The sequence below is a fragment of the Amycolatopsis sp. genome (assembly GCF_036008905.1).
Classification (GTDB): domain Bacteria; phylum Actinomycetota; class Actinomycetes; order Mycobacteriales; family Pseudonocardiaceae; genus Amycolatopsis.
The window spans coordinates 1-50,788 of record NZ_DASYMU010000204.1 but is presented as its reverse complement, the minus strand read 5'-3'; the positions used below and the strand labels follow the sequence as shown (position 1 = coordinate 50,788).

The 50,788-nt window shown below is 69.7% G+C and carries 41 protein-coding genes and 1 pseudogene; 30 read left to right on the top strand and 12 right to left on the bottom strand.

Annotation, left to right across the window (positions count from 1 at the left end; all coding sequences use genetic code 11):
* The 3 genes from VGP60_RS33135 to VGP60_RS33125 all read right to left on the bottom strand — a co-directional run.
* On the bottom strand, window positions 1-3,604 hold a 3,604-nt coding region (locus VGP60_RS33135), incomplete at its 3' end, for an amino acid adenylation domain-containing protein (RefSeq protein WP_327552109.1).
* A complete protein-coding gene (locus tag VGP60_RS33130; RefSeq protein ID WP_327552108.1) occupies window positions 3,601-6,771 on the bottom strand; it encodes an amino acid adenylation domain-containing protein in 3,171 nt (1,056 codons plus the stop codon). The genes VGP60_RS33130 and VGP60_RS33135, both read right to left, overlap by 4 nt.
* Window positions 6,768-9,437, bottom strand: coding sequence for an amino acid adenylation domain-containing protein (locus VGP60_RS33125; RefSeq protein WP_327552107.1), 2,670 nt, complete (start codon window positions 9,435-9,437; stop codon window positions 6,768-6,770). The genes VGP60_RS33130 and VGP60_RS33125 overlap by 4 nt, the downstream gene beginning before the upstream one ends.
* Before the next feature lie 200 nt (window positions 9,438-9,637).
* Here VGP60_RS33125 and VGP60_RS33120 point away from each other — a divergent pair, with 200 nt between their 5' ends.
* From VGP60_RS33120 to VGP60_RS33090, 7 genes are all read left to right on the top strand, one after another.
* A complete protein-coding gene (locus VGP60_RS33120; protein WP_327552106.1) occupies window positions 9,638-10,960 on the top strand; it encodes an MFS transporter in 1,323 nt (440 codons plus the stop codon).
* Between the two features lie 20 nt (window positions 10,961-10,980).
* Window positions 10,981-11,466 (top strand): pyridoxamine 5'-phosphate oxidase family protein, encoded by a 486-nt coding sequence (locus VGP60_RS33115; RefSeq protein WP_327552105.1) that lies wholly within the window; start codon window positions 10,981-10,983, stop codon window positions 11,464-11,466.
* A gap of 108 nt (window positions 11,467-11,574) precedes the next feature.
* Window positions 11,575-12,693, top strand: a complete 1,119-nt coding sequence (gene aroF / locus VGP60_RS33110) for a 3-deoxy-7-phosphoheptulonate synthase (protein ID WP_327552104.1) — start codon at window positions 11,575-11,577, stop codon at window positions 12,691-12,693.
* An 89-nt stretch (window positions 12,694-12,782) separates the two neighbouring features.
* A complete protein-coding gene (locus VGP60_RS33105) occupies window positions 12,783-13,205 on the top strand; it encodes an SgcJ/EcaC family oxidoreductase (RefSeq protein WP_327552103.1) in 423 nt (140 codons plus the stop codon).
* Window positions 13,206-13,733: 528 nt separating this feature from the next.
* A complete protein-coding gene (locus tag VGP60_RS33100; RefSeq protein WP_327552111.1) occupies window positions 13,734-14,219 on the top strand; it encodes a DUF6423 family protein in 486 nt (161 codons plus the stop codon).
* A 4-nt stretch (window positions 14,220-14,223) separates the two neighbouring features.
* Window positions 14,224-15,555, top strand: a complete 1,332-nt coding sequence (locus tag VGP60_RS33095) for an NAD(P)-binding protein (protein ID WP_327552102.1) — start codon at window positions 14,224-14,226, stop codon at window positions 15,553-15,555.
* Window positions 15,548-16,012 (top strand): DUF6187 family protein, encoded by a 465-nt coding sequence (locus VGP60_RS33090; RefSeq protein ID WP_327552101.1) that lies wholly within the window; start codon window positions 15,548-15,550, stop codon window positions 16,010-16,012. The genes VGP60_RS33095 and VGP60_RS33090 overlap by 8 nt, the downstream gene beginning before the upstream one ends.
* Here VGP60_RS33090 and VGP60_RS33085 read toward each other — a convergent pair.
* The gene (locus VGP60_RS33085) at window positions 15,977-16,696 is read right to left on the bottom strand and encodes a helix-turn-helix transcriptional regulator (protein WP_327552100.1); all 720 of its coding nucleotides are present in this window, start codon (window positions 16,694-16,696) and stop codon (window positions 15,977-15,979) included. The genes VGP60_RS33090 and VGP60_RS33085 overlap by 36 nt on opposite strands.
* Before the next feature lie 239 nt (window positions 16,697-16,935).
* On the opposite strand from VGP60_RS33085, the gene VGP60_RS33080 reads away from it, so the two are divergent.
* Together VGP60_RS33080 and VGP60_RS33075 are read left to right on the top strand one after the other, a co-directional pair.
* Window positions 16,936-17,163, top strand: coding sequence for a hypothetical protein (locus tag VGP60_RS33080; RefSeq protein ID WP_327552099.1), 228 nt, complete (start codon window positions 16,936-16,938; stop codon window positions 17,161-17,163).
* 196 nt (window positions 17,164-17,359) lie between these two features.
* Window positions 17,360-17,965 (top strand): response regulator transcription factor, encoded by a 606-nt coding sequence (locus VGP60_RS33075; protein ID WP_327552098.1) that lies wholly within the window; start codon window positions 17,360-17,362, stop codon window positions 17,963-17,965.
* 7 nt (window positions 17,966-17,972) lie between these two features.
* Here VGP60_RS33075 and VGP60_RS33070 read toward each other — a convergent pair whose 3' ends face one another.
* The 3 genes from VGP60_RS33070 to VGP60_RS33060 all read right to left on the bottom strand — a co-directional run bounded on the left by VGP60_RS33070 (window position 17,973) and on the right by VGP60_RS33060 (window position 22,022).
* A complete protein-coding gene (locus VGP60_RS33070; protein WP_327552097.1) occupies window positions 17,973-20,300 on the bottom strand; it encodes a sensor histidine kinase in 2,328 nt (775 codons plus the stop codon).
* A 155-nt stretch (window positions 20,301-20,455) separates the two neighbouring features.
* A complete protein-coding gene (locus VGP60_RS33065; RefSeq protein WP_327552096.1) occupies window positions 20,456-21,139 on the bottom strand; it encodes a winged helix-turn-helix transcriptional regulator in 684 nt (227 codons plus the stop codon).
* A gap of 49 nt (window positions 21,140-21,188) precedes the next feature.
* Window positions 21,189-22,022, bottom strand: coding sequence for an AfsR/SARP family transcriptional regulator (locus VGP60_RS33060; RefSeq protein WP_414640441.1), 834 nt, complete (start codon window positions 22,020-22,022; stop codon window positions 21,189-21,191).
* A gap of 266 nt (window positions 22,023-22,288) precedes the next feature.
* On the opposite strand from VGP60_RS33060, the gene VGP60_RS33055 reads away from it, so the two are divergent.
* Together VGP60_RS33055 and VGP60_RS33050 are read left to right on the top strand one after the other, a co-directional pair.
* Window positions 22,289-24,544 (top strand): TOMM precursor leader peptide-binding protein, encoded by a 2,256-nt coding sequence (locus tag VGP60_RS33055; RefSeq protein ID WP_327552095.1) that lies wholly within the window; start codon window positions 22,289-22,291, stop codon window positions 24,542-24,544.
* A gap of 48 nt (window positions 24,545-24,592) precedes the next feature.
* Window positions 24,593-26,068, top strand: coding sequence for a SagB family peptide dehydrogenase (locus tag VGP60_RS33050; protein ID WP_327552094.1), 1,476 nt, complete (start codon window positions 24,593-24,595; stop codon window positions 26,066-26,068).
* A 66-nt stretch (window positions 26,069-26,134) separates the two neighbouring features.
* Here VGP60_RS33050 and VGP60_RS33045 read toward each other — a convergent pair whose 3' ends face one another.
* On the bottom strand, window positions 26,135-26,740 hold the full coding sequence (locus tag VGP60_RS33045; protein ID WP_327552093.1) for a response regulator transcription factor: 606 nt from the start codon (window positions 26,738-26,740) through the stop codon (window positions 26,135-26,137).
* 259 nt (window positions 26,741-26,999) lie between these two features.
* Here VGP60_RS33045 and VGP60_RS33040 point away from each other — a divergent pair, with 259 nt between their 5' ends.
* From VGP60_RS33040 to VGP60_RS32960, 17 genes are all read left to right on the top strand, one after another.
* Window positions 27,000-27,887 carry an AraC family transcriptional regulator gene (locus VGP60_RS33040; RefSeq protein WP_327552092.1) on the top strand — a complete coding sequence of 296 codons (888 nt, stop codon included), beginning with the start codon at window positions 27,000-27,002 and terminating at the stop codon, window positions 27,885-27,887.
* Between the two features lie 39 nt (window positions 27,888-27,926).
* Window positions 27,927-28,922, top strand: a complete 996-nt coding sequence (locus VGP60_RS33035; RefSeq protein WP_327552091.1) for a DUF1702 family protein — start codon at window positions 27,927-27,929, stop codon at window positions 28,920-28,922.
* A 128-nt stretch (window positions 28,923-29,050) separates the two neighbouring features.
* Window positions 29,051-30,028 (top strand): DUF1702 family protein, encoded by a 978-nt coding sequence (locus VGP60_RS33030; RefSeq protein ID WP_327552090.1) that lies wholly within the window; start codon window positions 29,051-29,053, stop codon window positions 30,026-30,028.
* On the top strand, window positions 30,025-31,992 hold the full coding sequence (locus tag VGP60_RS33025; protein WP_327552089.1) for a CRTAC1 family protein: 1,968 nt from the start codon (window positions 30,025-30,027) through the stop codon (window positions 31,990-31,992). The genes VGP60_RS33030 and VGP60_RS33025 overlap by 4 nt, the downstream gene beginning before the upstream one ends.
* Before the next feature lie 4 nt (window positions 31,993-31,996).
* Window positions 31,997-32,983, top strand: coding sequence for an enediyne biosynthesis protein (locus VGP60_RS33020; RefSeq protein WP_327552088.1), 987 nt, complete (start codon window positions 31,997-31,999; stop codon window positions 32,981-32,983).
* Window positions 32,980-34,344 carry a cytochrome P450 gene (locus tag VGP60_RS33015; RefSeq protein WP_327552087.1) on the top strand — a complete coding sequence of 455 codons (1,365 nt, stop codon included), beginning with the start codon at window positions 32,980-32,982 and terminating at the stop codon, window positions 34,342-34,344. The genes VGP60_RS33020 and VGP60_RS33015 overlap by 4 nt, the downstream gene beginning before the upstream one ends.
* Before the next feature lie 44 nt (window positions 34,345-34,388).
* Window positions 34,389-34,919, top strand: coding sequence for a DUF5987 family protein (locus VGP60_RS33010; protein WP_414640442.1), 531 nt, complete (start codon window positions 34,389-34,391; stop codon window positions 34,917-34,919).
* The gene (locus tag VGP60_RS33005) at window positions 34,916-36,580 is read left to right on the top strand and encodes a GMC family oxidoreductase (protein WP_327552085.1); all 1,665 of its coding nucleotides are present in this window, start codon (window positions 34,916-34,918) and stop codon (window positions 36,578-36,580) included. The genes VGP60_RS33010 and VGP60_RS33005 overlap by 4 nt, the downstream gene beginning before the upstream one ends.
* A 2-nt stretch (window positions 36,581-36,582) precedes the next feature.
* Entirely contained in the window at window positions 36,583-37,707 is a 1,125-nt protein-coding gene (locus tag VGP60_RS33000; RefSeq protein ID WP_327552084.1) for a carboxymuconolactone decarboxylase family protein, read from the top strand.
* 152 nt (window positions 37,708-37,859) lie between these two features.
* Window positions 37,860-38,651: a TIGR03084 family metal-binding protein gene (locus tag VGP60_RS32995; RefSeq protein WP_327552083.1), complete on the top strand. Its 792-nt coding sequence runs from the start codon at window positions 37,860-37,862 to the stop codon at window positions 38,649-38,651.
* Between the two features lie 76 nt (window positions 38,652-38,727).
* Complete coding sequence (locus tag VGP60_RS32990) at window positions 38,728-44,544, top strand: type I polyketide synthase (RefSeq protein WP_327552082.1); 5,817 nt, start codon at window positions 38,728-38,730, stop codon at window positions 44,542-44,544.
* 1 nt (window position 44,545) lies between these two features.
* The gene (locus tag VGP60_RS32985; RefSeq protein WP_327552081.1) at window positions 44,546-45,001 is read left to right on the top strand and encodes an acyl-CoA thioesterase; all 456 of its coding nucleotides are present in this window, start codon (window positions 44,546-44,548) and stop codon (window positions 44,999-45,001) included.
* Between the two features lies 1 nt (window position 45,002).
* The gene (locus VGP60_RS32980) at window positions 45,003-45,563 is read left to right on the top strand and encodes a flavin reductase family protein (protein WP_327552080.1); all 561 of its coding nucleotides are present in this window, start codon (window positions 45,003-45,005) and stop codon (window positions 45,561-45,563) included.
* A 42-nt stretch (window positions 45,564-45,605) separates the two neighbouring features.
* A complete protein-coding gene (locus VGP60_RS32975; protein WP_327552079.1) occupies window positions 45,606-45,944 on the top strand; it encodes an NAD-dependent epimerase/dehydratase family protein in 339 nt (112 codons plus the stop codon).
* Complete coding sequence (locus VGP60_RS32970) at window positions 45,938-46,483, top strand: hypothetical protein (RefSeq protein ID WP_327552078.1); 546 nt, start codon at window positions 45,938-45,940, stop codon at window positions 46,481-46,483. Before VGP60_RS32975 ends, VGP60_RS32970 begins: the two co-directional genes overlap by 7 nt.
* A complete protein-coding gene (locus tag VGP60_RS32965; protein ID WP_327552077.1) occupies window positions 46,480-46,659 on the top strand; it encodes a DUF6222 family protein in 180 nt (59 codons plus the stop codon). The genes VGP60_RS32970 and VGP60_RS32965 overlap by 4 nt, the downstream gene beginning before the upstream one ends.
* Window positions 46,628-46,909, top strand: coding sequence for a hypothetical protein (locus tag VGP60_RS32960; RefSeq protein WP_327552076.1), 282 nt, complete (start codon window positions 46,628-46,630; stop codon window positions 46,907-46,909). The genes VGP60_RS32965 and VGP60_RS32960 overlap by 32 nt, the downstream gene beginning before the upstream one ends.
* On the opposite strand, the pseudogene VGP60_RS32955 reads toward VGP60_RS32960, so the two are convergent.
* Both VGP60_RS32955 and VGP60_RS32950 read right to left on the bottom strand, forming a co-directional pair.
* Window positions 46,906-47,435 (bottom strand): annotated as a pseudogene (locus VGP60_RS32955) (IS630 family transposase); the annotation flags it as partial. The gene VGP60_RS32960 and the pseudogene VGP60_RS32955 sit on opposite strands and share 4 nt — an antisense overlap.
* Before the next feature lie 487 nt (window positions 47,436-47,922).
* Window positions 47,923-48,045 carry a hypothetical protein gene (locus tag VGP60_RS32950; protein ID WP_327552075.1) on the bottom strand — a complete coding sequence of 41 codons (123 nt, stop codon included), beginning with the start codon at window positions 48,043-48,045 and terminating at the stop codon, window positions 47,923-47,925.
* 201 nt (window positions 48,046-48,246) lie between these two features.
* Between VGP60_RS32950 and VGP60_RS32945 the strand changes: the two genes are divergently transcribed.
* Window positions 48,247-48,516: a DUF6235 family protein gene (locus VGP60_RS32945; protein WP_327552074.1), complete on the top strand. Its 270-nt coding sequence runs from the start codon at window positions 48,247-48,249 to the stop codon at window positions 48,514-48,516.
* Between the two features lie 16 nt (window positions 48,517-48,532).
* Window positions 48,533-49,084 carry a peroxidase-related enzyme gene (locus tag VGP60_RS32940; protein ID WP_327552073.1) on the top strand — a complete coding sequence of 184 codons (552 nt, stop codon included), beginning with the start codon at window positions 48,533-48,535 and terminating at the stop codon, window positions 49,082-49,084.
* 14 nt (window positions 49,085-49,098) lie between these two features.
* Here VGP60_RS32940 and VGP60_RS32935 read toward each other — a convergent pair whose 3' ends face one another.
* A complete protein-coding gene (locus VGP60_RS32935) occupies window positions 49,099-50,280 on the bottom strand; it encodes an LLM class flavin-dependent oxidoreductase (protein ID WP_327552072.1) in 1,182 nt (393 codons plus the stop codon).
* A gap of 49 nt (window positions 50,281-50,329) precedes the next feature.
* A complete protein-coding gene (locus tag VGP60_RS32930) occupies window positions 50,330-50,659 on the bottom strand; it encodes a hypothetical protein (RefSeq protein WP_327552071.1) in 330 nt (109 codons plus the stop codon).
* Between the last annotated feature and the right edge of the window lie 129 nt (window positions 50,660-50,788).

Sequence of the window (50,788 nt, the reverse complement as noted above, 5' to 3'; positions counted from 1 at the left end):
AGTCCTGTGCCAACGCCCGGGAGGTCGCCGCCATGACGTCGTCGAGCAGCGCGCCGAGCCCGTGGGCCAGTTCGGTGGCCTCCACCGCCGTGTGCCGGTCCCCGCGGTAGGACAGCACCGCGCCGAGCTTGCCGCCGTCGTCGAGGAAGGTGACGGTGAGGCCGAACTTCGTCTCGTGCTGCCACCGGTCGAACGGGACCGCGGTGAGCACGGCGTCCCCGAAAACCGTCGCCTCGCCGGAGTTCGTCACCATGTTGACCCCGACGTCGAGGTACGGGCTGCCACCGCTGTGGCGGCGAGGGGCGAGTCGTTCGAGCACCTCGGGAAGCGGTACCGCTTGGTGCTCCAGCGCGTCGAGAAAGGACTCCCGCATCTCGGTCAGCAGGTCCGCGAAGGTCATCTCGCGTTTGCAGCGCGCCCGCAGCACCACGGTGTTCAGGCACGGGCCCACCACGTCGGCGGCCTGTTCGGTTTCGCGGTTGCCCAGTGGCAGCCCGAAGGTGACGTCGTCCGAACCGGACCACCGATGCAGCCACGCGGTGACCGCGGCCAGCGCGATCACGAACCAGGACGTGCGATGCTCGGCCTGCAGCGGCGCCGAGGTCTCGGCGAAGTCCTCGCCGAACGGGATCCGTACCGCGCCGTGGGGTTCGGGTTGCCGGGGCGGGGCGCCCAGCCGGAGGGATTCGGGCGCGGCGGTGAGGTGGTCGAGCCAGTGGTCGAGGCTGTACTGGCCGTCTTCGCCCGCGAGGTGTTCTCGTTGCCACCGCGCGACTTCCCCGAACTGCACGACCGGCGGCAGCTCGGGTGCCGGGCGGCCGAGGGCACGTGTGTAGGCGTTGCCGAGGTCGCGCAGGAACGCCGGGATCGACTGGGCGTCGAAGACCATGTGGTGCAGGCAGACCATCAGCAACCGGTCGGCACCGCGGTCCACCAGGCGCACCCGAAGCGGACGTCCTGAACCGAGATCGAAGGCGGTACCGGCTTCGGCGTCGACCAGCGCGCCGATCGCGGCCTCGTGGCCGGCCACCGCGCTCAGGTCGGTGTGCTCGATTTCGGGCAGCCAACCCGGGCGCACGACCTGCCGGAGGCGTCCGGCGTGCTCGACGAACGCCGTTCGCAGGATTTCGTGACGCTCGATGAGCGTGCCGAACGCCGTGCGCAGCGCGCCGGCGTCGAGGGTGCCGGTGACCCGCCACGACAACGGCACGTTGTACGACGGCTCGTCGGGGTGCCGCTGCTCGGCCAGCCACATCTGTTCCTGCATGCTCGACGCCGGCTCGCCGGGAGCGTCCTCTGTGGACTCTTCCGGGTTTTGCCGTTGCGGCGCCAAGGTGTCGAGATGATCGGCGAGATCCTGCACGCCGGGGTGTTCGAACAGGTCGCGCAGGGACAGCCGGACGCCGAGGCGCGCGCCGAGTTCGGTCACCAGCCGGGCCGCCAGCAGGGAGTGCCCGCCGAGTTCGAAGAAGGAGTCGTCGGCGTCCGGTTCGGACACTTCGAGCACCTGCGCGAAGGCGGCGGCGACCACTCGCGCGGTCGGCGTCGACGGAGCCCGGCCGGTGCCCGTGGCGAGCCGGGTACCCAGACCGCGTACCGCTTTCCGGTCCAGTTTCCCGTTGTCGGTCAAGGGGAACTCGTCCACGGCGTGAAACACCGACGGGATCATGTAGTCGGGCAAGGTGCCGCCGAGCCGGGCGCGCAGCTCCGCCGGGGAGGGCGGCGGCCCGGCGCACTGGAGGTACGCGGCGAGGCGGTCGTTCTCCAGCAGCACGGCGGCTTCGGTGATCGAGCCGTGCGCGCGCAGGCACGATTCGATCTCACCCGGCTCGATCCGGTAGCCGTGCAGTTTGATCTGGTTGTCCGCCCGGTTGACGTACAGCAGCCGGCCGTCCGGCAGCTCCCGCACCAGGTCGCCGGTGCGGTAGAGCATGGCGGGCGACGGCCGGAAAGGACTGGGGCGGAACCGTTCCCCGGTCAGCTCCGGTCGCCGGAGGTAACCGTCGGCGACACCGTCACCGCCGATCCACAACTCGCCCACCTCACCGGCGGGCACCGGCCGCAACGCGTCGTCGAGCAGGTACAGGTCGGTATTGGCGATGGCCCGGCCGATGGTGACGGGACCGCCGCGGCCGACCCGGCTCACCGTGGACCAGATGGTGGTTTCGGTGGGGCCGTACAGGTTCCAGACCGCCGCGGACCGGTCCAGCAGTTCGTCCGCCAGCTCCCGCGACAGCGCTTCGCCGCCGCAGAACACGGTGAGCCACTGGTCACCGGTCCACCCGGCCGCGACGAGCAGCCGCCAGGTCGCCGGGGTCGCCTGCAGATGCGAGGGCCGGGTCCGGCCGAGGTGGCGCTTGAGCTGTTCGCCGTCGGAAGCGACCGAGTTCGGCGCGACTTCGACGGTGCCACCGGTGATCAGCGGCAGGTACAGCTCGAGCGCGGCGATGTCGAAGCAGACCGTGGTGACGGCGAGCATGGTGTCGTGTTCGCCGAAACCGGGCCGGTGGGCCATCGAGCCCAGCAGGTTGCCGAGGCCGTGGTGCGTGACACGGACACCCTTGGGGCGGCCGGTCGAGCCGGAGGTGTAGATCACGTAGGCGAGATCGTCCCCGGTGACCGGTGCGGCTTCGGCGTACCCGGCGGCTTCGATCCGTGGCCAGTCCCGGTCGAGACAGACCGGGATCGCCGAGCCCGCCAGCGGTTCGAGCCGTTCCTGGGTGAGGACGAGACCGACCTGTGCGTCTTCGAGCATCCCGGAGATCCGGTCACGCGGGTAGATCGGGTCCAGCGGGACGTACGCGGCGCCCGACTTCAGGACACCGAGCAGCGCGACGACGAGGTCCGCGGACCGGTCGAGGCAGACGCCGACGAGGTCGCCGCGCCCGATCCCACGGTCGGCGAGGTAGGCCGCCACCGCCGAGGATCGGCGGTCGAGGTCGCGATAGGACAGTGCGGTGTCCTCGAAGACCACGGCCGTCTTGCCGGGAAGCCGGTTCGCCTGCCGGTCGAACAGCACAGGCAGGACCGCCGGGGCTTCGGTGGGCGACTCGGTCAGACCGTCGAAGTCGCCGGGGACGTCCTCCGCCGGGAAGCCGCCGGGGCCGACTGTTTCGTAGCAGCTCCGGAGTTCGCGGAGGAACAACGGCGTCGACGCGGCGTCCCAGACGAGATGGTGGGCGCACAACGCGAGCACCTGACGTCCGCCGTCGAGCTCGACGAGGCCGACGCGGAGCAGTCTGTCCCCGTCCATCGCGAACGGCCGCCGGGCGAAGTCGCGCAGCCACGACTCCAGCTCCTGGTCCGCCGCGGTCCCTCGCAGGTCGACGCGTTCGAGGACGGGGGTCCACGGCTCAGCGACGAGCTGGCGCAGCCGTCCGTCGTGTTCAGCGAACGAGGTGCGCAGGATCTCGTGCCGCTCGATCACCAGCGTCAGCGCCTGCTGGAGCGCTTCGGGCGAGAGCGTCCCCCGGACCCGCCACGCGAATGGCACGTTGTAGAGCCCGGTGCCGGGTTCCATCCGTTCGGCGAACCACATCCGCTCCTGGATGCTGGCCGCCGGAGTCACGCGGTCGCGTGCCTGCGGGACTGCCGGGCTGTTCATGAAGTTCCCTCCGGTCGGATACGGTCGCGGGATTCCCCGAGTCCGGCCACGGCCGCCGCGAAGCCCTCGACGGTCGGGTTGTCGAACAGGGTGCGCACACTCACGCGGACACCCAGTGCGGTACGCAGCCTGCTCACCGCGCGGGTGGCCAGCAGGGAATTACCGCCGAGCTGGAAGAAGTGATCGGTGGCACCGACCCGGTCCACCCCGAGCAGCTCTCGCAGGACAGCGCAGACGGTGGCTTCGGTCTCGGTGCGGGGGGCGATGAAGCCGGTGTCCACGGTGGTGACGTCCAGCCGGGCCAGGTTCGCCCGGTCGAGTTTCCCGTTGACGGTCAAAGGGAATTCGTCGAGGACGACAAAGCCGCTGGGGACCATGTAGCCGGGTAGCGCGGCGGTGAGTTCGTTCTGCAGGTCTACTGTGGACAGTTCCGCGGATTCCCCGGGGACCACGTAGGCGATCAACCGCGGTGTATCGCCGCCGCTCACGAGGACGACCGCGGAACCCACTCCGGCACAGGTTTTCACCCGTTCTTCGATCTCCCCGAGTTCGATCCGGTAGCCGCGGATCTTGACCTGGTCGTCGCGTCTGCCCAGGAACTCCAGCACACCGTCGTTCCGCCACCGCACGACGTCGCCGGTGCGGTAGAGCAGCTCCTCGGTGGTGCCGAACGGATCGGTGACGAACCGGCCGGTCATCAACGCCGGGTCGCCGAGGTATCCGTGTGCCAAGCCGAGACCCGCGACGCACAGTTCTCCCGGCGCCCCAGGCGGTACGAGGGCGAGCTTGTCGTCAAGAACGTAACAGCGGGTGCCCCGGATCGGCTTGCCGATGGGTACGGAGACCGCGTTGTCGGCCAGTTCGGCGATGTGGTGGGTCGTGGTGAACGTGGTATTTTCGGTGGGGCCGTAGCCGTTGAGGAGTCTTCCCGGTGCGCCGTCGCGCAGGACGGTCCGGACCGTGTCGACGTCGAGTGCTTCTCCGCCGATGAGGACTGTGCCGACCCCGGCGACGGCGTCGGGCACCTCGCGCACGGTGTGGTTGAACAGCGAGGAGGTCATCCACAGCACGGTGATCGCGTGTCCGCGCAGGCTCCGCGCGAACGCCGCGGGCTCCACAATGGTCTCCCGGGGGAGGATCACCAGCTCGGCGCCGTTGAGCAGCGCACCCCAGATCTCGAAGGTCGCGGCGTCGAACGAGATGCTGCTGGCGTGCGCGACGCGGTCCGTCTCGCCGATCCGGACGTAGTCGGTGTCGCGCACGAGCCGGGCCACCGCCCGGTGCGGCACCCGGACACCCTTGGGCCGCCCGGTGGAGCCCGAGGTGTACATCACGTAAGCGAGGTCTTCCGGGCCGGACAATGCCGCTGGGAGAACGGCGGCCGGCGCGGGGAGTTCGCCGTCGACGAGCAGTGTCGGTACGGCCCAACCGTCCGCTTTCGCTTGAGAGGTCACGACCAGCTCAGCGCCCGCGTCCTCGAGCATGTACCGCAGCCGCTCGCCGGGATAGCCGGGATCGAGGGGCAGATAGTGCCCGCCGGCTCGCAGTACCGCCAGCAACGCGACGACCTGGTCGATCGAGCGGTCGAGGCAGACGCCGACACAAGGGGACTGGCCGCTTGCGACAGACCGTAGTGCGCCGGCGAAACGATCCGCGCGCTCGTCGAGTTCGCGGTAGGTGAGAACCCGGTCATCCTCCCGCAGCGCGGGGGCGTCCGGTCGCAGCGCCACCTGCTCGGTGAACAACTCGGACAGGCCGCGCGGCTCCGGTGCCAGGGACGTCGTCGCGTTGCCCCAGGCGAGTACCCGCTGTTCGTCTTCGGGAGCCAGCAACTCGATCGAGGACAGCGGTGAGCCGGGGTTTTCGGCGACCGTGGTCAGCAGCCGGACGAAATGCCCGAGCAGCCGCTGGATGGTCGCCGCGTCGAAGAGGTCGCGGCGATAGTCGATGTCCACGACGAGGCCGTCGTCGGTTTCGAGCACCATCACGTCGAGCTCGAACTTGACCACTCCGGGGTCGAAGACGAACTCGGACAGCGTCGAACCCGGGATCCGCACCCGGTCGGCGGGAGTGTTCAAAAAGGACAGTACGACGTTGACCAACGGTGGCCTGCTGAGATCCCGATCCGGTTCGAGGACCTCCACCAGTCGCTCGAACGGCACGTCCTGGTTTTCGTGGGCGTCGAGGACGGTTTCCCGCACCCGGCCGAGCAGTTCGGTGAACGCCGGATCGCCCGAAAGGTCGTTGCGCAGCACCACGGTGTTGACGAAGAACCCTACGAGCCGTTCGAGTTCGGGCCGATCGCGGCTGGCGATGGCCGCGCCGATCGCGATGTCGGACTGGCCGGTGTAGCGAGCCAACAGCGTCGACAGCGCCGCCTCGACCACCACGAACAGTGTGACGTCGCGGTCGGCGGCGAGTTCGCGCAGGTTGCCCAGTACCCCGGGGGGAACCACGGCCCGGCGGCGCGCGCCGCCGCCGTTGGGCACGGCCGGTCGCGGGTGGTCGGTCCGGAGCTCGAGCGGTTCGAGGGAGGCCAGCCGCCCGCGCCAGTGGAGGAGCTTGGCCTCGAGGGCGTCACCGTCGGCTCCTTCGCGTTGCCAGGTCGCGAAGTCGGCGTACTGGATCGGCGGTTCGGCGAGAGGGGAGGGCAGGTCGAGCAGGAACGCGGTGTACAGCTCGGAAAGTTCGTGCAGCACCAGGGAGAGCGTCCACTGGTCGGCGACGACGTGGTGCAGGCACAGGAGCAGCACGTGATCGTCCGGGCCGAGCGCGAACAGGTCGGCACGCAGCATCGGGTCCCGACGGAGATCGAACGGCTTGAGGACCAGTTCCCTGGCCAGCGTGGCTACGTCCTCGACCCGTTCGACGGTGGTGACCGGGAGCTTGACCGGCTCCGGCGGCCGTACCCGCTGGACCGGCCGTCCGCCGCCGTCTTCGTCCAAAGTGGATCGGAGAACCTGGTGCCGCCGGACGATTTCGTCGAGTGCCCGCCGCAGGAGATCGACGTCGAGCGGACCGCGGATCCGGTGCGCGGACGGGATGTTGTACCCGGCGTTGCCCGGGTCCAGCTCGTGCAGGAACCACAGACGCTGCTGGGCGAACGACAGCGGCGCCTCCTCGGTGCGCGGGCCGCGGGGCCGGATGCTGGAGGAGTGCGCCATCATGCGACCTCTTGTCGGCGGGGTGGTTCGGTGGTGACCCGCGCGTCGACCTCGGCGGCGATGGCCGCGACCGTGGGAGCCGCGAGCAGGCGGCGCACGGAGGTCTCCAGCCCGAAGCGGGCGGCGAGGCGGCCGGCGAGCTGGGCCATGGACAGTGAATGCGCGCCGGACGCGACGAGGTCGGTGTCACGCCCGATCGCCCCGTGCCCGAGCACCTCCGCGGCAAGTGCCGCAACGGTTTCCTCGGTTGTGGTCCGTGGCGTGTCGCCCGCGGTGCCCGGCCCGGCCAGCCAGTGGGGCAGCGGCAGCGCGGCCCGGTCGACCTTGCCCACCGGCGTGAGCGGCAGCCCGTCGAGCACCACGAAGACGTCGGGCTGCTCATGTACTACGAACCGGCCCGCCAGCGCGTCCCGCAGGGCGTCGGCCAAGACTGGGCCGGGGGTCCGGCGCGGGGTGTTCGCGAGCGGGCCGGACTCGGCGTCCGGCCAGCGGATCCCGGCGGGATCGGGTACGGATTCGTGCAGCCACACGGCATCTATCGCACCGTCCGGCCGCGCCGCGGCCCAGCTGGTACGGACGCGGTAGGGCACGTCGATGGTGAGGGCGACCAGATCGGCCGTTGTCGCCGCTCGGGGAATGCCGCGGACCCCGAGTGCCGGTGGCTCGCCGGAGCGCAGCAGCTGTCTGATCCGGACCAGGTCCAGCCGCTCGGCGGTCCAGTCGAGCCAGGTCACCTCGGTGGCCGCCGGAGCCGCGCCGACCCTGATGACGACGTCGTAGCGGGGGACACCCCGGCGTTCGTACCGGGGGACGACGTCCACCGAACCGACTCGTTCGGCGTCTCGCGCGAACGCGGCCGGGCTCACCGCGAGTTCGGTGTCGGCGGACAGTTTCGCACGGACCCGCCAGTCGAGTTCGATGGCGCGCAAGTGTTCCGGCGCGTTCTCGTCGGCGCGGTAAGCGGCGGCCAGCAAGGGAAGTGAAGGCACCCCACTGACCACGACCGCGCCGCCGTCGGCGGTCAGTGCGACCGCGTGGGAGATGACGGCGGAGAGCTCGTCGAGCGAGGAGAGGCGGGGGGTCGGGGCGTCGACGAGGACGGCGTCGAACCGTCTGTCGGCGAACGCGGCGAGGTCGGCGGGGGTCTCCACGCGGATGTGCGAGCCGCAGACCCGGCCGAGCCCTTCCACACCCTGTCCGCATTCCAGCAGGGTTTTCGGGGCCAGTGAACCGATCCTGGCCACGGTCGCGACGTCGAACCCCGCGGGCCGGGGCTCCGGATCCGCCGGCGGGCGTTCGTCCGGGACCCACGCGGGGTCCGCGTCGACGTAGGCGACCAGCTGGACGACGTCGGGTGCCGGCCGGACGGCCACGACCGCGGCCTGCCGGATCGCGGGATGCCGCAACAGGATCCGCTCGATCTCGTCCGGCTCGATGCGGTGCCCGCGGACCTTGACCTGCCGGTCGAGCCTGCCCAGGAATTCCAGGGTGCCGTCTTCGAGGCGCCGCGCGAGGTCGCCGGTGTGGTAGCTCCGGGTGCCATCGGTGTCGGTCTTGAAGCGTTGTGCCGTCAGGTCGGGGTTGCCGAGATAGCCCCGGCCGACGCCCGCGCCCGCCACGACGATCTCGCCGGGTTCGCCCGGCGCCACCGCGTTGCCGTGGGTGTCGAGCAGCCGGACCTCTACACCGCTGAGGGGACGGCCGATCGGGATCGGCCCGTCCGCCGCGCCTTCCTCGGCGACGACGGCGGAGGTGGCGTACACCGTGGTTTCGGTGGGGCCGTAGATGTTGACCAGCCGGAACGGCAGCCCCGCGGCCGGACGTCGCCGCAGTGCTTCGCCGCCGGTCACGAGGTAGCGCAGGGAAAGCGTGTCCAGGCCGGGCTGGGCAAGGAGGAGCTCCGCGAGCGCGGTCGTCAAGAAACAGACGCTCACCCGGATTTCCCGCAGGGTCCGCACCAGTGCGGCCGGATCGGTCCGGTCTTCGTCGGGCACGGCCACGCCGTGCGCCCCGGTGACGAGCATCGGCCACAGATCGAGGATCGACGCGTCGAAGCTCAACGGCGCGGCGAGTGAGCCGCGGTCTTCGCGAGTCAGCTCCAGCGCGGCGACATGCTGTTCGCACAGGTTCGTGATCCCGCCGTGTTCGAGCAGCACGCCTTTGGGCGGCCCGGTGGAGGCCGAGGTGTAGAGCACGTAAGCGAGGTCGTCGGCGGTCACCGCCACCGCCGGGGCGATGGCGGACCGGGCCGCGATGGCCTCCGCGTCGGTGTCCACCCGGACGACCGCGCACGCCGCTTCCGGCGGGATCTCGCCCAGCAGCGCCTCGCGGGTCACCAGCACCCGGGCACCACTGTCGTCGAGCATGTACCGCAGCCGGGCGGTGGGATAGGTGGTGTCCAGCGGAAGCGCGGCGCCACCGGCCTTGAAGACCGCCAGCAGCGCGACGTAGTGGTCGAGGCCGCGCTCGAGATGGATGGCGACCACGGCGTCGGTGGAGACACCCAGCGCGCGCAGGTGGCGCGCGAGCCGGTTCGCCCGCTCGTCCAGTTCGCGGTAACCGAGCGTGGCCCCGGCGCAGGAGATGGCCGGCGCGTCCGGCGTGTCGGCCGCCCACCGCTCCACCGCCCGGTGCACCGGCCGCGTCCGGGGTGCCCACTGTCCGTTCACTCGTGCTCCTTCGGTTCTCGATACGGCTCCCAAATCTGCCCGGATTCCCCCGGCGGGGTCGTCTCCTGGTGTGCGCTCCGTCCTGATGGGACGTACGACAGGACCGCACTCTGGAAGATCCACCCAGGACGGGAAACGGTGACACTGGAGGCGGTTCGCCGCTGTCGCGCGGCTACGGGACACTCGGTGGAAGGGGCGTATTGGGCTCACGCAAGCACCACGGAACTCCGGCCGCCGAACGGTCGCGCCGGATACCGCGCAGACCGGACTGGAGCACCGCGGCCTGGTGGGGTCCGCCGATCGGGCGGATCTACTTCGCCACTTTGGTGCTCTCCGTCGGCCGGGGCGCGTGGTACACCTGCTGGGCGCTTTTCTTCATCCGCTCGGTCGGCCTTTCCGCGGCCGAGTTCGGCATCGGTGTCACCGCGGCCGGAGTCGTCGGCATGATCGCGGGAACGCCGTTCGGTTACCTCGCGGACAGGCTGGGCCCACGCGAAGTCCTCATCGGACTGTCGGCCGTCCAGGGGCTCGCGACCCTGACCTTCTTCTTCGCCACCGAGTTCTGGACGGTCATGGTGGTGACCTGTGTGGTGGTGACCGCGGAACGGTCCGCGCCCGGCATCCGGATCGCCGTCATCTCCGGACTGACCACCAACGAAAACCGGCTGTCGACCATTTCGAACTGTCACGTCATCAAGGAAGTCGGCGCGGTGGCCGGCGCGCTTATCGGTGGTGTCGTGCTGTTCGCCGACAACGCGCCCGCCTATCTCGGGCTGATCATGTTCTGCGGCGCGGCGAACGTCTTCTTCGCGCTGCTGCTGATCCGCGTGCCGCATGTGCGGTCCCTGCGCGAGCGCAAGGTCAAGCGCAAGGTCCTCGTGTTGAAGGACCGGCCGTTCCTCGTGCTCACCCTGCTCAACGGGATGGTGGCGCTGAACTGGGGCGTGCTCGACTCGGGGCTCCCGCTGTGGATCACCACGCACACCCAGGCGAAACCCTGGGTGATGGCGGCATTGCTGATCTTCAACGGCATCATGATCGTGCTGCTGCTGAGCCGGGTCACCAGGGCCGGGGCGACGGTGGCCGGTGCCGGGCGGCTCGGCATGCTGGCCGGGATCGCGCTCGCGCTCGCGTGCGTCGTGTTCGCGACCAGCGACGGCGGATCCGGTGCCGCGGTGCTGGTGATCCTCTTCGCCGCGGTCGCGGTGCACACGGCCGGGGAGCTGTTCTTCCTCGGCAGTGGTTATGGTCTGTCGGTCGGGCTGACCCCCGAGGACGCCCACGGGGAGTACCAGGGGATGTTCAACGCCGGGGAGGGCGCCGCGATGATGCTCGCCCCCGGCCTGCTGACGGCGTTGCTGGTCGGCTGGGGAACCGGCGGCTGGCTGCTGCTCGCCGGTGTCTTCCTCCTCAGCGGCACGGGTCTGATGATCACCAGCCGCTGGGCCCTGCGTCACCGGGACAGCCTCGACGCGAAGCTCGAGCTGGTGGCGGAGCCCGCCCCTCTGACCAAGGCCGCGTGAACACGAAAAGGGAGATACCAATGGGACGCGAGCAGGAACTCGGTGACCTCGCCAGGGCGACCATCGACGGCAACGTCTACCTGACTCTGGGCACCGCCGACGAAGCCGGCGTGCCGTGGACTTCGCCGGTCTACTTCGTCTGCGACGGCTACAAGGAGTTCTACTGGGCGTCCGCTCCGGAGGCCCGGCATTCGCTCAACCTCGCGGTGCGGCCACAGTTGAGCCTGGTGGTGTTCGACTCCGGGGCGCCGGTCTACCAGGGCCGTGCCGTCTACGTTTCGGCTGTCGGCGAAGAGCTTTCCGGCGACGAACTCGACCGGGGGATCGAGATCTACAATGGACCCGCGGCCGTGCGCGGCGTGGGCGAGCTGACCCGCGAAGACGTCGAAGCTCCCGCACTGCACCGGTTGTACCGGGCCGTCGCGGTCGAGCAGTTCACCACCGATCCCGCGGGCCACCCGGTGCACGGCCGGGCACTGGATCACCGAACCGCCGTGATCCTGTAGGGCGGGGAGGCGCTTTTTCGCCGAAGTGCCCGGGTCTCGCCTGCGAGGTGAATCGGCAGCTCTGCAATTTTGGAGACGTGGGGAGAGGTCCGCGAACCCGAAGCTGGAGTGAAGACTTCCCGTTCCGGGGACGGCCGGGTCACCGGCGCCCCCGGATCCACGTCCGGCAGCAGAAAGGACGGCAGGCCGATGGTGATCGTGATGGCCAAGAGCGCTTCCCCGGCGGAGATCCAGGCGGTGGCGGATCGGGTGCACAAGGCTGGCGGTGAGGCCTTCGTCAGCCGGGGGATCAACCGGGTGATCATCGGGCTCGTCGGCGACATCGACCAGTTCGCCACCCTGAACCTGGCCGGGATGGCAGGCGTCGCCCAGCTCACGCGGATTTCGGCGAAGTACAAGCTCGTCAGCCGCGAGCAGTACCCGCACCGGTCGATCGTGGAGGTCTGCGGCGTGCCGATCGGGCCGGACACGGTGACGCTGATCGCCGGGCCGTGCGCGGTCGAGACTCCGGACCAGACCCTCGCGGCCGCCAGGATGGCCCAGTCCGCGGGTGCCACGCTGCTCCGCGGCGGCGCGTTCAAACCGCGCACCTCCCCGTACGCCTTCCAGGGGCTCGGGGAGCGCGGACTGCGGATCCTCTCGGACGTCCGTGCGGAGACCGGGTTGCCGATCGTCACCGAGGTGGTCAGCACGGTCGACATCGACGTGGTCGTCGAGCACGCCGACATGCTCCAGATCGGCACCCGCAACATGCACAACTTCCCGCTCCTGCAGGCCGTCGGGTCCGCCGGCAAACCGGTGATGCTCAAACGCGGGATGAACGCCACCATCGAGGAGTGGCTGATGGCGGCCGAATACATCGCCCAGCGCGGGAATCTCGACATCGTGCTGTGCGAGCGCGGCATCCGCACCTTCGAGACCGCCACCCGCAACACCCTGGACATCTCCGCGGTCCCGGTGGTGCAGGCACTGTCGCACCTCCCGGTCATCGTCGACCCGTCCCACTCCGGGGGCCGGCGTGACCTGGTCCTCCCGCTGACCCGGGCCGCGGTGGTCGCCGGGGCCGACGGGGTGATCATCGACGTCCACCCGGAGCCGGACGTCGCGCTGTGCGACGGGCCGCAGGCCCTCGTCGCGGGCGACATGGCCGAACTGGGCCGCACGATCGAGAACCTGACCGCCTTCATGGGCCGCAAACCGCCGTCCTGGCGGGAAACCGCCGCCTGACGCGCGTGCCGAGGCTCGCAAAGCGGGAGACGCCGGTGGGCCCGCGCGCCGACGAACATAGGAACGAGACCGACGAGAGAGGATCGAACATGCCCAGTACCAACGGATCGGCGACGCTGACCGAGGACGAAGCCGCTGTCCGCGCGGTGCCGCAACGCATTGTCGCCGCGTGGGCCGAGAACGACGCCGAAGCCTTCGCGAAGGTCTTCACCGCCGACGGCTCCATGATCCTGCCCGGCGACGTCTTCGTGACGGGCCGGGAGCACATCCGCGAGTTCATGGCCGCCGGGTACGCCGGGCCGTACCGGGGAACGCGGGTGTTCGGCGAACCGGTCGCGATCAAGATCCTCGGCCCGACAACCGTCCTGCTGATCACCAAGGGCGGTGTCCTGGCCCCTGGCGAGACCGAGGTCGCACCGGAGCGGGCCGTCAGGGCGTCCTGGCTGCTCGCCAAGCAGGACGGCGAATGGTTGCTCACCGCTTACCAGAACACCCCGCTCAAGGCCGCCTGACCGGCGAACAGGGCGGTACAAGAGGATCCAGGTCGTGAAGGTCATCCCGGGGAAAAGAGAGCCCGCCGGGATAGCCTTCACGGCTGTCCGGAGACGAAACGGTAACCCTTTGTTCTGCCCGCCCGTGAATGTTTTCGCGAATCGGCGGCGATTAACCGGATAAGGGTTCGGGGAGTCGCGTCCGGCGAATGGTCGACGGGAACACGCCGTACCGCTCGACGTGATCACCTTCCTTGGCCGGTAACGCTTTCCGGCCGGGAAAACCACCCGTTTGCCGGACGTGAAATCCTCGGATTGCTCCGAATGACCCCTTGTTCCGGTCGCAAACGGACGTGTCTTCGGTGCCTTCCCGACAATGATTCGTGGTAGCCCGAGGCGACCTTGACAGTCGTCCGCGCACTGTGAAATCGTTTCGCAACAATACTGGGGAGGCCTTCGCCGGTTAACGCACGAGGAGGCGGACTGATGTCATCACCGGAATTGCCGGGCTTGGACGTTTCCAACCGGGTACGGGCCAAGGATATTCAAATCGCCGGGGTGGCCGATCTGCGCCGCAGGGTCCTGATGATCTCCGGCGCGATCGACACCACGAACCACGACGTCTCGGTCTGTGTCAACTTGCCGGAGCCCGGGCGCTGGCAGATCATCAAGTCCGAGACCAATCTGACCGACAAGACCTGGGTCGCGATGCAGGTGGTGACCGACGAGGACTCGACCTTCGTCAACGACGCCGACACTTTGGTGCTGTCACGGCAGTTCGCGAAGTCCTTCATGACCCCCGACCAACGACGGCTCACCTTCTACGACGGGGAAGTCCGGCCGGGCGAAGCGGTGTTGAAGGTGTACACGCTCGAAACGAGCGTCCGCCGTCCTGCGTACTCGTACTCCCGGTACAGCCCGATTTCGACCGACAGCGCGGAACAGTCCGCCCGGACGCTGGAACAGTTGATCACCGACGGGATGCGGCAGCGGCCCGTCATCGAAGTGATCGTTCCGGTGACCGTCATCGGCTGACTGCGTGATCACCTTCGTCCCGGACCCCGGCCTGCTGGAGTCACCGCGGGGGCGGGACTGGCCGCGGATCCCCGCGTTCGGCGCGTCCACCCGCTCCTCGCCTCCACCGCGCACCGCGGACGTCGTGATCGTCGGTGCCGGCCCCGCCGGCCTGGCGGTGGCTTCCGCGCTGTGGCACCACGGCGTGCGCGACGTCGTCCTGCTCGACCCCGCGGAGCGGCCCTGTGGCCGGTTCTTCGACCGGATCGACCTGCTGGGGCAACGCGTGCTGCGTTCGCCCTACGAGCACCATCCGGGCGTCGAGGGCTTCCGTGACTGCGAGCTGCTCGATTTCGCGCGCCTGCACTGGGCGTGGCTGACCCCGGTGGAGCGCCGTGAGATCCGGATGGCGCAGGCGGGACACCGGTCGGTGGTGCCGGTCGACGTGTTCGAAGAGTATTGCCACCATGTCGTCGCCGGGCACCATGTCGACGAGCGGACCTGGCGGGCGAGGGCGCACGAAATCCTTCCCACGGCGGACGCGGTGAACGTCCGCACCGATTCCTTCGACGTGACGGCCCGGTTCGCCGTGCTCTGCCCGGGCGAAGAACGACGGGCCGCGCCGAGGTCGTGGTGGGGCGGGGGAGCGGCGCCGCCCCAGGTGGGCTTCTGGGACGAACCGGTGCCCCCGGGTGCCGGGCGGGTGGTGGTCGTCGGCGCCGGGCTCACCGCGGCGCATCTCGTGTCGAACGCGCTCGCCGACGGCGCCGAGGTGCAGTGGGTGATCCGGGAAACCGGGGAGCGCTACCAGTGTGCCGACGTCAACTCCTCGTTCTTTCGTCCTGAGGGCAGATCCCGCTTCGACAATGTCCCGTGGGAAGACCGGCTCACGTTGATGGGCCGCTTCCGGCGCGCGTCCGTGATGCTCGAGTTCCGCCCATCGTTCGAGCGCGCCGAGGCGGAGGGCCGGCTGACCGTGCATCGCGGGGCCGCCGTCACGGGCGTGACAGCGGGAAGCGGCACGGCAGCCGTCCGGCTCGACGGTGGCGCCCGGGTGGCCGGGGACAGCGTGCTCCTCGCGCTCGGGACGACCCCGTCCATCGGTTTCGGCCTGCTGCCCGATGAAGTGGTCCACGTCCGCGACGGCTGGCCGGACCTCGACGAACGCACCCTCGCCTACCGCCGCGCGCCCACCGTGTTCGCCGTCGGCGCCGCGGCGGGCATGGTGCTGGGACCCGCCGCCCGCAACATCGACGGGCACCGGGTGGCCACCGCACGGGTGGCCGCCACGGTGGCCGCGGGCCTGCGCGGCGAAGTCGGCGCCGCGGTACCGGACGAGGTGGCCGCCCGTGCCTGACACGCCGCACGACACCGAGTTCACCCTGCCCGCCCTCGACGATCCGGCGTCGACCGAGACCGGCGTGATCCTGATGGGGCTGGACGTCGAACGGCTGCTGGCCGGGCTCGGCCTCGCGACGCTCGCCGACGATCCCGCGGTGGTGGCGCTCGTCGTCGACCGCGTCCGGCACGGCGCACTGCGGCACCTGACCCCGGAAGGCCTGGTGGAAGCGGGCGCGAGGCGATGGCGTTCGCTGCGGCCGGCGGTCGCCGAAGCGGCACTGGACCCGGTGGCCTCGGGCTCGCTGCGGCGGTCGTGGGAACGCGCGACGCGGGTACTGGCCGCCTCGCTCGACGGCACGGGCCCGGCTTCGCTGGCGTACGTGACGGCCTGCTGGTTCCGCCGCGAAGACGTCGACGAGTACACCGGAGCCACCGGCTCAGACGGCGAGCTTTACCGGGTGTCGCGCGGGTAGTGCGAGCAGCATCGGCGGGTCGAACATCCGCACCGGGCGCAGTCGCAGGTCGACCAGGGTCGCCGCGACTTCCGGGCGGGTCGGGACCGGGCCGTGGTGCGCGATGTGCCCGCTGTCGTCCTCGCAGTGGGCGACGAGGTGCCACGAGCCCTCGGGCACGTCGTCGAGCAGGTAGGGGCCGGGAGCTTCGAGCACGACATGGCGGGCGGGGCGTCCTTCGGTGATCCGGCTCGGGAAGAGCCCGACGAACACCAGGCCGGGCACCCCGCCGGGTGGCGCGTGGACGGTCCCGCGCACGATCGTGCCCCGGGGGCCGGCGGACCGGCGCTGGTCGCTCGGCGTCAGGGGGGCGGAGCCACTCAGGCGGCGGTACGCGGCCGGTGAGATCCCCACGGTCGTGCTGAACCGCGAACTGAACGTCCCGACGCTGTTGTAGCCGACCCGGTGGCTGATGTCGGTGACCGTGATCGAGGTCGTAAGCAGCAGCCGTTTCGCTTCCGCGAGTCGCAGCGCCGACAGGAATCGCCCGGGGGAAACACCGGTGGCCTGCTGGAACAAACGCGAGAAATGAAACTTGCTGAAGCTCGCCGAGCGGGCGATGTCATCGATGGTGAGTGGCTCGCCGAGTTTCTCTTCCATGGTGACGATGGCGCGCTCGACGGCCCGCCGGACAATTTCGTCCATGGGTACCACCTCCGCCTCTTCGAATGTCGATTTACTCCTCCCTGGAACGCTAGCGGCCGTGGGGACGTCCTCTGAAGTGCGCGGATCATCGGCTTCGGCTGGATCCGTAAGGTGCGAGGGTATGAGAAATTCATACCCCGGGTGATGTTCCGCCCGCCGCCATCCGGCGTATGCGAAAGCCACAAACCGCCCGTGCGGTGGGCACTGGCCGCGTATAGGGCTGGCGAGGCAAGCTCATTTTGACCGGAACACCGGCAATCGCAGACAAAACCTTGGGGACCACGATGATCGCGACAGCTTCTGACAAAGTCACTTCGTTCTTCACCGAGATCGGTTACGACTCCGCGCGGCTCGATGTCGACGGCGACCTGGTGATCGACCACTTCGACCAGTGGACGAATCCGCGCAGGTCGATGCGGGTGACGATTTGCCAGTGTGTAATCGAAGACGTGGCAGCCGCCGCATAACCACGCTCCTCCGGCCGTTGACCGCGCCCCGAAGCGGTCAACGGCCGGTTTCGTTTTCCCCCGGCCGAAAACGCGGCCCGGAATTTTCCTCGGAAGGAAAGCCCGGAGTTTTCCGGGGTGCCTCCCCGTCGACGGCTCAGGGCACGGTAATAATGTTTCCCCGAGAAGGTCCGGGGCGCGCGAAAGGCACCATTTCATGATCAAGGTCCTGGTGGCCGAGGACATGCACATCGTCCGAGGTGCGCTGGTCGCGCTGCTCCAACTCGAAAGCGACATCGAGGTCGTCGCCGAGGTCGCCAACGGGGACGAGGTCCTCGCGGCGGCCCGCCGGTCCAAGCCCGACGTGGCCGTCATCGACATCGACATGCCCCACAAGGACGGCCTGACCGCGGCCGCCGAACTGCACGAGCAACTGCCCGAATGCCGCACGCTGATCCTCACCAGCCTCGGCAGCCCGGGCACCCTGCGCCGGGCGCTGGCCGCCAAGGTCGGCGGCTTCCTACTCAAGGACGCGCCCGCGGAGAAGCTGGCCAACGCCGTCCGCGGCGTCGCCGCCGGGCGCCGCGTGGTGGACGGTGATCTGGCGATGGCCGCGTGGGACACCGCTGACTGCCCGCTGACCACACGGGAGATCGAGGTGCTGCGGATGACCGCCGACGGGGCAGACCCGGTGGAGATCGCGGCCGAGCTGTACCTCTCGGCAGGCACGGTTCGCAACTACCTCACGACGATTGTGTCGAAGTCCGGCGCCCGCAACCGGTTCGACGCCGTCCGCATCGCCCGCGAGGCCGGCTGGATCTGAGCGCTCCCTAGGTAGGCACGACGGCTCTTAGGCAGTACCGGCCGTCGGCGGCGTGGCCAGCGGTGAGTTCGCCGCCGAGCGTGCCCACCCGGTCGGACAGGTTGCGTAGCCCGTTGCCCGCCGCCTCGCCGGGGCGGATCGTTTCCGGAGCACCGGGGTGGAGGGTCACGCCGTCGTTGAAGATCTCCAGCCGCACCTCCTTGCCGGAGTGGCGGACGGCGATCTCGCAGCGTTCGACCTTGCTGTGGCGCAGCACGTTGGTGACCCCCTCCCGCAGCACCACGGCGAGCACGGTGCCCACTTGGGCGGGCAGTTCACCGAGTTCCAGCTCCATCAGCACTTCGACCTCGGCCGCGGTGAGCACGGCTTCGACCGACCGCGACTCCTTGAGCAGCGACAGCTCCCGGTACCCGTCGGCCACCGAGCGCACGTCCGCGAGCGCCTGCCGGGACAGCTGGAGGATCTCCACGAGCTCGATGGAGGCCCGTTCGGTGTCGGCGACGAGCAGCCGGTCGGTGAGCTCGGTCTTGAGCGCGATCGCGGACAGGCTCAGCCCGAGCAGGTCGTGCAGGTCGCGGGCGAACCGGAGCCGTTCCTCGGCGACCGCGGCCCCGGCCAGCCGTCTGCGGGTGGCGTCGAGGTCGGTGGCCAACCTGGTCAGCCAGCTCAACCCGAACACGATGAGCCCGGTGTTCACCGTGGCCAAGGCGTTGAAGGGGATACCGCGCGGGTCCGCGGCGAATCCGGCGTGCACCCAGACCACCGAGCCGATCACCGCGGCGAACACCGTCCAGCCTGCGGCCGGGCGCAGGACCAGCAGCGCGCTCCCGGCCAGCAGCCCGGGCAGGCTGATCCAGTTCTCCTTCAGCTGGATCAGCGGCAGGTAGATCAGGCATGCCTGGACGAACAGCAGGCCGTATCCCTGCCTGGACCGGATCTTGGCGCTGGGCCGGCTGAAGTACGACAGCTGCAGCACCAGCAGCGCGGCCAGATAGCCCGCGCTCAGCGCGACGTGCCAGAACTCTTCGGTCAGGTACAGGAGGTGGAGCAGGGCCGCCAGGCACATCCCGGAGAACACGGTGGCGACCAGCGCCCGGACGACCCGGCTGCCGAGCTGCGGCGACTGTTCGTCGGGCCGGGGCGGTTGCCGCCGCCCCCGCCCGGACCCGTCGCCGGGCAGCGGGATCTCCGCGTGCAGCCGGAACCTGCCCTTGGCGTCGGGTTCGGCCGTGACCGTCCCGCCCAGCTCGGTGACCTGCTCGAACACGCCCAGCATCCGGACCCCGTCGGCGTCCGCGGACTCCGCGTCGGCGGTCTCCGGCAGGACACCGTCGTTGACCATGTCGAGTGAGACCAGGCCGGTCTCCTGCCGCAGGGTGATCACGCAATCTTCGACGCCGGTGTGCCGCAGCACGTTCATCACGCCTTCACGCAGCACGGTGGCCAGCACGGCGCGGATCTGGACCGGCAGGTCGATCGCCTCGACGTCGATCTCCGCCTCGATGTCGGAGGCGGCCAGTAGCGACCGCGCGATCCGGCCCTCGCCCTTCAACGACAGTTCGCGGTACCCGCTGGCCACCGACCGCACGTCGGACAGTGTGCGCCGCGCGATCCCGTTGATCTCCTCGAGGTGCGGCCGGGCCCGTTCGGGTTGCTTCCGCATCAGCCGCAGCGCCAGCTCGCCCTTGAGCGCGATGGCGGACAGGCTCAGGCCGAGCAGGTCGTGCAGGTCGCGGGCGAACCGGAGCCGTTCCTCGGCGACCGCGCCCTTGGCGAGCTCGGTACGGGCCGCGTACAGCTCCGTCACGAGCCTCGTCAGCCGGGTCAGGAGGAACACCTCGAGACCGGACAGCCCGATGGCGACGGTCGTGTAGGCCACGTCGAGGGCCTGGTCGCTCAGCGCCTCCTGGATCACTCCCATGCTCGCCATGACCACGCCGAAGGCCACCCAGCTCAGCGGCGGGCGCAACACCAGGAGCACGCTGCCGGCGACGAAGCCGGGCAGGCCGATCCACCCCTGGCCGAACACCAGCAGCGGCAGATACCCCAGCAACGCCTGCGCGAGCAGCATCAGGTGGCTGCGGGTGGAGCTCAGCTGGACCGACGGGCGGCCGAAGTAGAGCAGCTGGATCGACAGCAGCACACCGGTGCAGAGCACACCCAGGACGACCAGCCCCGGCGTCTGCCACAGCCCCAGCAGGCTCTGCTCGCCGATCACGCAGTAGCTGCAGAACACCACCGCGACGATCACACTGGCGACCAGCCAGGCGCGGCGGTCGACCTCGGGTGTTCCGCGCGGTTGCGCGGGCATGGACGCATAACGCTTCTTCGACATGAAATCCCCAGTCCACCGGCCCCCGCAGTAGACGAGCCTGCGCAGGTCAGTCTAGCGGACGGCGGTGGAACCTCCCCCTGACTGACACACGGCGGCGCACACGACGACGAGCCGTGAACGGAGGACCGTTCACGGCTCGTCGCCCCCGGCTTTCCTCAATAGATTCCGAATCCGTCGGTCGGCTCGGGCGCCGCGGGAACGTGGAACATCCGGGTGAAGGTGTGCAGGTGTTCGGCGGGGCCTTCGATGTGGATATGGCCCTGGCCGACGGCCTCCGCCGCGTTCAGCTCACCTTTCAGCAGTTTCAGCATGACCTGGCCCTTGGGCACGATGACGATGTCCGCGTCGGAGTAAGGACCTTCGCCCACCTTCAGCGCGCCGTCGTCGACGAGGGCGTGCACGATCATGTCGCCGTAGTGCAGCTCGTAGGCGACCTGCACGCCTCGCGCCTCGTCCGGCCGGAAGGTCGTGTAGAGCGAAAGAATGGCCGAGTCGAGCGTGAAGACGCCCTGTGTCGACTTCTCGTTGAGCGAGCGGGCGCCCCACAAACCCAGCTGCAGCACGATTTGATCGAGCTCGCCGCCGTACTCGGTGAGCTCGTAGACCACGGCCGCGTCCAGCTCGGGCAGCACCCGGCGGTGCACGACCCCCGACCGCTCCAGCTCGTTGAGCCGTGAGGACAGGATACTGGCGGGGATCTTCGGCAGTCCGCGCTGGAGCTCGGTGAACCGCTTCGGCCCCAGCACGAGGTCGCGGACGACGAGCAGCGACCAGCGTTCCCCGATCATTTCGAGGGCGCGGGCCAGGCCACAGAACTGGCCATAGGTGCGAGTGTTCATGGTGCGGGTCCTCACTTTTCTTGTGGTGTGGGGAAAAAGTGCCGAGTCGTCAACGGTGTTCACCCTCGCAGAGAAGCTCACGGTGCAGCAGCTGAAGTTCGTCGCAGGGTTCCACCCCCAGCTCTTCGTTGAGCCTGGCGCGCAGCTGCCGGTAGGAGGCCATCGCGTCCGACCGCCTCCCGCTCCGGCCGAGGGCCCGCATGAGCTGGCCGTGCAGACCCTCGTCGAGCGGGTTCCCGGCGGCGAGTGACCGCAGCTCCCCGATCAGGTCCTGGTGCAGGCCGCCGCTGATCTCCGCCTCGATCCGGAGGTGGCGGGCGCGCCGGCGTTGTTCGAGCAGTTCGACGTTGTAAGCCGAAAGCACCGGTCCGCAGGGCACGTTCGCCAGCGGAGGACCGGCCCACAGGTCCATGGCCACCCGCAGGCAGCGCGCGGCGTCGGCGTATTCGTGGCGGCGCAGCAGTTCCTGCCCGTGCCGCAGCAGGTGCTGGAACCGGGAGACGTCGACCTGGGCGGGATCGATCCTGAGCACGTAGCCGGGTGCCTTGGTGACGAGCATGGCTTCGGAGTCGGTGGAGAGCCGGTTTCGCTCGATGCATCGGCGCAGGTGGTGGATGTAGGTGTGCATGGTCTTGCGGACACTTCGGGGCGGGTCGTCCGGCCAGAGCTCGTGGACGATCGTGTCGGTGTGGACGAGCTTTCCCGGCCGGGTCACCAGCATCGCCGTCAGCTGGAGTATTTTCGGTGTCGTCGGGGCGTGGTCGATGTCATCCTTGATCATCTCGAGCGGGCCGAGCACCCGGAACCGCACCGCGCCGGCGGGTGTCTCTCCCGCCATCAGGTGGTCGTCGAGCCCGTCCACTACTCGCGTTCCGGATTCCATCGCAGCGCCTCCCAGATCGTTACGGCACGAGACTCCCTGTGGCCGGCGCGGCTGCACTGCCCTGCCACGGGTCTCCCTTTCGACAGTGACAGAGGCGACCGGTGCGGACCAGTGAGGGCGCCACCGTCGGCCGCGGGCATTTCGCCGGGCCCCGTATGAAAAACACATACGGGTTTCGTGGAATGGTCGCTGGTCCGCGCGGGGGTGCGGGCACGAGACTTTCCCCTACATGCCGGATCACGTAGGCCGCTACGCCAGGAGTGCTCATGGAACCCGGGGCCAGGACGAGGTTGCTCGACTTCAAGCGTCACCTGCGTGCGGAGATCAGCGAGGGTGACGGTGCCTACCTCTTCTCCGAGCGGGGGGTGATCACCATGCGGGGCGAGCGGATCGCCGCCCTCGCCGCCCTGCTCGACGGCACCCGCGACTTCGAGCTGGTGCTCCGGTCCCGGCCGGCGGGGATGAACTCCGAGCAGGTGGCGGGGTTGCTCGCGCAGCTGGTCGAGCAGGACCTCGTCACCTGGCGCACCCCCGGCGAGCTCGGCATCGACGAGCCCGCCCTCGCCTACTGGGACGCGTGCGGGGTCGACGCGGGTGCCGCCGCGGGTCCGGCGTCGGTTTCGTTGGTGGGCTTGGGTGACGGGCTCGGCGCGCTGTCGGTCGAGCGGGCCTTGGCCGAAGCCGGGCTGTCCGTGGCGCGGGGAGCCGCGGAGGCCGATCTGTCGGTCGTGCTGTGTGACGACTACCTGGACCCCCGGCTCGGTGAGATCGACGCCGAACACCGGCGCACCGGGCGGCCCTGGCTGCTCGCGAAACCGGCTGGATCGCAGGTGTGGCTCGGTCCGGTCGTGCGGCCGGGGGAGTCCGCCTGCTGGCACTGCCTGACCAACCGGTTGTGGGGCCACCGCTACGCCGAGGCGTGCGCGCAGGCGACGCTGGGCCACCACGGCCCGGCGAGCCGCCCGGTCCCCACCCTGCCGCCGCTCACCTCCGCCGCGGCGCACCTGATCGCGCTCGAGGTGACCAAATGGCTGGCGGGCTACCGATATCCGGGCCAGGGCTGCGTCTGGGTGCTCGACTCGCTCGACCTCCAAGGCCGGTTGCACGAACTGCGCTGGCGTCCACAGTGCCCGGAGTGCGGTGACGCCGGCCTGATGGCGGAGCGGACCCGGCGGCCGGTGCTCCTGCACCCGGCGCCGAAGGCCAGCTGCGCGGGCGGCGGCCACCGGACCCTCACCCCCGGCCAGATGCTCGAGCGCTACCGGCACCTGATCAGCCCGGTCACCGGCGTGGTCAAGGAGGTCACCCGTGAGACGCGGGGGCCCGCGTTCGTCAACGCCTACCGGTCGGGGCCGAACGTGGTCCGGGGCCGGGTCGGGATGACCGCGCTGCGGGCCAGCCTACGCGGGGAGAACGGCGGCAAGGGGGCCAACCCGATCGACGCCGAAGTCGGCGCGCTGTGTGAAGCCGTGGAGCGGTTTTCCGGGAACTACCAAGGAGACGAGCTCCGGATCCAGGGTTCCCTGCGCTCGCTCGGAGCCGATGCCCTGCACCCCAACGACTGTCTGCTCTACGCCGAGGAGCAGTACCGCGCCAGGGAAGCGTGGAACGCCGAGCACAGTACCGTGCAGTGGGTCTGCGAACCGTTCGACGAGAACGCGGTGCTGAGCTGGACCCCGTTGTGGTCGCTCGCCGAGGAGCGCCACCGGTTGCTGCCGACCGGCCTGCTGTACTACGGCGCGCCGGAGGAGGGCGGGAAACGCTGTGTCCGCGCGGATTCCAACGGCAACGCGGCCGGGAGCAGCGTCGAGGACGCGATCCTGCAGGGCATGCTCGAACTGATCGAACGCGACGCGGTCGCGCTGTGGTGGTACAACCGCACGCCGTTGCCCGGGGTGGACATCGCCGCCTTCGGCGACCCCTGGGTCGAGGAGATGACAGGGCGCTACGCCGAGACCGGGCGCGAACTGTGGGCCCTCGACGCGACCTCCGACCTCGGCGTCCCGGTGATGGTCGCGGCTTCGCGGCGGACGGGCTCCGCCGGGGAGGACATCCTCTTCGGCTTCGGGGCGCACCCCGACCCGCGGACGGCGTTGCGCCGCGCGGTGACCGAGCTGAACCAGATGCTGCCCGCGGTCGACGGCGACGACGCGGCGATCGACGATCCCGACGCCGCCCGGTGGCTGCGCCACGCCACCGTGGCGAACCAGTCCTACCTCCGGCCCGTGGGCGGGATCGCGGCGCGCAAGCCGTCGGACTTCGGTTTCCTGCACCGGCCTGACGTCCGTGACGACGTCACGGCGCTGGTGCGTACGCTCGCCGGTCATGGCCTGGAAACCTTGGTGCTGGACCAGACCCGGCCCGATATCGGGTTGCCGGTGGTCAAGGTGGTCGTGCCCGGCCTGCGCTCGTTCTGGGCCAGGTTCGCGCCGGGACGGCTGTTCGACGTACCCGTGCGGCTGGGCCGGCTCGCCGAGCCCACGCCGTACCAGGATCTCAATCCCTACCCCATGTTCCTTTGACGAGCGGTCCGTACCGCACACGGCGTTGGCCGGATAACGAGGTTGGCAGTGAACTACCCGGAGGGTGCGGCGACCATAGCGTTGTGGTCGCTCACCGAGGACACCCTGGTGGAGTTCGGCGAGGACGGTTCGCTCGTCGTGATGGCAGGCTGGGGGGAGCTCGAGGTCGCCCACGTGGACTCGTTGACCCTGGAATCGTTGCGCCGGATGGCCTTTGGGCCGGTGAGCCTGCGCAACGTGACCTCCTCGCCGGATTCGTATCGGTCCGGCCAGGACGACGGACCACCGCGGACCGACGCCGGTGCCGCGGATCTCGCTTCGCTGCGGCGTGTTCTGGCCGGGCTCAGTGGTTCGGTCGTGCGTTCCCTCGGGCAACGGGACGGCAAACGCCCGTTGCTGTCGGTGATCCCGGTGGGGCTCGCGCCCGAGTTCGCCGTGCACCCGGTCCAGGCCGGGCGCTCGGTGCGGTTGTCCCGGTTCGCGGCGCTGCGCCGGGGAACGGGCGGGCCGCTGCTGGAGTCACCGCGCGCGCCGTTCCGGATCCTGCTGAGCCGCGCGCCCGCGGTACGGATCGCCTCGGCGTTGTACTCGCCGGCCACGATCGCGGAGATCGCGGCCGAGACCGAGCTGGCCGAGGCGGTGGTGGCCGACGTCGTCGCCTACCTGGTCGCCGCCGGGTCCGTGCTGGTCGGTGACGACAACGCCGAATTCGCCGAGGACACCGACCCGGAGCTGCGGCGGTGGTCCCATCACGACCTGCTGTTCCACGTCCGCAGCCGCACCCGGCTGGTCAGGGGCCGGTACGAGGACGTGCCGGAAGAGCCGGTGGACGCGCAGTCCGCCCCGGTGGTCAAACCGGTCCCCGGCGGGCCGTCCTTTCCGTTGTACCGCCCGGATCCCGCGCTGGTGGCCGACACCGCGCTGACCGGGGTGCTCGAGACCGACCACCACTGCCCGGTCTTCGACGGCCGCGGGCTGTCCGCCCGGCAGCTCGGCGAACTGCTCTACCGCGGCGCGCGGATCCGGTCGGTCAGCGAGCTCGCGCTTTCACCCGGCTACCGGTACGAAGCGTCGCAGCGGCCTTACTTCTCCATCGCCCGCCTCTACGAACTCGAACTTTACCTCGGTCTCGACCATTGTGACGGGCTGGCGAAGGGGATCTACCACTACGACCCGCAGGGCCATGTGCTCACGTTGGTCAACGATGACCCCGACGAGCTCGACGCGATGCTCGACACGGCGATGGTGGCGGGGCAGGGCCGGCGGCGGCCGGCCGCGCTGATCATCGTGACCGCCCGGCTCGCCCGGTCTTCCTGGGCGCTCGGCGGGAGCGCCTACTCGACCGCGCTGCTACACGTGGGTGCCCTGCAGCAGACGTTGTACCTCACCGCCAAGGCCATGGGGCTCGCCGCGCACGCGGTGCCGCTGGACGCCGGGGACCGGGTCGACCGCGCGCTGAAACTGCGGTGGCCGCACGAGGTCGCGCTCGGGGAGAGTGTGCTGGGACTGGTTTCCCCGTCATGAGCCGTGTGCCCGCGGAGGTCGCGGCACTCGGCGGTAGCTTTTTCTTCGTCACCGGGTAAGGGAAATTCAGAGCCATTCCGCGTCGGTGGCGATACGGATCGCGTCGACCCGGTTGCGTGCGTTCAGTTTGGTCACCACGGTGGCGAGGTAGTTGCGGACGGTCCCCGGTGAGAGGAACAGTTCGGTGGCTACATCGGCGACGTTGCGGCCCAGTGAGGCCAGTCGCAGGATCTCGATCTCCCGTGGCGTCAGCGGGCACGAGTCGGCCTCCCACGCCGCGAGCGCCAATTCGCTGTCGATCACCCGCTGTCCCATGGCCACCGACCGCACCGCGTTGGCGAGTTTGTTCGCCGGGGCGTCCTTGAGCAGGAACCCCTTGACCTTGGCGTCCAGCGCGCGTCTCACCGTGCCCGGCTTGCCCAGCGAAGTCAGGACCAGGGTGCGGCACTCCGGCATCTGCTCGAAGAGCTCACTGGCCGCGGTGAGCCCGTCCTTGCCCGGCAGGTCGATGTCGATGACCGCGACGTCGGGTCTGCACTCACGCGCGATGGGCAGGATCCGGTCGCCCGAAGCGACCTCGGCGACGACCTCCAGATCCGATTCGAGATTGAGTAACGCGGCCAGTGCGCCACGGACCATATGCATATCCTCGGCCAGCAGTATCCGGATCACCCCAGTCCTCCCGTTCCGCGCCGGCGGACTCCGAGTGTACGTCAAATCTCGATAAGAGAAAGCCCGTCGGAAGTATTGCCGTTCCCGGCCGGGAATGGATCTTGCTCGTTACGCCGATTGCGTTTCGTGTGTGTTGCGTGATTTCCGGGCATGCGGTGTTCATGGTGACTCTCAACCGCTTGTCAGGTCGGGCGAAACAAGCGCGGGGTTGTCTATTCGCAAGAGTAGAAGAGGATCCGTTGAATTCGAGGTTTGATAAATGAAGCACCGACTCGCGGTCCCCGAGGCCGTAGCTCCCCCGATCCGCTCCGCACCGATGCTGGCGTTGCAGCCCGCCGTGCGGCAGGCGATCGCGTCCATGCACGCCCGCTACTTCGACCCGATCACCCTGACCGAGCTCGCCGCCGAAGTATTCGTGAGCCCGTTCCACTTCTCCCGCATCTTCGCCAAGGCGACCGGGGTGACCCCCGGCCGGTATCTGACCGCCATCCGCCTGTTCGAAGCCAAAAGACTGCTGCTGACCACGGCGTTGACCGTCTCCGACATCGTCTGCAGCGTCGGCTACAGCAGCGTCGGGACCTTCACCAGCCGGTTCACCCGCGCGGTCGGCATGACCCCGACGCAGTACCGCGACCCCGAGGTCGGCAGGCTGCTGGTGGCGCTCGCACCGAACTTCCGCCGGCTGCCCTCACTGGCCCTGCTCCGGAGCCTCGGGAAGAGCTGCGCGTCCGCGACGACCGGCGTCGGCGGGATCGCGGGCCAGGTCGTGATGGCGGACGGCGCGCCGCCCGCCGACGTCCTGGTCGGCGCCTTCTCCGAAGCCATCCCGCAGTGCGGGCCGGTGGCGTTCACCGGGAAGACGAATACCGGGACCACTGAGTTGGAGATCCCCGGCGTTCCCGACGGCGACTGGGTGATCATGGCCGTCGCCGAACACTCGGCGAGCATGGGCGGTACCCGGTTCTCCACCGGCACCGTGGCACATCCCGTGCGCGTGCGGGGCGGTCGTGCCGAGCGGTTCGTGATCGGGATGCGCCCACCGCTGCCGACCGACCCGCCGATCGCCATCACCCTCGCTTCGCCGACGCACCAGGTCGGGCACCGTGCCCATGTCTCCCGCCGTCCGGGCCTGCGGTCCGTCGCCTGAGCAGGGCACACCCGCTCCGAGAAAGAGGATGGAAGTCCCATGCCCAGTCTGCTGGGCGCCTTGCGCAGGCGCCTGTTAGCCCCGTCGCTGGCTTCGGTCGGTTTCGCCGGCCGCGGCTTCCCCGTGGCCGCCACCGCGGCCACCTCGCGGCTCGAAATGGTCCCGCAGTCGGTGGTCTGCGGCTTCGAATGGGGGATCGAGGATCCGCCGCTGTGGGAGGCCGAACGGCGTCTCGACATGGTGGAGCCGATGTTCCGCGGCTTCGCCTACGAGGGCGCGACGATGGCGTACACCCTGCTCGACGTGATGCCGGGACGTCGCCGCGACCGCACCCGGGAGCTGCTGCTGGGACCGGGCCGTGAACACGTCTTCCTGGCCTATATCGGCATCGGCTTCGCGATGGCGCGGCTGCCGAGGCCACTGTGGAAGAAGGTGCTGCCCGACCTCACCGGCGTGCCGTACCACCCGACGATGAGCTGGCTGGCCGTCGACGGCTACGGCTTCGACCGTGCGTACTTCGACACGCGCAAATGGGTGGACGAGCAGCACGTGCCGGAGCCCTATCCATGGGCCGGTGCCCCGGAGTACTTCCAACGCGCGGTGGACCAGGGGCTCGGCCGCGCGCTGTGGTTCATCCACGCCGCCGGTCCCACCGCGGTGGCCGAGGCGGTGAACCGCTTCCCCGAGACGCGGCGCCCGGACCTGTGGAGCGGTGTGGGGCTGGCGGCGACCTTCGCCGGCGGTTGCGACCGCGACGGGCTCGCCGAGCTGCGGCGATCGGCGGGTGAGTACTCCGACGAGCTCGCGCTCGGCGTCGTCTTCGCGATCAAGGCGCGTACGTACGCCTCGTTCGTGCCGCGGCATTCGCGGATCGCCGCGCTGGTGCTGGCCGACCTCGGGCCGGAGCGGGCGGTGAGGATCGCCGACAGCACCGTCGTCGGCGAGGACCACACCGGGCCGGAACCAGCCTACGAGCTCTGGCGGCAGCGGATCCGCGAGCATTTCGGCCCGGCGCAGAAGCGGCTGGCGGGGTGAATTCGCTTTTCGCCCCCATTTCGCAATCGGGGAGAATTCCCGGCGCAACCGTGAAGTAGATGGCGCGCCGCGACCGTGCGAGCCTTTCAAGAGTCATCCAATTCCACCCGATAAAGGGGGCGAGTGCGTTGGGCAGTGGTTTGCGCGCGCTGAGGCGTCGTATCCTGACTCCGGACGTATCGGAGACCTCACTCGACAAAAGGGGTTTCCACAAAAAGAGCCCGGCCGCTCAAGAATTGCTGGAGACGGTGGGGAAGTATTTCCTCACGGGCTACGCGAACGCGGTCGAGGCACGATCGACGACCGAAGCGGCGCAGTGGCTGGACACCATCCCAACGCGTTTCCGCGGCTTCGCCTACGAGGGTGCCGGAATGGGCTACGGCGTGCTCGACGGGCTCCCGTTCGGGAAGCGCGGGCATATCAGCGATTTCCTGGCCGGACCCGGTGACCCGCATATCTACATGGTCTACGTGGGCGTCGGCTGGGGAATGGCGCGGATACCGCGGTTCCGCTGGCCGAAAGCCGAGTCCTTCGACCCGCTGCTGCGGTGGCTGGTCCTCGACGGCTACGGCTTCCACCAGGCCTACTTCCACACCGAGAAGTACATCGAACAGCAGTATCAGGAACCCCGTTTCCCTTGGCCCGCGGGGGATACCGGCTACGCCAACCGCGCGATCGACCAGGGTATCGGCCGGGCGCTGTGGTTCATCGGCGGCACCGACGCCGAGCTCGTGACCAAGCTGGTCCACGACTTCCCGGAATCCCGTCGGCGTGACCTCTACGCCGGTGTCGGCCTGGCCGCGACCTACGCGGGTGGCGGCGAAGCCGACGAACTGCGCTTTCTTCTCGAAAAGGCCGGCGAATACCGCGGGCCACTGGTCCAGGGCAGCGCATTCGCCGCCGAGGCAAGGGTCCGTGCCGGACTCGTAGTGCCGCACAACCATCTCGCCGTGGAAATCCTTTGCGGGCTCACCGTCGAAGAGGCGGCGCGTATTTCCCTCGACGCGCGTCCCGAACGGCCCGTGGACGGCGAACTCCCCGCATTCGAATTGTGGCGGCAGCGTATCGCCACCGATGTCCTGACCCTTGGAGGTGTGGGCAAATGAGCTCGATCTTTCGCTGGCTCCACAAACAGCTGGCCGGAGTCGTGGCGATCGTGCTGGTGGCCGGCCTGTTCGTCGTGGCGCAGGTCCCAACGGTTTCCAATGCCGACCAACAGGCGATGGCGGACAAGTACGCCTTCACCGCGGCCACGATCGCGATGCCCGCGTCCGCGAAACACCAGTCGATCCGCACGGTGAACAAGGACTACGAGCACATCAGCGCGTGGATCTCGTCGGTCGGCGCCGCTGTGGCGATGAACGACCTCGACGGCGACGGCCTGTCCAACGACCTGTGCCTGGTCGACCCGCGGACCGACCAGGTGGTCGTCACCCCGACCCCGGGCGCGGGCGGCGCCCGTTACGCGCCCTTCGCCCTCGAACTCGGTTCGCTGCCGACCCACCAGTACATCGCCCCGATGGGCTGTGTGCCGGGTGACTTCAACGAAGACGGCCGGATGGACCTGATGGTCTACTACTGGGGCCGCACCCCGGTGCTGTTCCTGGCGAAGCCGCAGGCGGTCAAGCTGGAGACGCAGACGTACCTGCCGCAGGAACTGGTCCCCGGCCCGAACTCCGCCAACGGCCGTTACACCGGCCCGGAGTGGAACACCAACGCCGCCACCATCGGCGACTTCGACGGTGACGGGCACCAGGACATCTTCATCGGCAACTACTTCCCCGACGGTCCCGTGCTCGACGACCGCGTCAGCGGTGGCGTCACGATGAACCACTCGATGTCGCACGCCTTCAACGGTGGCGGGAAATACCTCTTCCGCTTCACCGGCGGCGACAAGGGCGCGAACCCCTCGGCGACCTTCGAATGCAAGGAAGACGTCGTCAAGGGCGATGCCGCCACCGGCTGGGCGCTCGCCGCGAGTGCCACCGACATCGACCGCGACGGGCTCCCCGAGCTCTACATCGCCAACGACTTCGGCCCGGACCGCCTGCTGTACAACAAGTCCACGCCGGGCAGGTTCGAATTCGGCGAGGTGAAGGGCGTCCACGGCGCCACCGACCCCAAGTCGAAGGTCGTCGGCAACGACTCCTTCAAGGGCATGGGTGTCGACTTCGCCGACCTCAACCATGACGGCCTCTACGACATGTTCGTCAGCAACATCACCACCTCGTGGGGCATCGAGGAGAGCAACTTCCAGTGGATGAACACCGCCAAGGACAACGCTGAGCTGCGTTCGGACCTGCAGTCGGGCACCGCGCCGTGGGAGGACCGCAGCGCGGAGGCCGGGACGGCGTGGTCCGGCTGGGGCTGGGACGTCAAGATCGCGGACTACAACAACAGCGGTGAGTCGGTGATCACCCAGGCGACCGGCTTCGTCAAGGGTGAGACCAACCGCTGGCCGCAGCTGCAGGAACTGGCGACCTCGAACGACGCGTTGCTGGCCAACCCGTTCTTTTGGCCCAACGCCAGGGAGGGCGACGACATCGGCGGCAACCAGACGCTGCATTTCTTCGCCAAGAGCCCCGACGGCCGCTACGTCGACCTCGCGAAGGAACTCGGTCTCGCCATCCCGGTGCCTACCCGCGGTATCGCGACCGGTGACGCCGACGGCGACGGCAGGCTCGACTTCGCGGTCGCCCGCCAGTGGGACGCCCCGGTGTTCTACAGCAACCAGAGCGAGCAGGCCGGGGCCTTTCTCGGGCTGCGGCTGAGCACCGACTCGCCGACCTCGGCCGGGCCGCTGCGCGCGCCCGGTTCCCCGGCGATCGGCGCCCAGGTCACCGTGACCACCGCTGACGGCCGCAAGTTCACCGACCGGGTCGACGGCAGCAGCGGTCACTCCGGCCGGCGCAGCAACGAAGTCCACATCGGACTCGGTGACGGGGTCGCGAGCCCGGTCCAGGTCCAGCTGCAGTGGCGGGATCGCACCGGCCGGCTCCGGCAGCAGGACCTCCAGCTGAAGCCCGGCTGGCACAGCTTCGAGCTCGGCGCCCAGGCCAAGGAGAAGTGAGGACATGGCACAGCAGAGCGTTCAGCGACACGACCCGAAAGTCATCACGGCACTGCGCCGGTTCGCGATCTCGATCTCGATCTTCAACATCATCGGTTACACCATCCTCGGCTTCGAGCAGCCGTGGACGTGGCCCTTCGTCGCACTGGCCACGGCCTACACCACCGAAATCGTGCTGGAGATCATCGGCGCGCGCGGTGAAGGACGCATACCCCGCTTCCGTGGCAACGGTTTCCGCGGCCTGATGGAGTTCCTGTTCCCGGCGCACATCACCGGGCTGGCGCTCAACATGCTGACCTACGTCAACGACCAGGTACTGGTGATGATGTTCGGCGTGGTGGTCGCGGTCGGTGCCAAGTGGGTGCTCCGCGCCCCGATGCGCGGGCGGATGCGGCATTTCATGAACCCGTCCAACTTCGGCATCACGGTGATCCTGCTGCTGATCCCGTGGGCCAGCATCGCCCCGCCGTACCACTTCACCGAGCACGTGGACACCTGGGTCGGCTGGCTCATCGTGGGGATCATCCTGATCTCCGGGACGATCCTCAACGCCAAGCTGACCGGGCGGATGTGGCTGATCGGGGCGTGGCTCATCACCTTCGCCCTGCAGGCGATCGTCCGAGGCCTGGTCTTCGACACCGCCATCCCCGGCGCGCTGGGCATGATGACCGGTGTGGCGTTCGTGCTCTTCACGAACTACATGGTCACCGACCCCGGCACCACCCCGTCGAAGCCGGCCTCGCAGGTCGCCTTCGGCGCCGGGATCGCCCTGATGTACGGCTTCTTCATGGTCGCCCACATCGCTTACGGGCTCTTCCTCGCCACCGCGACCGTCTGCCTCATCCGAGGTGCTTTCCTGTGGTCGCTGCACTTCGCGAACAAAGCCCGTGAGCAGTTCGAAGCCTCGCAGCGCGAAGCCGAGGTGGCCAAGGTGCCGGTGACGGCGATCTCGTCGCGGCAGGCCGAGACCGACGAAGCGGCCGCGGCATGACCACCGGCCCCGGCCGGACCCGGGCGGCACGCTCCGTGCCGCCCGGGCCCCCGCGCCGGGCGACCTTCGGCCTGCTCAGGAAGCTGTTCACCGATCGGCTCGCGCTCATGACGACGTCGGCGGTCTACGGCGACGTCGTCCGGATCGCGATCGGACCGAAATCGCTGTACCTGGTGAACCATCCCGACCACGCCAAGCACGTCCTGGCCGACAACAGTGCCAACTACCACAAGGGAATCGGCCTGCAAGAGGCTCGCCGCGCTCTCGGGGACGGGCTGCTGACCAGTGACGGCGAGACGTGGCGCGCGCAGCGCAAGACGATCCAGCCGGTGTTCCAGCACAAGCGGATCGCCCAGCAGTCCACTGTGGTCGCGTCCGAAGTGGACGGTCTGGTCGGACGGCTCGGCGCCCGGCACCGCGACGGCCCGGTCGAGATCCTGCACGAGATGACCGGGCTGACCCTCGGTGTGCTCGGCAAGACCCTGCTCGACGCCGAGCTCGGCGGGTTCGATTCGCTCGGGCACTCCTTCGAAGGCGTGCAGGACCAGGCGATGTTCGAAGCCGTGACACTGGGCATGGTCCCCGGCTGGCTGCCGCTGCCCAAGCAACTGCGGTTCCGGGAGTCCCGCGACGACCTGCGCCAGGTCGCCGACGAGCTGGTGACGCGGCGCTCGGCCGACCCGATCGAAGGCGGGGACGACGTGCTGTCCAGGCTGATCACCTCGGCCGCGCAGGACCCCGACCCCGCGGCCGGACGGCGGCGAGTGCGCGACGAACTGATCACCCTGCTGCTCGCCGGGCACGAGACCACGGCGAGCACGCTGGGCTGGGCGTTCCACCTGATCGACGAGCACCCCGAGGTCGCCGGGCGGCTGCACGACGAAGCGACCGAAGTGCTCGGTGACCGGTTGCCGGTCTACGAAGACCTGCACCGGCTGACCTACACCGCGTCCGTGGTGGAGGAGGTCATGCGGCTCTACCCGCCGGTGTGGCTGCTGCCGCGGGTCGCGCAGGCCGACGACGAGATCGCCGGGTTCCACATCCCGGCCGGGTCCGACGTCGTCGTGGTGCCCTACACGCTGCACCGGCACCGCGACTTCTGGGACGACCCCGAGGGGTTCGACCCGGAGCGGTTCGCCGCGAGCGCCGCCGTCCGGCCGCGGTACGCCTACATCCCGTTCGGCGCCGGTCCGCGCTTCTGCGTGGGCAACAGCCTCGGCATGATGGAAGCCGTTTTCGTGCTGGCACAGGTTTCCCGCGAGCTGCGGCTGACCAAGGTCCCCGGTTGCCCGGTGGTCCCCGAGGCGATGCTCTCGCTCCGGGTCCGCGGCGGGCTGCCGATGAACATCCACAAATACTAGCGCGAAAGGAGAACGCCGTGTCCGAACTGGACGAAGCCGGGATCATGACGCTGGAGGCGTTCGCGGACACCATCTTGCCAGGGGAGAAGCGATCACCGGACGACCGGGCGATCGCCGGGGCGGCCCCGGGCCCGGGTGCGGTGGAGGCGGGAGCGCTCGAATTGCTCCACACGCCGGCGACCGGCGTGACCGCGGGACTCGAATATCTGGTGCTGTCACTGGACAACCACGCGAAGGCGCTCGCCACCGAACTCGGCGTCGAGCTCGACGCCGACGTCCCCGCGTTCGTGGCGCTGTCCTTCGACCTCCGCACCGAGCTGGTCACCCGGCTCACGCTGCCCGGCCATCCCGAAAAGGACGGCTGGGTCGCGCTGGCCCTGTTCTGCAACATGGCCTACGACAGCGCCGCGCACCTACACACCGCCGACGCCATCGCCGCCGGGCATCCGGGCCTGCTCGCCATGGGCTGGTCCGCGCCCGGCGAGGACGGGCTCTGGCGGTTCCCGCGCTACTCCTACCGCCGTGAACTCGCAAAGCTCCACCCGGACACGACCCCTTCAGGGAGCCCGGCATGACCATCAACGGCAACGCCGTCGACAGTACCGACGTCCTGATCGTCGGCAGCGGGTTCGGCGGCGCGATCACCGCCTACCACCTCGCCGCGGGCGGGGCGAAAGTCACCGTGCTCGAACGCGGGCCGTGGCTGGAGAGCAACGACTTCGAGCATGACTTCCTGCTCGGTTCCTCCTACACCAGGGTGTTCGACTTCACCGTCGGGGACGGCATGAGCGTGCTCGGCGGCAACTGCGTCGGCGGTGGCAGCGTGGTGTACTTCGCCGCGATGCCCCGCGCGCCGAAGTTCGTCTTCGAGCGCCACGGCGGCATCGGCCGCCGCATGTGGCCATCGGAGATCAGCCGTGACAGCCTGGAGCCTTGGTACGACCGGGTTTCCGAGGCGCTTCCGGTGTCCAAACAGGACTGGAACGACGTGTCCTATCCCGGTGGGCTGTGGGCCGCGGCGTGCAACCATTCCGGCCGCACGGCCAACCCGGCCCCGGTCGCGGTGGACAACACCAAATGCACCAACTGCAACTGGATGATGGCGGGCTGCCGGTTCGACGCCAAGCGCTCGCTGCTGACCAACTACCTGCCCGCCGCGCTGGCGCACGGCGCCGAGATCCGGCCGCTGCACGAGGTCCAGAAGCTGTCGCGTACCGAAGACGGCGGCTACCGCGTGCACTACAACATCATCGACGGCGAGGACTACCGCGAGCACACCGCCGGCGGCACGATCGACGCGAAGATCGTCATCCTCGCCGCCGGCGCCGGGGCGACCCCGGTGATCCTGCAGCGCTCCGAAGCCACCCTCGGCGCCATGCCGCACGGGGTCGGCCGGTACTTCTCCGGCAACGGCGAGCGCCTCAACACCGCGGTGCTCAACGAAGACCGCGTTCGCGAGGTACTCGGGCTCAGCCGCGAGGACGGGAAGGCCTACGAGGCCAACCAGATCGGCAAGGGTCCGACCGTGGCCAACTGGGACCACCTCGACGGCTCGCTGCCGGAGTACGAGCGGTATTCCCTGGAGCAACTGTATTTCCCGCCCGGGCTCGGCACGATCCTCGCGCAGGTCCCCGGCGCGGACGTCCCGGCGTGGTTCGGCGCGGGCAAGAAGGAGATGCTCAAGCAGTGGAAGTCGTGGCTGACCATCTTCCTGATGACCGAGGACGACAACGAAGGCGTCTTCGGCGCCCCGCCGCCCACCGGTAACGCCTACCGTATCTCGCAGCAGATGCTCGGCCGCGGCCCGCTTTCCTACCACCCCACGGAAAACACGAAGCACGGCTGGGCGCTCGCCGACGCCGAGTGCAAGGAGATCATGGAGAAGGACGGTATCGCGAAGGTGGCGCCGTGGACCAACGACGTCGTCGGCGCGTACACCGTGCACCCGTTGTCCTCCTGCCGGATCGGTGACGACGCGGGCACCTCGGCGCTGCACCCGAACCACGAACTGCGCGACCACCCCGGCATTTTCGTCACCGACGGCTCGTCGGTCCCCGGCGCGCTGACGGTGAACCCGGCGATGACCATCGCCGCGCTCGCCGAGCGCGCGGTGCCGGGCATCATCCGGGCCGCGCGGGAGCGGGGCGTCGACGTCACCTACGGCGCTCCGTCGCCCGACGGCGGCACCGCCGGTCGCAAGGGCGTCCTGCATCTTCCGTTGACCGTGGGGAAATAGCGATGACTCCTGCCCCGGTCCGGCTCGCCCTGCGCGGTTCGCTGCGCGACATCCGGTACGTCCACGCCGTCCCGCCGGGCCGGGCCACCGGTGTGGTCAACGCGGTGTACATCCAGCTCGAACGGGACTTCGGCCTGCTCGCCCCACCGGTCGCGCTGCATTCGCCGTCCCCGGCGGTGCTCGCGGCGGTCTGGGCGATGCTGCGGGAGTCGCTGATCGCTTCGGGGCTGGCGAGCCGCGCCGACAAGGAGGTCGTGGCGTCCGCGGTGTCGGTGGCCAACTCCTGCCCGTACTGCGTCGAGGTCCACGGTATGGCCCTCGGTTCGCTCGGGCACGGCGGTACCGCTGACGCGATCAGCGGTGGCGTCCGGGAACGGATCGAGGACCCGGAGACGCGGGCGCTGGCGGCGTGGGCCGCCGGGGTCCCGGGCGGGATCGCGAGGCCGGAACAGGTGCCGGAGCTCGTCGCGGTGTCGGTCGCGTTCCACTATCTCAACCGGGTGGTCAACGTCTTCCTCGGTGCCTCACCGCTGCCGGCCGCGGTGCCGGCGCCGGCGCGGGGCATGGTGCGTTCGGTGCTCGGCCGGTTCCTGCGGCCCGGCGCCGCCGAACCGGGGGCCTCGCTCGGTCTTTTGCCCGAAGCGCAAGGAAATCCGCCCGCCGATCTCAAATGGACGGACGGAAACGAAACCATCGCCGCGGCTTTCGAGCGCGCCGTCGCGGCCGTGGAAGAAGCCGCCAGTAGCGTGGTCTCACCCCGCGTCCGCGAGGTCGTCCTGCGCGAACTGGCGTCCTGGAACGGAGCCTCTCCCGGCTTGAGCCGGTCGTGGGCCGAGCCGCAGGTGGCCGTGCTGCCCGAAACCGAGCGGCCCGCCGCCCGGCTCGCGCTCCTGACCGCGATGGCCGCCTACCAGGTGGACGAGACGGTCGTGGCGGATTTCCGCCGTGGGCAGCCGGAAGAGCACGCCCTGGTGGAACTCGTCGCGTGGGCGAGCCTCACCGCGGCGCGTGTCTTCGGGCAGCGCCTGGCCGGGACCGCCCGCCAGGAGAAGACGCCGGTATCGGTCTCCGGAGATGATCGGAAGACAGGATCGAAGGCTGGGCAAAGCGAGACCGGGACACCCTGACGCGACCGTAACCGGTTCGCTCATCGCCCCGCGCGAGACCACCTCGATCCGTCGTCCGCGGCGGCCACCGGGCCTGAAGATCCCGGCGGCCGTCGCTAGAACTGCCGCGAGAACCACCGCGGAATCCGATCCGCCTGAGCGAGAGGACAGACGTGAACCAGCCACCGGACGTGATCGGCGCGCTGACCGCGGAGGCAGAGGAGTTCGACAGCCTCTTCGCCGGTCTCACCGACGAGCAGTGGGCCCTGCCCACCCCGGCCCCCGGGTGGACCGTCACCCATCAGGTCGGCCACCTCGCGTTCATCTTCCGCATCGCCGGGCTCGCCGCGGCCGACCCCGCGGCCTTCACCGCGATGACGGCGTCACTGACCGGCGGCCTGGACGCCGCGGTCAACAGCGCGCTCGCCGACTACCTCAACGACCCGCCGGAGGCGCTGCTGGCGCGCTGGAGGGCCGAACGCGACGCCGGGATCAAGGCGCTCGCCGCGGTCCCCGCCGACCGGCTGGTGCCGTGGCTCGTCAACCCGCTGCCGCCGGCCGTGCTGGCCTGCGCCGGGATGATGGAGCTCTTCGCGCACGGCCAGGACATCGCCGACACCCTCGGCGTGACCCGCGAGCGCACCGACCGGATCAGGTTCCTCGTCGGTTTCGCCGTGCGGGTCTGGGATTTCGGGTACCAGGCAAGGGGTCTGGCCACCCCGGACGTCGAGTTCAGATTCGAGCTGACCGCGCCTTCGGGTGCATTGTGGACCTTCGGCCCCGAGGACTCCGCGCAGCGGATCACCGGCAGCGCCGCCGACTTCTGCCTGGTGGTCACCCAGCGGCGGCACCGCGACGACCTCGACCTGCGGGCCGAAGGTGCCGAGGCCGACCGCTGGCTGGACCTGGCGCAGGCGTACCGCGGTCCCGCGGGACAGGGACGTGAACCCGGTCAGTTCGGCTGACCCCAGGCGATCGGTGGCCCACCGGGGGATCGGACGCGGGCAAGGAAAAGTGAATGACCCATGGGAGTGCGGTGGCATGAGTGCTGAGCGGATTTCGATTGTCGGTATCGGACTGAGATACCCGGACGCGGTTTCTCCGGGGGAGCTGTGGGAAAACGTGCTGGCGGGGCGGCGGGCGTTCCGCCGGCTGCCCGACGAGCGGATGAACCGCGGCGACTATTACTCGCCGAACCCGAAGGCGCCGGACCGCTTCTACGCGCAGAAGGCCGCGGTGCTCCGGGACTTCGAGTTCGACCGCGTGCGGTACAAGGTCGCGGGCAGCACGTTCCGCGCCACGGACACGACCCACTGGCTCGCGCTCGACGTCGCCGCGCAGGCGCTCGCCGACGCCGGGTTCACCGAAGGGGAGGGCCTACCGAAGGCCACCACCGGGGTGGTGATCGGCAACAGCCTCACCGGTGAGTTCTCCCGCGCGAACATCATGCGGCTGCGCTGGCCGTACGTGCGGCGCACCGTCGCCGCCGCGCTGGCCGGCCGCGGCTGGGCCGAGGACGAGACGGCGACCTTCCTTCGGGACCTGGAGGTCCAGTACAAGGCGCCCTTCCCGGAGATCAACGAGGACTCGCTGGCGGGTGGGCTCGCGAACACCATCGCCGGGCGGATCTGCAACTACTTCGACTTCGCCGGCGGCGGGTTCACCGTGGACGGCGCCTGCTCGTCGTCACTGCTGGCCGTGGTCAACATCGCCAACGCGCTCGCGGCAGGCGACCTCGACGTCGGCATCGCCGGCGGAGTCGACCTGTCCATCGACCCGTTCGAGGTGATCGGGTTCGCCAAGACCGGCGCGCTCGCCACCGGCGAGATGAAGGTCTACGACCGTGGCTCCAACGGTTTCTGGCCGGGCGAGGGCTCCGGCATGCTCGTCCTGATGCGCGAGTCCGACGCGCTGGCGCAGGGCAAGCGGATCTACGCCTCGGTCAGCGGCTGGGGTGTGTCCTCCGACGGCAAGGGCGGCATCACCCGTCCCGAGGCCGCCGGGCACCGGCTCGCGTTGCAGCGCGCCTACGACAGGGCGGGCTACGGCGTCGAAACCGTGTCCTACTTCGAAGGCCACGGCACCGGGACCAAACTGGGCGACGCCACCGAAATCGACGCGTTGTCCGGCGCGCGGCGCGACGCCGACCCGCTCGCCGCGCCCGCGGCGCTGAGCACCATCAAGGGCAACATCGGGCACACCAAGGCAGCGGCGGGGGTCGCCGGGTTGATCAAGGCGGCCCTCGCCGTGCACCACCAGGTGATCCCGCCGGGCACCGGGCACTTCGACCCGCACGAGTCGCTGCTCGGCGACTCCGCGCGGATGTACGTACCCTCGGGTGCCGAGCTGTGGCCACCCGACCGGGGGATCCGCGCCGGGGTCTCGGCGATGGGCTTCGGCGGAATCAACTCGCATGTGGCCCTGGCCGAAGCCCCGGACGTGCACCGCCGCCGCGAACTCGACGGCCGCACCAAGGCACTGGTCACCGGCCGTCAGGACGCCGAGCTGCTGCTGTTCGACGCCGAGGACGGCGCGCGGCTGCGGGAACGGCTGACCGAACTGCTCGCGGTGGTCCCCAAGCTTTCGCTCGCCGAGATCACCGACCTCGCGGGGGCCCTCGCCGGTGAGCTGACCGGCAAGCCGGTCCGTGCCTCCGTCGTCGTCACCACCCCCGAGGACGCCGAGAAGAAGCTGGCCCGGTTGCTCGAACTGCTGGGGGAGCACGAGACTTTCGTCTTCTCCGCCGCGGAAGGCGTGTTCGCCGCCGATCGCACGGCCCCGCCGAAGATCGGCTATCTCTTCCCCGGCCAGGGTTCCGGGCGCGGCGCGGTCGGAGCGATCCGCCGCCGGTTCCCCGCCGCCGAGGACATCTTCGCCGCCGCGCGCCTGCCGATCTCCGGCGACCAGGTCGCCACCGAGGTCGCGCAGCCGCGGATCGTCACCGGCTCGCTCGCCGCGCTGCGGGTGCTGCGGCATCTCGGCATCGAAGCCGGTGTCGCCGCCGGGCACAGCCTGGGCGAGCTGACGGCGTTGCACTGGGGCGGCGCGGTGGACGAGCAGGACCTGGTCCGGCTCGCCACCGTCCGCGGCAAGGTGATGGCCGTCGCGAGTGACGGCGACGGTGCCATGGCCGGGATCGGCGCCTCACCGAGCCGGGCCGAGGAGTTCATCGGCGGCGAGGACGTCGTCATCGCGGGCTACAACGCCCCCGAACAGACCGTGGTCTCCGGACCGGCGGACGCCGTCGACCGGGTCTGCGCCCGGGCCCGCGCCACCGACGTGACCGCCACCCGGCTCAGCGTCTCGCACGCCTTCCACTCCCCGTCGGTCGAACCCGCCGCGGTGGCGCTGACCGAACGGCTCGCGGAATTCGACTTCGCCCGGCTGGACCGGCCGGTGGTCTCCACCGTGACCGGTGACGTCCTGCACGCCGCGGAGGGGCTGCGAGAGCTGCTGCGCGACCAGGTCGTGCTGCCGGTCCGCTTCCGTGAGGCGGCCGCGAAGGTCGCCGAGCGCAGCGACCTGGTGATCGAGGTCGGTCCCGGCCGGGTGCTGGCCGGGCTGTTCGAGGAGATCGCGCCCGGTACCCCGGTGCTGGCCGTCGACACCGACAGCGGCTCGCTGACCTCACTGCTTCGCGTGGCCGCTGCCGCGTTCGCGCTCGGTACGCAGATCGACGTCGCCGCGTTGTTCGCGGACCGCGTGGTGCGGCCCTTCCCGGCAGGCGGCGAGATGACGTTCCTCGCCAGCCCGTGTGAGGCCGCGCCCGCCATCGGCGCCGAACTCACCGAGTCGGCCGCCGAGGAGGCACCGGCCAGTGGGGAGCACCAGGCGGACTCCGGTTCCGAAGGCGGCGGCGACGCCACCCTCGAGCTGCTTCGCAGGCTCGCGTCCGAACGTGTCGAGCTGCCGCTGGAGACCATCTCCGCCGACACCCATCCGCTCGACGACCTGCACCTGAGCTCCATCACGGTGGGGCAGCTGGTCAACGACGTCACCCGGGCACTGGGCCGTCCGGCGCTCGAGGGCATGCCGAACTTCGCGACGGTCTGCCTCGGCGAGCTCGCCGAGATGATCGACGAGCTGGCGGAAACGGCCCGGCCCGGCGAGGCGTCCGCTCCCGGCGAGGTGCCGGGGCTCGCGCCGTGGGTCCGGCCGTTCGCCGTCGAGTACGTCGAGGCGCCCCGGCCGCCCGCGGGTGGCACCGGCGGTTCGCCGAGCGACTGGTCGGTCTACTCGCCAGAAGGGCATCCGCTGGCCGAGCCGCTGCGCACCGCGCTGGCCGCGGCCGGTCTTGGCGACGGCGTGCTGCTCTGCTTGCCGCCGGACTGCGACGAGAGCCATATCCGCCTGTTCCTCGACGCCGGTCGCGCCACCATGGCCGCGGCCAACGGCACGCGGTTCGTCGTGGTGCAGCACGGTCTCGGCGCCTCCGGGCTGGCCAAGACCCTGCGCCTGGAGGACCCGTCGGCGCGGACCACGATCGTCGACCTTGCGAACGTGGCCGACCCCGCCGCGGTCGCCGAGTCCACCGCACTGGTGGTGGCCGAGGTCGCCGCGACCACCGACTTCAGCGAGGCCCGCTACGACGCCGCCGGCGTCCGCACGGTGCCCCGGCTCAAGGCGGTCCCGCCCGCTGACGTCGCTCACACGCCGCTCGACGAGACCGACGTGCTGCTGGTGACCGGCGGCGGCAAGGGCATCACCGCGGAGAGCGCTTTGGCGCTGGCCAAGGACTCCGGGGCGAAACTCGGCCTGCTCGGCCGGAGCGATCCGGCGCAGGACACCGAACTCGCGGAGAACCTGTCCAGAATGGACGCTGCCGGGCTCCGGTACTCCTACGAGCGCGCCGACGTCACCTCGGCCGACGAGGTCCGTGACGCGGTCGCCCGGATCGAGGCCGGCCTCGGCCCGGTCACCGCCGTCCTGCACGGAGCCGGCCGCAACGAGCCCGCCGCGCTGTTCAGCTTGAACGAGCACACCTTCCGGCAGACGGTCGCGCCGAAGATCGGCGGCCTGCGGGCCGTGCTCGCCGCGGTCGACCCGAGCCGGATCAAGCTGCTGGTGACCTTCGGCAGCATCATCGGCCGCGCCGGTCTCCGGGGCGAGGCGCACTACGCCACCGCCAACGACTGGATGAGCGAGCTGACCGTCCGGTTCGGCCGGCAGCACCCGAAGGCGCGGGCGATCGCGCTGGAGTGGTCGGTGTGGTCGGGCGCCGGGATGGGCGAGAAGCTGGGTGTGGTCGGCGCGCTGCTACGCGACGGCATCACCCCGATTCCCACCGAGACCGGGATTTCCGTGCTGCGGCAGGTGGTCGGGGACCCGACGGCGCCTTCGGTGCTGGTCGTCTGCGGCCGCACCGGTGGCCTGCCGACGCTGCCGGTCGAGCGGCGCGAACTGCCGCTGACCCGGTTCGTCGACCGCGTCGTCGTGCACTACCCGGGGATCGAGCTCATCACCGAGGCCGATCTCTCCGCGGGCAGTGACCCGTACCTGGCCGACCACCTGCTCGACGGCGACCTGCTGTTCCCCGCGGTGCTCGGCATGGAGGCGATGACCCAGGTCGCTTCCGCCGTGCTGGGCCGCACCGGGGTACCGCTCCTCGAAGACGTCCGCTTCCTGCGCCCGATCGTGGTGCCGCTCAACGGTTCCACCACGATCCGCCTGGTGGCGCTCGCCCGGGACGCGGGCACCGTCGACGTCGTGCTTCGCAGCGGGGAGACCGGCTTCAGCGCCGACCACTTCCGGGCGAGGTTGCGACTGCCCCGGCCGGACGTGCCCGGCGAGTCCGCGCCCGGCGCGGCCGTGCTGCCGCTGGTGCCGGTCGACCCGATCTCCGAGCTCTACGGCGCGGTCCTGTTCCAGGGCAAGCGGTTCCAGCGCGTCACGGCGTACCGCAGGGCGAGCGCGAGGCAGGCGGTGGCGGAGATCGCGACCACCGCGGAGGTGTCGTGGTTCGCGCCGTTCCTGCCGCAGGAACGGCTGCTCGCCGATCCCGGCACCCGCGACGCGATGATGCACGCCATCCAGTGCTGTATCCCCGACGCGACGTTGCTGCCGCAGGGGATCGAGAAGCTCTATCTGGCCGAACCGTCCGATCAGGACACCGACTTCGTGGTGCTCGACGCTCGCGAACGCTCGCAGGACGGGGACACCTACGTCTACGACCTCGACGTCCGCGATCCCTCGGGCAAGCTGGTCGAACGCTGGGAAGGGCTGAGCCTGCGCGCGGTCCGCAAACGGGACGGCGCGGGCCCGTGGGTCCCGTCGATGCTCGGCTCCTACCTGGAACGCTCGTGTGAGCGGGTGCTCGGTGGCAGCCGCGCCGTCGTGGTCGAGCCGGACCCGGTGGACGGCACCGTCGCCACCACCGCCGAACGCCGCGTCCAGACCGAACTCGCGGCGAGCCGCGCGGTCGGCGCACCACTGCGGGTGCGTTACCGCCCGGACGGTAAACCGGAGGCGGAAGGCGTCGAAGTGTCGGCGTCGCACAGCGCCGGGCTGACGCTCGTGGTCGCCGGTGGGGGAAGCCTCACCTGCGACGTGGAGACGGCGGTGCACCGCAGCGAAGAGGACTGGGCCGGGCTCATCGGCGAAGACCTCCTCGCGGTCGGCGGCCTGCTCGCAGCGGAGACCGGGGAATCGGCCGCGATCGCGAACACCCGGATCTGGTCGGCGCTGGAATGTGTGCGCAAGACCGGCGCCATGACCCAGGCCCTCACCGTCGGCCGGGTCGACCCCGACGGATGGGCGCTGCTCTCGAGCGGCGAGGCCCGGATCGCCACCTGGACGACCACGGTCAACGACCGGCCGGATCCCGTGGTGTTCGCCGTGCTCCAAGGAGAGGAGAGCTGACATGACGGGCTACTACGAGATCCGGCACATCATCGGATTCGAAGAGACCAACCTCGTCGGCAATGTCTACTACGTGAACTACCTGCGCTGGCAGGGGCGGTGCCGCGAGATGTTCCTCATGGAGAAGGCACCGACCGTGCTGGAGGAGGTGCGCAAGGACCTGAAGCTGTTCACCCTCAAGGTGGACTGCGAGTTCTTCGCCGAGATCACCGCCTTCGACCGGCTGTCGATCCGGATGCGGCTGGAAGAGCTGACGCAGACCCAGATCGAGTTCGCCTTCGACTACGTCCACCTCACCGAGGAGGGGGAGCGGCTCGTCGCCCGCGGACGGCAGCGGATCGCCTGTATGCGCGGGCCCAACACGGCGACAGTCCCCACTCGCGTGCCCGAGCAGTTGCGCGAGGCGCTGGCGCCCTACAGCGGCAACGCCGTTCCGGCCACCACGCCGGGAGCATGACATGGAGCCACCCGAACGCCCGGTCTTGAAACGGCTCCCCGCCCCGTCGGCGCGGCGGCTGTCCGAACAGGGCGGCCTGCGTGAGGTGATGGCGAGGTTCGCCACCGGCATCACGGTGCTCACCGCCGGCGGTGAACAGGGCCACGGAATGACGGCCAACGCGTTCAGTTCCGTGTCGCTCGACCCGCCGATGGTGCTGTGCTGCGTTTCCCGCGCGGCACGGATGCATTCGGCGATCGTGGCGGCCGGGTCGTTCGGGGTGTCGATCCTCGGCGCCGAGCAGAACGAGCTGGCGCGCTACTTCGCCGACTGGCGGCGCCCCGGCGGGCTCGCGCAGTTCGACGAGGTCGACTGGTCCGCGGGACCGCAGACGGGAGCGCCCCTGCTCGACGGCGCGCTCGCCTGGCTGGAGTGCCGGCTCGCGCATTCCTACGAAGGCGGTGACCACTCCATCTTCGTCGGTGAGGTGGTGACGGCCGACCGCGGGCAGGTTCAGGACGCGCTGGTGTTCTACGGCGGCGGCTACCACCAGGTCGGGCCCCGGGCCAGGGCGACCGCCTAGGCCGTGTCCTGTAAGGACTCGAGCTCTCGAAGAGGAGGCGTGATGATCGTGTGCGTGACCGGGGGCACCGGGTTCGTCGGTGCCCATTCGGCCGCCGAGATCGTCCGGCGCGGACACCGGGTCAGGCTGCTGGCCCGGGACCGCGCGCGGGTGGCCCGGGCACTGGACCCGCTGGGCGTGGACCCGGCCGCGGTCGATGTCGTCGTCGGTGACGTCACCGACCCGGGGGTAGTCGCCGAGGCCGTGCGCTCTTCCCGTCGGCGGCGGGCACGATCGGGCCGTGGTCGCCGGTCGGGAGGCCACGCGAAGCCTACCTGGCGAGCAAGGCCGCGGCCGACGAGATCGCCCGGCGGCACCAGGACGAAGGCGCGCCGGTGCTGATCTCGTACCCGCCCGCGTTGCTCGGCCCGCACGACCCGCATCTCGGCGACCAGAACGCGCGGCTGCGCGACCTGGTGCGCGGGCTGATGCCGATCTGGCCCCGCGGCGGACTTCCGCTCGGCGACGTCCGCGACACCGCCGCGCTGCACGCCGACCTGGTGACAGGGGATTCGTTCCAGGGAAACAGGTTCTTCGGTCCCGGCACCTTTATGTCCACAAAGGACTACGCGGGCACCGTGCGGGCGGCCACCGGGCGAGCGTTGCCCGTGGTGTTCCTGCCCGCGCGCGCGATGTTCCCGATCGGTCACCTCGCTGATCTCGCGCAGCGGGTGTGGCACTGGCACATCCCGGCGGAGTACGGCGCCCTGTACGTCTGCGCCGTCGCGGTGCCCGTGGCCGCCGGAGCGGTCACCGCGCCGTCGCGTCCGTTCGACGAAACGGTGCGCGACACCTTGCGCTGGCTGCACGAAACCGGGCGGCTGCGTTCGCCCGTCACCACCCCAGAATTCCGCGCAGCAACCGGAAAGGTACTCCCATGACCACCGAAAATCCCGTCGTCGTCGCCACCACCCCGCCCGAGACCGTCGTGGCAGAGCCGGTCGCCCGCCCGAACCAGGCGGGCGTGCCCCGCCTCGCGCACGGGCTGGTCTGGAGCGAAGTGGTGGCCGAGATGGAGCGCGACCATGAGCGCGAGCAGCTCCGGCGGGCGGCGTGAGCGACGGGGCGGGCTACGCCTTCGGCCCGCCGCCCGGCGAGGGACACCGCGGCGGACATCGCCGGGCCACCCGGCTCGGCGAGCGCCGGGTCATCCAGCTGGTGCCCCGCCGAAGACCATGTGGACGCTTCGCGAGCAGCGCGAAGAGCTGCGGGCGAACGTCGTCGGCGGCAACCCTGCCGCGGCCGATCCGGCGCAGTTGCGGGCGATACGGGTCGCGGAATACACAGAGGAGTTCATGCACGCCTAGTGTTCTGAGTCTGGAATCCTGTTCAAATACGTGGCGAGCCGCTCGAGGATGTCGTCAGCGGTTTTGGTCCAGACGTAGGGCTTGGGGTCGTTGTTCCAGGTGGTGATCCACTGACGAATGTCGTTTTCCAGAGCCTGGACAGAGGTGTGGACCCCGCGGCGTGTTTGTTGGTCAGCTCCGCGAACCAGCGTTCGACCAGGTTCAGCCAGGACGAACCGGTCGGCGTGAAGTGCAGAGTGAACCGGGGATGAGCCAGCAGCCACGTCTTGATCGCCGGGGTCTTGTGTGTGGCGTAGTTGTCACAGATCAGATGAATGGCCAGCCCTGAAGGAACTTCCTTGTCCAGCTTGATCAGGAATCGTCTGAATTCTTCAGCTCGATGCCGTCGATGCAGCGATCCGATCACGTGGCCAGTAGCGACATTGAGCGCAGCAAACAAGGTTGTGGTGCCGTGCCGCACATAGTCGGCGGTCTGGCGCCGCGGAACGCCGGGCATCATCGGCAGCACAGGCTGGGACCGGTCCAACCACCGCATGCCAAGAAGAACCAACCTGCGCGGCAACGTCCTTATTGGACAGACCCTCCGCACACGCCAGAATGATCCGACACCGCAACGCCCACGCCTGCGGTGTCGAACCCCGACGCACCCACTCCTGCAACGCCGGCCGCTCCTCAGTCGACAGCACCAACGCGGCCTTCGGCCGACCCGTCCTCGCCATCACCACATCGTACATATGAACGGAACTCAAGACTCAGAACACTAGGTCGTGTCCTGTAAGTCTCGCTCGCGGTCTTCGCGCCCAGGCGGCCCTGGCGGTACGGGGTTCCAGTACGAGGCCGAATTCCCCGCACCGCCAGGAACCACCTGGATCACGAAGCCCATCGACCGGACTTACAGGACACGACTTAGTACGCGGCCGAGCGGCCGGTGGACCGACCGTGTATGGCGGCCGGAGACCTCATGGCGGTCTCCGGCCTGCGCCCCTGACGTCGTCCGTCCACAAAGGACAAGGTCAGGCCGCTTCCTGCTCGGGCTCGGCACGGCTCATGTCGTCCGTGGCCGCCGCGCCGAACAGGATCTCGAGATCCCCCTCGTTGTCGGAGAAGATTTCATACGGGTCAAGGTATTCGGTCATGCGCACTCCCCGGAATGGTCGGCCGGTTCAAGGGTTTCCTCCTCCAGGGCACATCAGGGGGGCCCGGCGGGCAACTCATTTCTTGCTCGCCGAGGCCGAAGAGCAGTTATGTCAAGCAAGGTCGGAGAAGACCGGCAACCCTTCGTCGGCACACAATGGAAAGTGCTGCCGGAATCCGCCCACGGCCGAGGAGGCACTTCGATGGCAATGCGCCTCCGGCTCACTTCGGGCCTGCCCGTTCTCGAGAACTGGTCCGAGGAAGCCTGCCAGGCAGACCGGAACGCCTTGTACCGTGCCCTGTTCGCGGTGGCCGACGGCTCGGCGTTCCTCATCTACGACGTCTTCTCGGACGCCGGTCGTGCCCAGCGATTCGTTTTCCAGGTGAAACAGGGTTTGATGGTGAAGGTAGGGCTGCATCGCGAGGAGTCCTTCGGGATCCTCGACATCAGCACGGGTGAAGATGAACAGTGAGGGAAGGAACCCCACGATGTCCTACCTGAAGTCCCTGCCCGCCGACGCGGCGCTGCTCCAGGTCTTCCAGGCCTATCCCGACACCGCGCGGTCCCTGCTGGACTTCCACGAGCAGGTGCTGCGTGGCCCGTCGTCGTTCACCGAGGGCGAGCGTGAACTGTTCGCCGCCTACGTGTCCGGGATCAACGGGTGCGCGTACTGTCACGGCGTGCACACCGTGACCGCCGAGGCGTTCGGCCTGCCCGAAGGCGTGGTGGCCGCGACGCTGGCCGACCTGGACACCGCGCCGATCGACGACCGGCTCAAGCCCGTGCTGCGCTACCTCGGAAAGCTGACCCGGACCCCGGCCCAGCTGACCGAGGCCGACGCCGAGGCAGTCTTCGCCGCTGGGTGGGACGAAAAGGCGCTGCACGACGCGGTGCTCGTGTGCGCGATGTTCAACTTCATGAACCGGATGGTCGAAGGGCTCGGCATCCGCGCCGACGCGCAGTACGCCGTCGAATCGGGACAGCGTCTGCACGACGGCGGTTACGCCGGGCTCGTCACGCTGCTTGGCGCCACCGGGTAACCGTTTTCCTGTGATCAGCCCTTTTCCTTGAGTTCCCTGGCGTACTTCTCGGTCATATGCGCCACGGCTTCGTGCTGGGTCCGCGCATGCGCTTCGCGAGTCTCCGTCGCGCGCGCCTTCGCGTCCGATGTGGACTGTGCGTGCGTGCGGACCGAGCCCTGGAAATGCGGCATGACGTGCTGGGCGATCAGTTCGTACGAACGCCTTGTCGCCTCCGGGTTCGCCCACTCGTGCGCCAGCAGAAGCATCGCGCCGAAGCCGCCCGACTGGTCGGCGAGCCGCTGGACCTGTGCGCGGGCGTCGTCGGGGGTGCCGATGGCGCCGATCCCGGCCTCGTTGATGAAGTCGATCATCTCCTTGAGGTTCCCGCCCTCTACCGCCATCTGCGGGAACGCCGCGACCTTCTGGAAGTACCGGAACCACGGCACGATCCCGTGTTCGACGTCGCGATAGGCCTGTTCGCGGGTCTCGGCGATGTGCATCAGCCCGACGAGCCGCCACCCGGCGCGATCCGGTGCCGGCTGCCCGTAGTGCGCGGCCCGTTCCTCGACCACGCTCCAGTGGTGCGCGAGCGCGTCGAACCCGTCCTGCGTCAGCGTGGCACCGATGGACAGCAGCCCCGCGCCGAACCGCCCGGCTAGGCGCGGTCCGGTCGGGGACGCGACCGCGGCGACGGCGATGTCGAAGCACGGCTCGGTGTAGGGCCGGAGCTGAAGCCTGGCCTCGACGAGGTTGTGCGTCCGCGTCTGTTCCGTCACGACCTCGCCCGCCAGCAGCCGGGTGATGATGTCGAGGTTCACCTCCAGCAGCTCGCGGGTGTCGGTCGGGTTCAGGCCGATCATCGCCGAGTCGGTGGGCAGCGAACCGGGGCCGACGCCGAGCATGGTGCGGCCCCGGGTGAGATGGTCGAGCAGCACCATCCGATCGGCCACCCACAGCGGGTTGTGATAGCTCACGGAGGTGACGCCGGTGCCGAGTTTGATGCGTTTCGTCCGCTCCGCGGCGGCGGCCATGAAGATCTCCGGCGACGCGATGATCTCGCTGCCCGCCGAGTGGTGCTCGCCGATCCACGCTTCGTCGTACCCGAGGTCGTCCAGATGCTCGACCAGTCGCAGGTCCCGTTGCAGCGCCAAGGTCGGGTTCTCACCCGCCGGATGGAAGGGCGCCAGGAACGTCCCGAACCGCAACCTGCTCATCGCCTACTCCTTTGCTGGCCGACATGGCTTTCGCAGGCTAACCCGGGAGCTAAGCCACTTCCAGTGCCAACTCCAGCTGGTGCCCGGAGTTGTGCGCCTCCACCGAACGGGCACCGGGGGAACGGAGACAGCGTCGGCAGGTGACCGGCTGGGACGTGGGATGCAGATCCTCGACCGCCCAGCCGGACACGCCGACATGGCAGGCCGGGGCGGGCAGATCCACCCCCGCCATCCACCGGGACGGCGCGACGGCGTGCACCACCGTCGAGCGCCGGATCGTCAGGTTCCGGCCCCGGAACTGGTTCTCCGCCCGCCGCGCGACCGCCGACAACATGCTGGTCAGCGGGTCCAGCGGCTGCTCACTACGTGCTGCGGTCATACCCCCAGTCTCCCCCTCAGGTACGACACTTTCGCGCCCCATACCCTCGCCATCTGTCGACAGCAATGCCACTGACTTAAGCTGCCCGAGGTGTCAGCCGGATGTTCGGTGGGTCCGCGTACCTTGCTT

Bases quoted from the DNA above. Each gene is read 5' to 3' on its own strand.
- VGP60_RS33130 (WP_327552108.1), bottom strand. From the start codon at position 6,771: ATGATGGCGCACTCCTCCAGCATCCGGCCCCGCGGCCCGCGCACCGAG.
- VGP60_RS33115 (WP_327552105.1), top strand. From the start codon at position 10,981: ATGGGACGCGAGCAGGAACTCGGTGACCTCGCCAGGGCGACCATCGAC.
- VGP60_RS33105 (WP_327552103.1), top strand. From the start codon at position 12,783: ATGCCCAGTACCAACGGATCGGCGACGCTGACCGAGGACGAAGCCGCT.
- VGP60_RS33085 (WP_327552100.1), bottom strand. From the start codon at position 16,696: ATGGACGAAATTGTCCGGCGGGCCGTCGAGCGCGCCATCGTCACCATG.
- VGP60_RS33075 (WP_327552098.1), top strand. From the start codon at position 17,360: ATGATCAAGGTCCTGGTGGCCGAGGACATGCACATCGTCCGAGGTGCG.
- VGP60_RS33070 (WP_327552097.1), bottom strand. From the start codon at position 20,300: ATGTCGAAGAAGCGTTATGCGTCCATGCCCGCGCAACCGCGCGGAACA.
- VGP60_RS33065 (WP_327552096.1), bottom strand. From the start codon at position 21,139: ATGAACACTCGCACCTATGGCCAGTTCTGTGGCCTGGCCCGCGCCCTC.
- VGP60_RS33060 (WP_414640441.1), bottom strand. From the start codon at position 22,022: ATGGAATCCGGAACGCGAGTAGTGGACGGGCTCGACGACCACCTGATG.
- VGP60_RS33055 (WP_327552095.1), top strand. From the start codon at position 22,289: ATGGAACCCGGGGCCAGGACGAGGTTGCTCGACTTCAAGCGTCACCTG.
- VGP60_RS33040 (WP_327552092.1), top strand. From the start codon at position 27,000: ATGAAGCACCGACTCGCGGTCCCCGAGGCCGTAGCTCCCCCGATCCGC.
- VGP60_RS33035 (WP_327552091.1), top strand. From the start codon at position 27,927: ATGCCCAGTCTGCTGGGCGCCTTGCGCAGGCGCCTGTTAGCCCCGTCG.
- VGP60_RS33025 (WP_327552089.1), top strand. From the start codon at position 30,025: ATGAGCTCGATCTTTCGCTGGCTCCACAAACAGCTGGCCGGAGTCGTG.
- VGP60_RS33020 (WP_327552088.1), top strand. From the start codon at position 31,997: ATGGCACAGCAGAGCGTTCAGCGACACGACCCGAAAGTCATCACGGCA.
- VGP60_RS33015 (WP_327552087.1), top strand. From the start codon at position 32,980: ATGACCACCGGCCCCGGCCGGACCCGGGCGGCACGCTCCGTGCCGCCC.
- VGP60_RS33010 (WP_414640442.1), top strand. From the start codon at position 34,389: ATGACGCTGGAGGCGTTCGCGGACACCATCTTGCCAGGGGAGAAGCGA.
- VGP60_RS33005 (WP_327552085.1), top strand. From the start codon at position 34,916: ATGACCATCAACGGCAACGCCGTCGACAGTACCGACGTCCTGATCGTC.
- VGP60_RS33000 (WP_327552084.1), top strand. From the start codon at position 36,583: ATGACTCCTGCCCCGGTCCGGCTCGCCCTGCGCGGTTCGCTGCGCGAC.
- VGP60_RS32990 (WP_327552082.1), top strand. From the start codon at position 38,728: ATGAGTGCTGAGCGGATTTCGATTGTCGGTATCGGACTGAGATACCCG.
- VGP60_RS32985 (WP_327552081.1), top strand. From the start codon at position 44,546: ATGACGGGCTACTACGAGATCCGGCACATCATCGGATTCGAAGAGACC.
- VGP60_RS32980 (WP_327552080.1), top strand. From the start codon at position 45,003: ATGGAGCCACCCGAACGCCCGGTCTTGAAACGGCTCCCCGCCCCGTCG.
- VGP60_RS32975 (WP_327552079.1), top strand. From the start codon at position 45,606: ATGATCGTGTGCGTGACCGGGGGCACCGGGTTCGTCGGTGCCCATTCG.
- VGP60_RS32965 (WP_327552077.1), top strand. From the start codon at position 46,480: ATGACCACCGAAAATCCCGTCGTCGTCGCCACCACCCCGCCCGAGACC.
- VGP60_RS32960 (WP_327552076.1), top strand. From the start codon at position 46,628: ATGAGCGCGAGCAGCTCCGGCGGGCGGCGTGAGCGACGGGGCGGGCTA.
- VGP60_RS32950 (WP_327552075.1), bottom strand. From the start codon at position 48,045: ATGACCGAATACCTTGACCCGTATGAAATCTTCTCCGACAACGAGGGG.
- VGP60_RS32945 (WP_327552074.1), top strand. From the start codon at position 48,247: ATGGCAATGCGCCTCCGGCTCACTTCGGGCCTGCCCGTTCTCGAGAAC.
- VGP60_RS32940 (WP_327552073.1), top strand. From the start codon at position 48,533: ATGTCCTACCTGAAGTCCCTGCCCGCCGACGCGGCGCTGCTCCAGGTC.
- VGP60_RS32935 (WP_327552072.1), bottom strand. From the start codon at position 50,280: ATGAGCAGGTTGCGGTTCGGGACGTTCCTGGCGCCCTTCCATCCGGCG.
- VGP60_RS32930 (WP_327552071.1), bottom strand. From the start codon at position 50,659: ATGACCGCAGCACGTAGTGAGCAGCCGCTGGACCCGCTGACCAGCATG.